A 57,671-nucleotide genomic window follows, 5' to 3' on the forward strand; every position below is an offset into this window, starting at 1 on the left:
CCCGGTACGCCGCGATGGGATCCACAGCCGCACCATCCCTCGCGTCGGGTGAGCCGCGATCGATGGACACGGTCTCGGTCGATGTCCATCGCCCGTGTGGTTTGTCGCCTGGGGAGTCAGAGGCGGATCGGTCTCCGCCTCCCCACCCTGAACCCCAACCGACAAACCAGCATGGAACCTCCTAGCAAACCTCTGCCTGCCGTTCGGCGAGCGATCCGAGTCGCCATCACCCTGGCCGCGATCCTTGCCGCCTGTGAGCCGCTTCCTCCCGAGCCGGACCCCGATGGTGGACCAACTGTCCTGGACGTCGAGGAGTTCTGGCACATTCACCTGCTCACCTACGATGAGGACCTCACGCCTCAGCCCATGCACGGCGGCTCTGCTAGCCCGGCCGTCATAGTCGATCTCGGCGAAGCGGCGGTGGCCGAGCTGCCCAACGCCCAGGACGATCGGGCGACGGCCGAAGTCTACTCCAACCCCAACGGCACGCCGTATTGGGTATCCGCGGAATCACCCGCCGGCCCCTTCGCCCCGGATCAGCTCATCGGCTCGAAGACGCAGCTCTCCCAGTGGTGGCGGTTCCGCAAGGACGACCCGGACGCCAGCCTGTCGTTCGTGATCACGGCGGTCGAGCTGCAGCTCACGGACGCGAACCTCTCATTCCCCGACGACGTCTGCAGCTGGGGCGGGTTCGAGCCCGAGCCGGTGATCTTCGAGAAGTGCAAGGACATCATCACCGCCCGCGTCCAGGCGAACTACACCGCTTCGGTCGAGGATACTACGGTGCACGATCCTGACGTCCGCAGGATGATCCCCTTCTTCGCGACCGGCGGGACGGCCAGCCTGGTTGGCTTCGAGCGACACGTGAACCCCTTTGCCGGCCTTGGCCCTGGCTGGAACTCGTCGCCCGACCTCTTCCGCCTGGAGGATTTCGAGCTGACGATGCCCAGCACCGCCGATCAGCGCTGGATCTTCCGCCTGACCCACCCGATCCGGGTGGAGGTGCCCATCGATACCATAGCGATCGGTACCGAGTTCGACTTCAACGTAGAGGTGGAAGCCGTCGCCTGGTCGCGGCGGATCAACGAGTCATATGCTGCGGCTTTCTTTCGCGACCCCATCAACGTCGGGGCGTCGGCGGTCGAGTTCGAGGGGCTGACGCTGCTGCCGCCATCCGCCGATCCGCGCGAGCGGAAGACCGTCTTACAGCCCGCCCCCGCCTGCACGGTGGGGGGTGGAGGCGGGACGATCGAGTTCGAGCGCAGCAATTATTCGCAGCCGGAATGGCCGGGAGACATTGCCGTGATCGGCATTACCCGGACCGGAGGGACGGGGGAGGCGAGTGTCCTCTTCACCACCGAGTCAGGCACGGCGACCGCCGGCGCCGATTACGGCTCAGTGAGCACCCACGTCTGGTTCGGAGCGGGAGAGAGCGGGACGCGATACGTGAGCGTCCCCATCGTGGCGGACAGCCTGACAGAGGGTGACGAGACCGTACGCCTCATCCTTTCCGGCCCGTCGGGGTGCGGAAACGTTGGCTCGAGCGAGGCGGAGTTGACGATCGTCGACGATGACGTGGCGGCGCTTCCCAACCCGACCTATACCATCGGCGGCACGGTGACCGGGCTCGAGGGGAGCGGCCTGGTGCTCACCAACCTGTCCACGGACGATCTGCCCATCACCGCGAACGGCGGGTTCACCTTCGCCCGCGAGTATCCCAACGGGCACGTCTACCACATCGCCGTCGATCGCCAGCCGACCAATCCGGACCAGGAGTGCACCGTCGAGAACGATCGCGGCACGATCCAGGGAGCGGACGTCACCGACGTACTGGTCACCTGCCAAACGATCGAGAGTCCCGGCGGGCTCGACGGCTCCTTCGGCGAGTCGGGGAAGGTCACCCTTGACGTCGGTCGCACCGGTAGCCGGGGGGAGGCCACCGACCTGGCGCTCCAGGCGGATGGCCGGATCGTGGTGACCGGCGGAAATCGCCTTGCGCGCTACAATACGGACGGGACGCTGGACGCTACCTTCGCCAACGGAGGCGCGGCCACGGTCGACTTCTACGGGCGGAGCAACGATCAGATGCAGGGTGTTGCCATCGACGAGAGTGGGCGGATTCTGGTCGCGGGAACCTCCCGCGATGGTGTGACGAGCCCGGTCCAGGAGGATTTCGTCGCCGCGCGCTACCGTGCGGATGGCAGCCTCGACACCACCTTCGGCACGGATGGAGAGGTGGTGATCGATTTCCAGGAGCACGGCGATGCCGCCTACGACGTGCTCGTTCAAGCAGATGGGTCGATCGTCCTGACCGGAAGCGCCGCCACCGACCTCCTGGGGTTCGGCGTGTACCAGAGTGACTTCGCGGCGATTCGCCTCTCCGGCGACGGCGAGGTGGATGGTGGCTTCGGAGGGCAGGGGTACGCCAGCGCCAACGTGGGCGGTGATCTCGACCTCGGCTACGGTGCGGCGCTCCAGCCGGATGGCAAGATCCTGATCGCCGGCCGCGTGGCACCGAGCGGCGGCTCAGATCCGGATTTCGGTCTCGTCCGCTTCGAGGCGGACGGGTCGCTCGATACCAGCTTCGGCGACGACGGAATCCTCCGCGTGCGGAGCGACGAGTGGGACGAGGCCGCCGACGTTACGGTCCAGCCGGATGGCCGTATCCTGGTGGTGGGGTTCCAGGTGGTCGGAGGCCAGAAGACTCTGGTCATGGAGCGCTACCTTCCCGACGGGACCCCTGACGCGAGCTTCGGGAGCGGCGGACGGGTGACCGACGACGCCCTTTCCGCCGGTCGAGCCGTAGTCGCCCAAGCTGACGGATCCATCCTGGTCGGCGGTGAGCTGTGGGACGCCTCGGTGGACTTCGCGGTGGCCCGCTTCTCACCAGATGGAACGCTGGACGAGACCTTCGGCGAAGAAGGGGTGGTTCAGGTGGACTTCTTCGGCGAGACCGACTATCTCAACGCGATTGCCGTGCAGCCGGACGGCGCCATCCTCGCGGTGGGGTCGGTTGAGAACGGAGCGAGTACGCTGCTCGGGTTGGTGAGAATCCTGCAGTAGCGACAACGGAGCCTGTATTGTCGAGCTCCTCCGGGGGCGAGGGGTGCGGATTTCGGTCCGCGCCCCTCGTCTCTTTCGGCAGGAACTCTCCCGGCAGGCGTGCCTTCGAGCAAGCACCTCCCAGGCAAGTACCCTCCCAGACAATCGGCCGCTCTGGACAAGCAACTCTTCCGGGCAAGCACCTCCTGCCGGGCGGCTGCGTGGGCAAGCAACGCCTGGTGCGAGCGCTCGTGCAGCCAGCTGCCTGTAACGGGCAGGCACCCTGGTCCAGCTCCCTCAACGTGGAAGAGCGAAGGCCACATAGGCGTCTCCGGACTTCGTGCCCAGCTTGCCGCCCCCGGCGGCGACCACCACGTACTGGCGCCCGTTCACCATATAGGTCGCGGGTGTGGCATAGCCGGCCGCTGGTAGGGTGGTCTCCCACAGGATCTCTCCGGTCTCCCGGTCGACCGCGCGGAACTTCTCGTCCAGAGTGGCGGCGATGAAGAGCAGGCCGCCGGCGATCGCGATCGGTCCCCCGTATTGCTCGGTTCCGGTGGGCTGCACAGCCGGGTCGGTGACCGCCGGGTGCTCACCCAGCGGGATGCGCCACAGGTATTCGCCGGTGTTCAGGTCGATGGCGCTCAGCGTTCCCCAGGGCGGGCGGATCGCGGGAAGGCCGTCCGGATCCTGCCAGCGCTCGTAGCCACGGAAGCGGTACGGAGACGGGCTCTGTTGCCTCCGCGCCTGCCGCGGTGACTCCCCTTCCACCGCTTCCGCGACGACCGCGTCTGCGGAATCGCCGCGCAGGTATGCGATCACCGCGCGGATCTCGGCCTCGGGCAGGTTGCCGAAGGAGGGCATGAATCCCCGGCCGTCGTGGATTACCCCGCGGATCTCGCCCACGGAGAGGCGCTCGGCGACATCCTGCAACGAGGGCGTGCGGTCCCCGTCGCCCTGCCGATCCGCACCGTGGCAGCCGGCGCAGAACGCGGTGTAGACCTCACCTCCCGTGCGCGGCACGCTCGCACCAGGGGGGCGCCCTACCGGCTCCATCGCCGCAATCCACGGGACGTCGCTCGCGTTCACGTAGAGGATGCCGCGTTCCGGATCGACCGCGGCGCCGCCCCACTCTCCGCCCCCGTCGAAACCGGGCAGGATGATCGTTCCTTCCACGCTCGGTGGCGTGAAGAGAGTAGCCGGCCTACGCAGGGTCCTGAAGCGCGCGAGCACGGCCCCGTGCGCCTCGGGCGTGCGCCTGGTGAGGTCCTCCTCCGTCATCCCCTGCCGGGCGAAGGGGGCGGGCTTGAGCGGGAACGGCTGGGTGGGCCAGGCTTCCTCGCCGGCGAGCGGCGAGGGCGGGACCGGCCGTTCCTCGATCGGGAAGAGCGGTTCACCCGTGACACGGTCGAAAAGGAAGACGAACCCCTGTTTGCTGATCTGCGCCACCGCGTCCACCTGGGCGCCGTCGCGCGCGACCCGCAGGAGGTTCGGCGCGGCCGGAAGATCGCGGTCCCAGAGGTCGTGGTGGACCGCCTGAAAATGCCAGAGCCGTTCTCCCGTGGCCGCGTCGAGCGCCAGCAGGGAATTGGCGAAGAGGTTGGCGCCGCGCCGTCCGCCGCCCCAGAAATCCGGTGAGGCTGAGCCGGTCGGCGCATAGACAATTCCACGCTCGACGTCGACCGTCATTCCCGCCCAGGAGTTCGCCCCTCCGCGGCGGTAGGAAGGCTCCGCTTCGGGCCAGGTGTCCCGTCCGTACGCACCCGCCTCCGGGACGGTGCGGAAGACCCAGCGAACCTCGCCGGTTCGCGCGTCGAAGGCACGGATGTGCCCGGGAAGGGCACCCTCCCCCTCGGACACGCGGCTGCCGATGATGAGCAGATCCCGATAGATTACGCCCGGCGAGGTGGCGATCAGGGAGCCGCTGCCGTAGGGGTTCTCGTGGGGATCCGGCTCGTCCCGATCGACGCCGAGGCCCGCCGCGAGATCCACCCATCCCGAATCGCCGAAGGTGGGAATCGGCCGGCCGCTGCGGGCGTCGAGCGCATACAGCCGCCGGTTGGCGGCGACGAAGATTCTCCGTTCCTCCCCGTCCTCCCAGTAAGTGACACCGCGATTGGCGCCCCCGGGCTGACCCTTGCCGCCGGTGGGATCGAAACGCCACAGCTCTTCGCCGGTGTCCGCCCGCAGCGCGATCACGTCGAGCATCGGCGAGGTCGTGTACAGCACCCCGTCGACGATGATCGGGGTCGCCTGCATCTGTGTGCGTTCGCCGGCGTCGCCCGTGTGGTAGACCCAAGCGACCTCGAGCTCGTGCACGTTGTCACGGTTGATCTGCGCCAGCGGCGAGTAACGCGAATTGGCCGGGTCGCCGCCGGTGACCCTCCAGTCGACCTGGTCGTTTGCCGCGCCAACCGGAGGGGCCGCGCACCCGGCCAGCAGGAGGAAGAGCGGGAAGGAAAATCGTTGGTGCATGGCGAATGAGTTTGTCATCCCGAAGCGGCGCCCCCCTCATACCCCGGCGATCCGCCGCTTGTATTCCGACAGGGCAGCATCCAGCCGCTCGCGAGCGGTCGTATCCCCGGGAATGTTGTGGGACGGATGGATGTACAGCTTCACGCCGCGCGAGGCGAGGATCTCGGCAACCGTGGTGATGGTCATCCACACCACCGTAACGAAGGCCATGGTGGAGAGCGGCCCGACGCGATCGAAGTGATTCTGCACCTCGACGGAAGCGTCCACAGCCGGAACGCAGGTATCGATCACCACGTCGGCGAGGTCGAACACCGTCTGTCCGGACGAATGGCGCGTCGGTTTGTCACGGAACTCGGCCGCCGAGCCGGCCACCACCACCTTCATCCCCAGCTCCCTCGCCCGCAACGCAATGTCGATGTTCACGTTGTTGATCCCGGAGTGGGAGAAGATCCAGACGGTGTCACGAGGATCGAACTGGTAGGCCTTCATGATCGCCCGCCCGTACCCCTCCACCCGCTCCAGGAAGAGGAACTGGTGCACCCCCATCTCGCCGGTGATGTGGGTGAAGAAGGAGAGCGGGATCTCGATCATCGGGTGAAAGCCGACGAAGCCACCGATGCGAGGATACATCTCCTCTACCGGCAGGGTCGCATGCCCGCAGCCGAAGGTGTGTACCCAGCGACCGGCTTCGATGGAGCTCGCCATCACCTCGGCCGCGGAGCGAAGCGCGTCCATCTGGGTCTCTTCGATCCGGGTCATCACGCCCCGCGCGTTCTCCAGCCAGGTTCTGGCGAGCATCAGAGATCCTCGAATCTTCGGTGGATGAGGGTTCGACCCTGAAAAAGGCTTGCTGGATGAGATGGGGAAGAGGCGCTGACGGGCGCCCTTCCCGTCCGAGCCAGCCGGTCACGGGGCTGCCGCCGGCGCCACGGCAAGGGGCGCCGCACGGCGCAGCACCGCGCCGAAGAGCACCAGTTGCACCGCCAGCGCGGCCGGGACGATGAGGAGCGAGGCCGTCAGCCCCACCTGCTCACCGAGTACGCCCGCCACGTAGGGGAAGACCGAGCCACCGGTCAGGGCGATCACCAGCGCGATGCTGAACGCCGTGCCGGAGAGGGCTGCGTAGCGCTCGCCGACCATGCCCAGCATGACGGGGAAGCCGGCGCCGAGCCCGGCCCCGATCAGCCAGGTGCCGGTGGCGGCGAGCGACAGCGTAGGGGCGCTCAGCATCAGGGTCGAGCCGAGCAGCGAGGTGCCGATGGAGACTGGCATCACAATGCGGCCGGGCACGCGGCGGAAGATGGTGCCCAGCGCCAGGCGCGCGAGCATCATCCCGAACCAGAACAGCGAGAGGAACCACAACGCCCGTGTACCGGTGAGTCCCATCCGCTCCTGGTAATAGGTAGCGGTCCACCCACCCACGGTTACCTCGAGCCCGCTCTGCAGAAAGAGCACGAGCCCCATCAGCAGGAGCACCCTGTCCCTGGTGAGCCGCAGGCCCTCGCGGAGCGGCAAACCGTGCGTCTGCTTCGGACGGGGAAAGCGGATTGCCACTACGAGCAACGTCGGGAGCAACACGCACAGGCCCATCCCGGACACGAGCGTCTGATAGGAGAAGGAGTCCAGCAGCAGCCCCAGCGAGAACGGGACCCCGACCGCCCCGATGCCGAAAAAGATTCCCAACAGGCTGAGGCCGGCGGCGCGCCCTCCCTCGCTGATGTCGGCGACCAGGGCGTTGGCCCCGCCGTTCACGATCCCGCCGGCGAAGCCGACAAGCAGGATCGACACGCGCAGCCAGAGCAGGGAGGTAGCGAAAGCGATCCCTTCGAGCCCCAGGATCACCAGCGCGAGGTTGATGGCCAGCAGCCCTCGGTATCCGTGACGATCGGCGACCGGGCCAAATACCAGTGAGCCCAACATCACCCCGACGCTCATCAGCATCAGCAAGGATCCCGCGGCTGCGCGGTCGATCCCGAACTGCTCGATCAGCGACGGCAGGAGGGCACCGAGGCTGGTGAGCACGATGCCGAAGACCAGCATGCCCAGGCATGCGGCGGCGAATACGAGCGTCCGATTGTACATCTTCTCAGGCATCGGGGGTGAGGGCGCGGAGGGCGAGCTGCCCTGCACCATACAGGCCCGCATCTCCTCCCAGGGCGGAAACCTCGAAGCGCACCTGAGGGGTGCTGATCGGCTGCCCCCAGCGCAGCGACTCCTCGCGTATGCGTCCGAGGAGCGAGGCCGCGGGGCCGAACACCCCGCCACCGAAGATCACCACCTCGGGATCGAAGAGGCTCACCAGATTGGCCGCGGCCATTCCCCACAACTGCACGGCGTTCTCCACCACCTCGGTGGCTACGGGTTCCGCGGCCGCGTATGCCGTGAAAATCCCTTTGGTGGTGCTGAGGTCGCTGCCCACGGTGGCACGCCTTCCGCTACCCTGTCGCGCCAGGAGGTCCTGGGCGTAGCGCACCAGTCCCGGGCCGGACGCCTGGTACTCGAAGCAGCCGTACCCCTCGTACTCCGGACGACGCGGACGATCCAGCGCCATCCACCCGATCGCCCCCGCGATATCGCGCGCACCGCGCAGCACCTTTCCGTCTACGAGGATGCCGGCGCCGATCCCGGTGCCCACGGCAATGAAGATCGCGTTGCGGCAGCCGCGCGCGCTGCCGCGCCAGACCTCTCCCAGGATGCAGGCGGCGCGGTCGCTGTCCACACCCACGCGCACCACGCCGCCGACGACTTCGCGTACTTCGTCGAGCAAGGGATAGTCGTCCCACTCGGGAATGTTCGGGGCCCAGACCCGACCCGTGGCCGCATGGTAGATCCCCGGCACCGCTACGCCGGTCGCCCGGACGGGATCGGCGGCGGCCGCAGGCGAGTCCAGCAGGGAGAGCAGCCGTGTTCGCAGCAAGGCGCCGACTTCCGCGCCGCTGCGCCCGTCCAGAGGGGCAGTGTCATGCTCGAGTATTTCCCCACTTTCGGTGAAGAGGGCGAGGGCCAGCTTCGTTCCCCCCAGGTCGATTCCGATGACGGACATGATGGAAGGTCGGGCTGGAAGATGGCGAGGGAGGCACCGTCGGGAAGGCTCGCGAGGGGCCGCTACATAGTAGCTCAGAGCATGCGTTCCTTGCCAGAGATCTGCAGGAAAGCCAGCTTTTCACGGGGCTCGCCACTCGCCTCCACCCGCTCTTCCGTCTCCTTGTCGGTTTCGCACCCACCCGTCAGCTCGGAGTCGTCCCGGTGAACCGCTCCCCTCTCGTGCTCCCCGTGCTGGTGTCGGTGCTATGTAGCCCTGCCGTCGGCTTCTCCCAGGCAGGCGTTGCCTCCCAAGTCGTGCGGGTGAACCAGGTGGGCTACCTGCCGGATGCACCCAAGGTGGCGGTGGTCTGCGTGCTCGATCCGGCGTCGGCCGTCCACAGCTTCACCGTGGTCGACGAGGCTGGAGAGAGGGTCTTCGGGCCCGAGCGGGTGCGGGCCGACCGACCCTTCGGTCCCTGCGTGCGGACTTACCGCCTCGAATTCACCCGACTTCGCGGTCCGGGGCGCTTCCGCGTGATCGCGGGCGGGGTCTCATCGCCGCTCTTCCGCATCGGTCCGGACGTCTATGCCGGCGCGGCCGATACGCTGCTCCACTACATGCGACAGCAGCGATCCGGGTTCAACCCGCTCTTTCGGGTGCCGGTGCACACGCGCACCGACGCGATCCTCGTCGACCATCCAAGGGAGGGCACCTTCATTCCCGTAGCCGGTGGATGGGCGGACGCCGCTGACTATCTCCAGTACGTCACCACCAGCGCAAACGCCACCTTCGTGATGTTGATGGCGCAGCGGGATCACGGCGAGGCCTTCGCGGACGCGTATGACGCAAATGGTCTCCCAGGAGCGAACGGCCTCAGCGATGCGCTGGACGAGGCACGCCACGGCCTGGAGTGGCTGGTGAAGATGTTCCCCGGCGATTCACTGCTGCTCAACCAGCTCGGCGACGATCGCGACCACGCCTTCCTCGACCTGCCGCCAACCGATTCCTCGGACTACGGATGGGGAAAAGGACGCTTCCGTCCCGTGTATCCGTGCACGGGGCGCCCACAGGGGATCGTGAGCGCGAAAAACCGCTCGAACGGCTATGCTTCCACCGCGGGGAAGTACGCTTCCGCGATGGCGCTCGGCGCACAGCTCTTCGCCGAAGAGGACCCGGCCTTCGCGGAGCTGCTCGGCCGCAAGGCCCGCGCGGCCTACGAGCTGGGCCGGAAACATCCTGGCGTGTGCCAGACAGCGCCGGGTGGTGCGCCGTACTTCTATGAGGAAGACAACTGGGTCGACGATATGGAGCTGGGGGCCGCCCAGCTATATGCCCTGACCCGGGAGGCGAGGTATCTCCGCGAGGCCCGCGAGTACGCCGCGCAGGAACCAGTCACCCCATGGATGGGTGCGGACACGGCCAACCACTACCAGTGGTATCCCTGGCACAACAACGGGCACCACGAGATCTGGCGACTCGGGGACGAGGAGACGCGCCGCGAGATGGCGGAATACTACCGGCGTGGATTGCAAGCGGTGGCGGACCGCGCGGGCAACGGGTTCCGCGTGGGGATCCCCTTCATCTGGTGCTCGAACAACCTGATGGCGTCATACGCCACCCAGGCGTACCTCTATCGCCGGATGACTGGCGACGAGCGTTTCCGGGAATACGAGCAGGCCGCCCTCGACTGGCTGTTCGGTACCAACCCCTGGGGCGTATCGATGATCGTCGGCTTTCCCGCCTCGGCGAACAGCCCGCGCGACCCCCATTCGGTGGTGGCGCGCGAGCTGGGTGTACAGACCCAGCTCGGAGGGATGGTGGATGGACCGGTCTACCGCAGCATCTTCGAGAACCTGCGCGGCATCACCCTCTTCGAGGAGGATGAGTACGCGCCATTCAATACGAGCTCCGTGGTCTACCACGACGACTTCGGGGACTACTCCACCAACGAACCGATCATGGACGGGACCGCAAACTTGACGTATCTGTTGGCGGCGATGGCGGGGGGCTAATTGCGAATTACGAATTACGAATTACGAGATACACGATTTTGAATTTTGAATGGGATGTACCTCCCGCAACCTCTGCGGCTTGCCGTTAATTCGTAATTCGTAATTCGTAATTCGTAATTCGTAATTCTCACCCGCTCCCTCTCTTTACAAACTCCGTCCTGGTCTCTTCGCTCTCCGCATACCCGTAGCGGATCGCCTTCGCCCGTACGGTCACGCTCTCGTTGATGACGAACGGGCCCGTATACAGCTTCCAGCGGGCGTTTTCCCCTTCCTCGAGGGTATAGCCGACCGACGAGCCCTGGGTGGGGGCGTAGATCTCCACCACGGTCGATCCGCTGAACTCGATCCTCGGGACGCGCTCGATGTTCTGCCAGTTCGGGTCTCCGCGCTCGAGGATGATCGGGGGCGCGGTGGTCGGTTGGACGCCGCCAGGCCACATACGGTCGATCATCTCCGCCTCGTTGATCAACCCCTGGTCGTCGATCCGCTCCATCCAGTCCTCTACCGCGGCCCGCATGCGCGCCAGCGTCTCCCGATAGGCCGGGTCCGAGGCGAGGTTGTGCACCTGGTGCGGGTCGATCTGGGTGTCGTACAGCTCCTCCGCGGGCCGCGAGTTCTGCCACCAGAGGGCGGCGGGTCCGGAGAGCTTCCCATCCCGATAGAGCCGGTGCAGCTCCTGCATGATCGGGCTGTTGTTGCGATAGGGGACGTGGCCGACGTAGGGCAGCTCCGGTTGAAAGTTGCGGATATAGAGGAACCGCTCGTCCCGCGCGGACCTCCTCATGTCGTACTCGATGTCCATCCGGTCGCGCGCGGCGAAGACGTATTCCGGCGCCGGCTCCGCTTCGGGGCCCAGGAGGATGCGGCCCTGCATGTGGACCGGAACGGTCGCCCCCGCCAGGGAGAGCACAGTAGGCGCGAGGTCGATGAAGCTGACCAGCTCGTCGTTCACCGTCCCCGGCTCGAAGGGCGGGGACAGGGCTTCGGGCCAGCGAACCATCAGGATCGACCGCAGGCCGGAGTCGTAGAGCGAGCGCTTGCCACGCGGCAGGCCGTCTCCGTGATCGCTCCAGAAGAACACGATCGTCTCGTCTGCGAGCCCGTCCTCCTCTAGCTGCTGGAGGATCTCGCCGACCCTGCGATCCATGGCCGCGATGTTGTCGTACCACTGGGCCAGCGCCTCGCGAATCGCGGGCGTGTCGGGATAGTACGGCGGGACGACGACGTCGGCCGGGTCCGTCACCGGCCGTCGGCCCTTCAGCGCGTCCGCGAAGATCTGTGACTCGTGCGTCACGGTGATGTTGAACACCGCGAAGAACGGCTGGTCAGGGTCGGGCCGGTTTCGCCAGTGGGCCTGTGGGCTCACCTCGTCCCAGATGGTGAACGGATTGCCGAACTGGTAATCGGTCTTGACTGCGTTGGTGGTGTAGTAGCCCGCCGCGCGCAGGTACTCCGGGAAGGCCTTGACGTAGAAGGGCGGCACCGCCAGGTACGGCCCGGGAAGGTCCTCCACGCGGTCCTCCGTCGTGCGCATGTGCTGCGCGCCGATCGCGTTCTGATACATCCCGGTGATGATCGCCGCGCGGCTCGGCGCGCACACCGGGGCAGTGGTAAACGCGTTGGTGTAGATCATCCCCTCGCTCGCCAGGCGGTCGAGGTTGGGGGTGCGCGCCACCGGGTCGCCGTACGCGCCGATCCGCGGGCTCAGGTCCTCCGTTGAGATCCACAGGATGTTGGGACGCTTGACCTCCTGCGCCTGCGCCGTGAGCGGCGCGTGGAGGAGGGGGGCGGCGAGCAGCGCGAGGAGCCGGAGGCCGCGGCGGCTAGGCAAGGAGACAAGGAGACGGCTGGACAAGGAGACCAGGAGACAAGGAGACACGGAGATGAAGTGAACGGGTGAACGCGGGTGACAAGGTGACAAGGCGAGCGGCGGCTCACAACCCTTCTGGCGGAAGCTCGCGGAGCAAGGTCTTCTGCTAGACCGCGAACGCGCTCGCTCTTCCATCGGGCAGGTCTCACTCCAGGGCATCGAGCACCTCCAAGTTCGGGGTGCTCTAGTTTGCGCTGTGTGTTACCTATGTGTCCGGTTTAAACTGTTACCTATGTGGCCGGTCTGTACCCTCACCGTCCCCGGCCCCCCCACCGTCCGCCGGCGCCCCTCACCGCCCCCCGCTCCCCGCCACCGCAGTCTCAACGGCCTCCCGAACCACCTCCCTCCACCCCTTCGTCGCCCGGCCAATGAGCCGTCGCAGGTCGCCGCTGTCGGTGTAGAGCTCGCCGCGGGCGAGGGCCCGGTCGGAGTCGGCCAGGGCGCGCGCGGCGGGCTCCGGGAGGCCGAAGCCGACCAGGGCGCGCACGTACTCCTCCTCGGGGAGGTCGCGGTATTCGACCGTGCGCTTACTGGCCCGGGAGATCTCCTCGGCCAGTTCGGCCATGGTGAAGGCCTCGTCGCCGCCGAGCTCGTAGACCTTGCCTTCGTGTCCGCTGCCCCGGATCACCGCCGCCGCGGCCGCGGCGTAGTCGCGCCTGGTAGCGGCGCTCACCCGCCCCTCGCCGGCGCTGCCGAGCAGCACCCCATGCTCGAGCGCGGGAGCCAGGTTCTCCGTGTAGTTCTCGATGTACCAACTATTGCGCAGGAAGGTGTACGGGATTCCGGATTCGCGAATCGCCTCCTCCGTCCCGGCGTGCTCGACGGCGAGCTGCATCGTGCTGCGGTCCGCCCGGAGGATGCTCGTGTACGCCAGCAAGCCGACGCCCGCGGCGCGCGCCGCGTCGATTACGTTGCGATGCTGAGCGAGCCGCTGCCCGACTTCGTTGGCTGAGACCAGGAGCAGGCGGTCCACTCCCGCCAGCGCGGCGGAGAGCGACTCCGGCTCCGTGTAGTCCGCACGCCGCACCTCGACTCCACGCTCCCGCAGCGACTCGGCCCGATCCGGGGAGCGGGCGAGGCCGACAATATCGCTCGCGGAAACCCCGCTGGCGAGCAGCTCTTCGACCACCAGGCGACCCAGGTGCCCGGTGACTCCGGTGATAGCGATCATCGTCTCTCCTCTATCTGAGTGATGGTATTCAAGCGGTGGCGTCTACGTGGCGCAGTGTCGGCCAGCTACCTGTGGCCCGGGGTGCCGGGTCGGGTCTGCTCACGCCTACGGACGCGCAGCGCCTGCGTGGGCTCACTCGATGTGCTAACACATACCTGTGAAGAAGCGGTCACTGCACCTGTCGCACGCGCCCGAGCAGGTCGATCAGCGTGCGCAACTCGCCTCTATCCAGGTGCGCGAACTGGCGACAATGGATCTCCAGGATCAGCTCGTCGAGCTGATCGAGTAGCCGAAGCCCCTCGTCGGTGATCCGTGTGGTCACGAAGCGGCGGTCCTCGCTGCTTCGCTCGCGCGCGATCCACCCGGCCGCCTCCATGCGGTCGAGCAGGCGGGTCGCGTCGGGCACACGCGCGATCATCCGCTCCATCACCTCGCTGCGGCAGAGTCCGGACCCCCCAGCCCCACGCAGGATCCGCAGCACGTTGTACTGGGTGGGGGTGACTCCGTAGGGCTTCAGCGCCTCGGCCAGCGCATGCTCCAGCACCGCCCAGGTACGGCCGAGGCTGAGATACGCCTCCTGCTCGGGGCTGGCAAAGGGCTTCTTCTGCTTGATCTCCTCACGAAGTCCGGGATTCATGGACCCCATGTTATGTGTTGCAACACACGATGTCAAGTGAACAAGCTCGGGCGTAGAGGCCGTCCGGTTCCCGCCCAGCCTGCCAGCAGCCTTACTCCACCGGCTCGAGCCGCACCACGCGCGTGAGGCTGTTGTCGCGGCGCCCGTCCAGGGCGACGTAGATCGTCCCGTCGGGAGCCTGCCGGATGTCCCGCACTCGCCCGATCCCCCAGAGCAGGGCGGGGCGCTCGAGCCGCTCCACCTGGATGCCGCTTTCCGACTCGGTCAGCTCCAGACGCGCGATCTGCCGACCGTCCAGCCCGCCGACGAAGAAGTCGCCCCGCCACTCCGGGAAGCGGTCGCCGGTGTATTGCATCAACCCGGACGGAGCAATGGACGGGGTCCAGAACTGGATCGGCTGCTCCATCCCCTCGCGCTCGCGCGCCTCGTGGATGCGTATGCCACCGTACTGCACGCCGTAGGTGATTACCGGCCAGCCATAGTTGCGTCCGGGCTGGACCAGGTTCAGCTCGTCTCCACCCTGCGCACCGTGTTCGGTTGTCCAGACCCGCCCCTGCTGATCGATGACGAGCCCCTGCAGGTTCCGATGACCGTAGCTCCAGATCTCCGGGAGAGCGCCCTCCTGGTTCACGAATGGGTTGTCCCGCGGCACGCTGCCGTCGTCCTGCAGCCGCAGCACCTTGCCCTGGTGCGTATCCAGGCGCTGCGCGGGGTGCTCCTCGCGCGGCCCCCCGAGCGGGTTCGCCGCCCGGTCGCCGACCGTCACAAAGAGGTGTCCGTCCGGATGAAAAGCCAGGCGCGACCCGTAGTGCGCTCCGCCTTCACTCCAGGCCTCAGCCACGAAGATGTCCTCGAGCTCGCTCAGCTGCGTTCCATCGAAGCGTGCACGCGCGACCGCCGTCGTCGATCGCTGGCCGTCGGGAGAGGGCTTCGAATAGGTGAAGTAGAGCAGGCGATTGTTGGCAAAGTCAGGATGGGGGAGTACCTCCAGCAGTCCGCCCTGTCCCTCCGCCCGCACCTCGGGCGTTCCTGGAATGGGGTCGGGGAGCAGCGTGCCGTTCCGGATGACCCGCAGCCGCCCGGGTTTCTCGGTCACCAGCACGTCTCCCTCCGGTAGAAATGCGATCGACCACGGCTGGTCGAGGCCCTCGGCCACGGTTACCACGCGGAAGGTGTGCAGCTCGGAGCGCACCACCAGCGGCTCGTCCAGATTGAGCTGTACGCCGGTCTGCGCCTGAACCTCCGTGAGAGCGGGACCACCAACCCCCCCTCCAATGACCGTGACTACCGCAAACGCCGCCGCGATCCGCCTGCTCCCCCGTCGGCACCATCCGCTGACAACGCCCGCCATGGGACACGTATGCGACGTCGACATCGTTCCTCCCGAATGTGCGCTCGTGAGCTCAGGTGAGTCGGAATGTGCGGTCGCGAGATTCAGGTCATCTCAGGTAAGGACTTCGCGGCAGAACTCGACGCACTTCTTGACCTCCTCGATCGCGTTCGAGCCGGCGGGAATCTCGTACTCCAGCTCGATGTCGCAGTTGATCGGGTAACCCGCGCGCTGCACCAGACGGAGGACATCCGCGATCGGGGTGCTCCCCTGACCCCAGGGCAGGTTGTCACCACTCTGCCCCGGCGCCGGAGGCGCCGCCTTGTCCTTCATGTGCATGCTGGTAATGCGGTCGTGGAGTCGCTCGATCTCCGGGAGCGGAGAACGTCCAGTGAAGCCGTAGTAGTGTCCGAAGTCGAGGTTCAGGCTCACTCCCGGTGAGATCGCCAGGAAGTGGTCGAAGCCGGGGAAGTCGGGATCGCTCGGCTGGCCGTGGTTGTGCATGGCGGCGGTCAGGCCGTGGCGCGCGGCCACCGGCCCCTGTACCCGGCATGCCTCCTCCCCGATCTCGTTCGTCACGCCGCGCGCCCCCAGCGCAGCCGCCGCGCGGTAGGCGAACTCGGCAGCGTGCGGATCGCTTCCGGGGGCGAACTTCGCCAGGTGGATGGTGACTCCCGCGTCGTTGTACATCCTGCGGAGGGCCGCGAGCTTCTCCATTGGAGGCGAGGCGTACCATCGCCGCAGCTCCTCCTCGTGGGCTTCACGGGCTCGCAACGCGGCTTCCCGCTCGTCCGGATCCGACATGCGCTCGATCGCGCGCTGCGGCGGAGCATCGGTGGTAGGTGCGCCGAGATATTCCAGAATGGGATCCCCCATGAGCTCGGTGGAGCTGATCCCGCATTCCACCAGGTAGCCGAGAAGCTGCTCCGCACTGCTGGGAAGAGAGCGGAAGCTGTAGGTAATCGCGCCGATCTGGACGCCCCCGAACTTCGAATCGGGACCCGATCCCCAGAGGAACGCCGAGCCTCGCGGTGCGCGGGAGATCGCCGTCGGCCCAGCGACCGCTCCGGCGGCCATGGTACCGAGGAACTCGCGGCGGGAAACGGATTGGGTGGAGGCGCTGTCGGGGTGGTCGTGCTGGCTCATCGTCGGGCTCCTGCCGGGTAGGACGGGGGAGGGTGCAGGACCGAAATCGGTGTAGTGCCACGCTAACGCGCCTCGGGTGGGGCGGCAAGAAGGTTGCGGCCCGCGTCCGGCGCGCCCGTGCGCGTTATCCCACATCGACATTCCACATCCACCACGAGCAGACCCACACGATGCGGCGACGCTATCACCAAGCTCCCTCCGGATCTCGTCACGTCTGGCTGGCCGCCACAGCATGCCTCTTCGCTCTTCTCGGGTCCGCCTGCTCGGAAGGCGGGGCTCCCTCGAATGAGGCGAATCAGGCTGCCTCGGAAGAGTGCGATCCCGAAGACGCACGGGCTCTTCTGACGGAACTGGGGACCCGGGCCCAGCGCGTGCCCCTGCTCGCGCCGGACAGCATCCTCCAACCGGCACTCCGGGAGGCATACGACTCGTTGGTCACGCCCGAGCTGCTCGATCGCTGGCTGAGTGCCCCCATAGAGGCCCCCGGCCGCGAGACCTCCAGCCCCTGGCCCGAGCGGATGGAGATCGACTCGGTGGTGGCGGCGGAGGACGGCTCCTGCCGCGTCTATGGCACGCTCGTCTATGTCACCAGCACGGAGGCGGCGACCGGCGGGGAGGTGGGTCGTCGCACGGTCGTCGCCCGGGTAGTCGGAGGGGAGACCCATCGCGTCGCCGAGCTCCAGTTGGGTGCATTCGGAGGCGAGCCGGATCCGGACGGCTCCACCGCGGCGGCAGCCGTAGGGGATCCCGAGGGTCGCGATCCCGCTGCGGTGATCCGGCGCTACTACGAGGCCGTGAACGCCGGCGACTACCAGGCGGCGTATGCTCTGTGGGGCGACAGCGGTCGCTCGAGCGGTCAGAGCTTCGAGGAGTTCGCCGCGGGCTACTCCGACACCGAGAGTGTGCAGGTGGAGATCGGCGAGCCGGGCAGGGTCGAAGCGGCGGCGGGATCCCGCTACATTCGCATCCCCGTGGTCCTGCGCGCCCGGCTGAAGAGCGGCGAGGAGCAACGCTTTGAGGGTACCTACACGCTCCGTCGCGCCGTCGTGGACGGTGCGACGGAGGCGCAACGTCGCTGGCACATCGACTCGGCGGAGCTGAGGGAAACCAGCTGACAAAACCACCCATGCCAACCCGACCCGGACACCCCCGGCCGCTGCTCGGGCACATCACGCGCTTTGGCCGCATCACGCCGTTCCTTCTCGCCACCGCCGGCCTCTTGGTCGCCGCGCGAGCGAACGCGCAGCCCGGACCTGAGCCCGTCGATCCCACCGGCGAGGAGGTGGTGATCCGCCCGGTGGAGAGCGACCTGTTGAGGAAGCCGTGGGTCTCCCTGAGCGCCAGTAGCGGCGCCGGCTCGGTAAGGGCGGCGAGGGACGGGAATCTGGAGACGGCGTGGTTGCCGCAGGGAAGCAGTGCACGAGAGTGGCTACAGGTCGACCTGGGCGGCGCGTACGACAATCTCCGAAAGGTGGAAGTCGTCTTCCCCGATCCAAAGGGGATCTATCGCTATCGGATCGAGGCGTCGAGCGACGGCGAGCAATGGGAGACGATCGCGGATCGGAGCCGCGCCGAGCGGCCGTCACGCGGCGGGGTGCACCTCTTCACCCGACCCGAAACCAGGTACCTGCGGGTCCACTTCGTGGAAGCGCCCCGCGAGGCTCGCCCCGGAGTGGCCGAGCTACGAGTCTTCAACTACCTCCGCGACGACCTCGTTCTCGGGGCGGATCTCTCCTTCGCGGACGACTACGCAGATCGGAACTACTACGTTCGCCCCGACCCCTCCCTGCAGAACGTGGGAGCGGGCCCTCACCTCCTCGACGTGGCTCGAGACCGCGGGATGGAGTTCATTCGTCTGCGGGTCTTCAACGAGCCGCGCAACGAGCGCACAGGCGAGCCACGCACGCCGCCCCGTCAGGGCCCGGAGCGTACACTCGAGGTGGCCCGCTGGGTGAAGGAGAGGGGAATGCAGCTCGGCATCGACTTCCACTACGCCGATTCGTGGGCGGACCCGGGGAAGCAGCCCAAGCCGCGCGCCTGGGCGAAGCTGGAGTTCGATGAGCTGGTCGCGGCGCTGCACGACTTCACCTACTCGTACGTCCGCCGTCTGGTCGAGCAGGGGACCGTTCCAGACAAGGTTGCCGTCGGGAACGAGATCATCAACGGCTTCCTCTGGGGCAGTGAGAGCAACCCCATCATTGCCGCTGCCGGTCCGGACGCGACCGTGAACCCGCCGTACTTTCGGGACCAAGCGGAGATCTATCGGTCACAGCCTGGCGGGAGGCTGCTGTGGCAGTACTGGGGATCCGACGACCCCGAGAAGCGTCGCCTCTACGACGAGGCCTGGGACCGCTTTGCAACCCTGATCGCCGCCGGCATCGCCGCCGTGCGGGAGGCGTCGCCCCGGACGAAGGTGGAGCTGCACACGATCGTCGGGAGCGGGCAAGGGGAGCGCTCCGGTCTGGAGAAGACGATGGAGTTCTGGCGCCAGCTCCTCTCCCGGGTCAAGGCTCGCGGGCAGGAGCCGGACGTGCTCGCCATCTCCTACTATCCCGAGTGGCACGGGACGGTGGAGCAGCTCGACGTCAACCTGCACACCATCGCCACCGCCTTCCCGCAGTACCCCGTCAACATCGCGGAGACCGCCTATCCCGCCTCCGGCGACATCCCCCAGCCAAACTCCGTCTTCCCCCGGACCGTGCAGGGGCAGGCCGATGCGATCCAGAGAGTCTTCCAGGCGGCGAACGACGTCGTGGACAATCGCGGCGTCGGCGTCCTCCTCTGGGAGCCTGCCAGCTTCCAGGCGATGTTCCGGCCGGTCCCTGGCATGGAGAGCTACTACGAACCGCTTCCTTCGATCGACGTCTTCAACCGCAGCCACGCCCGCGAGATCGTCGAGAGCCGGCTATACCTGACCGTCCCGGCCGGAGCGCCGCTCGAGCTTCCCCGCAAGGTGGATCGGTTGATCACCGCCACGGGGCAGATCGACGAGATTCCGGTCACCTGGGAGCCGGTAGCGCCGGAGGCAACCAGCGCCCCCGGAGAGCTGTCCGTCACCGGCTCGACCGAAGCCGGACCGGTTCAGGCGTTCGTCACGGTGGTGGCTTCGTAGCGCTCGCACGAGGCGTCGCACGCTTGATCCGGCCAGGGCGGGGAGATACTTTGGTCCCCGCGGCAAGCCGGTCGTCGCACGCCTTCCCTTTTCCGCTTCCCGCTCCGCACCTTCAGGAGAGCTCGCATGGGCAAACCGGCGGCACGAATGTCCGACCAGGTCCTCCAGTCCGCGCCGCACTGCCACGCCCCGATCCATCCGCCCGCGCCCACGCCCACTCCGGCACCGCACCCGGCGCTGCCACTGCCGATCATCAAGGGCCAGCCGAACGTTTTGATCGGAGGCCTTCCTGCCGCGCGTGTGAGCGATATGACCGCACCGTGCGTGCTTCCTACCTGTGTTCCGGCGGGACCGGGGGTCATCTCACTGGGTTCTACCACCGTGCTCATCGGCGGCCTTCCGGCTGGGAGGGTAGGCGACATGACCACCCACGCCAGCTGCGTCGCGCCCATCCCGTCTCCGGTCGGTCAGATCATGCCTCCTGGCTGCCCCACCGTTCTGATCGGGGGCTGAGGTCCTTGCGGCTCCATCATTTCGAATCGCTCCGCCCGCTCTGCCCCACGTGCCGCAACACAGATGGTAGCGGGGCCCCGCTGCGCATCGCCCAGGTCGCGCACGAGCAGGAGAATCAGATCCTCCAGGGCATCCTGCACTGCTCCAATCCGCAATGTCAGCGTGAATACCCGGTCATCGACGGGATTCCGCTGCTGCTGGGGGACCTGCGTCGCTTTGTCGCGGACAATGCCCCGCGTCTGCTGACCCGTACCGACCTGCACCCCGATCTGGAAAGCCTCATCGGCGATTGCCTCGGGCCAGGGTCCGATTTCGATGGCTCCCGTCAGCAGGTGAGCTCCTATTGCTGGGAGCACTACGGGGATTTCGACACGGGGCTGGAGACCGACTCAGCGAGGCGGGGGACCCTGCTCGCCGCGCTGAAGCTCGGACTGGAGATCGCGGATGCCCTTCCGGACGGCCCGGTCCTCGACCTGGGGTGTGGACCGGGTCGGTCGACTTTCGAGCTGGCGCGGCGCACCGGTCGCGCGGTCCTTGGGGTCGATCTGCACCTTCCCATGCTCCGGTTCGCCAGCCGCCTGCTGACAACCGGAACCGCGAGCTATAGCCTGCGACGGGTGGGATTGGTCTACGAGCGGCGGGAATTTCCGGTAGACCTTCCCGGCGCCGAGAGAGTCGATTTCTGGGCCTGCGACGCGGCCGCCCTTCCGTTCGAAGCGGGCACTTTCGCCGCCGCGACCGCCCTCAACCTGCTCGACTGCGTCTACTCCCCGCAGACCATGCTCGCCTCGCTCGCCTCCGTGCTGCGTCCGGGCGCCCCCGCGGTTCTTACGACGCCGTACGACTGGTCCCCGGGAGCGACCCCCATCGAGGCCTGGATCGGGGGCCACTCGCAGCGGGGTCCGCTGGCCGGGTCGAGCGACGCAACCTTGCGGGCGCTCCTCGGTGAGCCAGAGGGCGAGTCGGCACTTCCGCTGCGGCTGGTCGCCGAGCGCGAGGGGGTCCCCTGGCGGGTCCGCCTGCACGATAGAGCGTTCATGGAGTACCGTCTGCACCTCCTGGTCGCCCGCCGCCAGGATGATCCGGACGGGTGATCACGATCTCGGCTGCGACCTCCAACCTCCCCGGCCATGAGCATTTCGTTCCTTCGCAACCCGATCGTATCGCTTCTGCTGCTGGCCTGTTCGGCCGTCACCGCTACCGCCTCTGCTTCCGCGCAGGAGCCCTCGGGCCCCAGCGACGCCGAGCTGCTGGCGATGTACGAGGAGCTTCGCGTGGCGGACGTAGTGGACGGGATGGACATGGTGGGACTCAGAGGGGTGGGCCTCGTCGACCGGAAGATCCAGCCCCTCTGGCGCGACACCGATTCTCTGACCCACCAGATCCGCGGCATCGCGGTAACCGTCCGCTACGTACCGCACAACCGGGTGGTCCCCAATCCCATCCCGGAGGACGAGTTCTCCGCCTGGGAAGGAAGCTGGTACAACGAGATCTCGCCGGAACCTTTCGTCCCGCTGCTGAAGGAGGGGAGCGTGGTGGTGATCGACGCGAGCGGAAACGGCGACACGGGCACGGTGGGCTCCTTCAACTCCCTGGACTGGGTGGCGCGGGGCGCTGTGGGCATCGTGACCACCGGCAGCGTGCGGGACACGGACGAGGTGATCAAGCAGCGGATCCCGGTCTACCTGGATCCGCTGCAGCGCGGCCGGGGGATTCGGCCGGGCCGCAATATGGTGGAATCGGTGAACGAACCGGTGGAGATCGGCGGCGCGCTGGTGCGGCCCGGCGACGTGATCGTGGCAGACGGGGACGGGGTGGTGGTCGTGCCGCGGGAGTACGCGGTGGAGGTCGCCCGTCGCGCGCGGGCGGTCCTGCAGGCGGACATGGCCGGGCGCCGATCACTCTACGAGCGGCTGGGCCGTCCGCTGGATGAGACGGTGCAGTAGGGAGGGCACGTCGGGGCGTAGAAGACGCGGATGCGCTCTGTTGATGCTAAATATCGTGGGCGACAGGAGTTAGGACTTAGGAGTTAAAAGTTAGGAGTTGGAAATTCGGAGTTGGGCGCTCACCTGTTCGCTCACTCGACCGCCGCCGCGACGTGATCGACAACCCGGTCTGGACGGATGGAGGTACTGCGCAGCAGCTCTTCGCGGAACTTGCCGGTGCGCACGAGCACGGCCCGCATGCCGGCGGCCTGCGCTCCGCCGATGTCGGCTTCGAGGTCGTCGCCGACCACCGTCACGCGTTCCGGGCTCACCCCCATCGACGCGGCCGCCAGGTGAAAGAACTCGCGGGAGGGTTTTCCCACCACCAGCGCCTCGAGCGAGGCTGCGTACTCCAGCGCGGCCACGAAGGGGCCCGCGTCGAGGGCGAGGCCGTCGGGGCGGCGCCAGTACCGGTTCTTCTGCAGCGCGACCAGGCGCGCGCCACCGAGCAGGTGCCTGAAGGCCTGGTTCAGCGCCTCGAAGCTCCAGGCTTCACCGAGATCGCCGACGACCACCGCCGCGGGCTCGTCGTCGGTGATCTCGAGATCACGGAAATCTTCGTGCGTGGGGGCGGGAACGAAGAGCGCGACGCGGTGCAGGCCGGCCCGACGCAACCAGCTCGCCGCGGCGCGTGGCGCAGTGAAGATCTCCTCCGCTTCGATGGGGAAGCCCATCCGGCGGAGGCGCTCGGCCAACTCGCGGCGGGCGAAGCGCGTCGTGTTGGTGAGATAGCGCCGTGGTATCTCCCGCTCGACGAGGTGGTGAACGGCCTCGAGCGCGCCCGGAAGCGCTTCGTCCCCCAGATAGAGGGTGCCGTCGAGGTCGAGCAGGTAGCCTTCCGCCAAGGCGTGAATCCCTGGGTCTACTGGCCGCGCTTGGTTGTGATCAGGATCACACCGTTGCCGCCGCGCATGCCGTATAGTGCGGTCGAAGCAGCGTCCTTCAGGATATCAATACGCGCGATGTCGGCGGGGTTCAACCAGTCGATGCCTCGCCCGCGCACGACACTCACCGGTTGGCCGTCCACGACGTAGAGCGGCTCCGGGTTACCGGTGAAGGTCGCCAGCCCGCGGATGCGGATGGAGAAGCCCCCCGAGGTGGTGGGGATCACCTGGACGCCGGCGAAGCGGCCCGCGATCAACTGCTCCACCTGCCGGACGCGGCTGTTCCGCATGGTGGCGTCGGTCTCCGCGGAGATACTGGCGGGCGGAGTCACGCCGGCGCGGGCGCCGAACCCGATCGTGGCCTCTTCATCCCTTTCCGGTGCCGGCTGTTGCGGCGAGGAATTGCCGTGGCACCCCACGGCGAACCAGGCGGCGAGCAGCATGAGGGTGCCACGAAGGACGAACATCAACGATGCGGGGGCGGGGTGGGGACTCATGGGAACTCCTGGGCGGCCGTGATCGGGCCCGTGCGGGGTCCAGCGTGGCGCCAGCGCGGAAGCGGTGGACGCCGATTGCGGCGCATGCGGGAAGTACACCGCCGGTGGCATCGACCCGCAGCAGCCGGAGCGACCCCGCGGCGGCTGTTCGAAGCTGCGCGCCGGCGAGGACAGGCTCCAGAGTCCTAAGGCGTCGGATCGATGCCCCTATGTATGAATGCTTGCCGGCAGGGCAGGAAGCAATGGGTTTGCGTGATTTTCGCCGACCGCACACTGGAAGGCACGACTTTTCCAGATCAACTCAAGTGCGGACCGGTAGGTGCCGACACTCGTTGATCATCAACGCGGACGAACACCCCCCGGGCTCATGCAACTGTTCTATCTCGCCGTCGCGCTCCTCGTTTACGCCTTCACCGCGGGGGATCTCTTCCGCGGCGCCCCGCCGGAGACGTTCCGGGAAGCGGTAGGTGGAGCGCTGGCATGCGCGCTGGTGGCGGCGATGTGGCCGATCGCCCTGATCTGGCGCGGCCTGCTCGGAGGTACACCGCGGGAACTCCCCGAGCCCGTCATCTCCGCCGCCGAACCCTCTCGCGGCGAGGTCTGAGCGACCGCTTCGATCAACGCACTGCAGACGCGGCGGCTGCACCCGGCTGACTGCGCGCGGCCGGATGCGGTGCCCCGTTTCCTCGGTCGGCCCGGAACGACCCGCTGGGGTCATCGTTGGGCGTGTCGCCATCATCCCCCTCCCGTTCTTTGGTCCTGCACGTCACTTCCGCACGTCAGTTCTGCACGTCGGATCACGCCCCTGGCCTGCATCTCTGACCCTGCCCCTCTCGGTCCTGCCCTCGGTTCTGCCTCTCGGTACCTCGATCGGGCGCCTCGGCGCCGCCCTTCAGTTCCGCACCTGGATCCCGCACCGTAGCCACCACCCCGGTCCCGCACGTCGGCCCCACCTTGGCAGTTCAACTCCGCCGGCTACAGGATCACGGTCCGCGCCCCGAGCAGGAACACGCGCTCCTCGAACACGAGCCGTAGCGCTCTAGCCAGCACGATCTTCTCCACGTCCCGCCCTGCGTGTGCCATCTCGGCGGCAGTGTGGGTGTGATCGACCGGGATGATCCCCTGCGCGATGATCGGCCCTTCGTCCAGATAGTCGGTTACGAAGTGGGCGGTCGCGCCGATCATCTTCACGCCACGCTCGAAGGCTTGCCGATAGGGGTTTGCGCCGATGAACGCCGGCAGGAAGGAGTGATGGATGTTGACGATGCGCTCGGGATACCGGGAAACGAACTCGGGGCTGAGGATGCGCATGTACTTGGCGAGCACGATGTACTCCGGCTGATAGCTCTCGAGCACATCGAGCAACGCCGTTTCGTGCTCGCTCCGCGTCCGGCCCTCGTGGCTGACGTGGTGAAAGGGAATCCCGAACTGGCGAGCCAGCGGCTCCAGCGTGTCGTGGTTCGAGATCACCGCTCGGATGGTCGCTCCCAGCTCGTTGAAGGCGTGACGCATGAAGAGCTCGCCCGGGCAGTGCGGCTCCCGCGTCACCATCACCACGATGTCCCGGTTTCCCGCTCGCGCCAGTCGGATCGTGGCGCCCTCGGGCAGTGAGGCGGTGAGCTCGCTGGTAAGCGCCTCGCCGTCCACCTCCCCGGCGAACTCGGTGCGCATGAAGAAGCGTCGGGTCTCCGGGTCGACGAACTCGCTGTTGGCGATAATGTTGAGGCCGTGGCGAAGCAGCACCCCGGTGATGGCGTGAATCAGGCCGGCGCGGTCGGGGCAGTCAATGCGCAGGATGTGCGTACTCAAAGTTTCAATTCAGGTTGGGGGACTCGCGGTCGGCGCACGATAGTGTCCGATGCGACGGACGGCAATCCGTGACTGTACCATGACTTACGTCGTGCCGGCCAGGTGCCGCGAAGAGTCTGTACGGGGGGTGAGATCGGCAAGGGACTTGCGTTTCGGCGCTCGCAATTGGCGGTCGTTGAGCCCTCCCACCCGCAATGGAAGCGACATGATCTCCAGGGGCGACCTCGAGCGACTGATGGGCCGCGAGAACGGCGATTATCAGATCCTCTCTCTTTTTCTCGACATGTCCGTCAACTCGGACAACAGGCGGACCCACCAGATCTTTCTCAACCAGAAGCGCTCTCAGTTGGAGGAACTCCAGGGTGATCGGTCGGTCCAGCACGACCAAGCGGTGAACAGGGCGCTCGCCCGCGTAGATCAGTGGCTCCTCGAAGAATTCGACGAGGACAACCGCGGGGTCGTGCTGTACACGGAGATCGGGGGCGACTGGTTTGAAGCCTTGCAGTTTCCCGTGCCGGTGGCCAACCGCTTCGTCGTCTCCGATCGGCCTGCCATCGCTCCGCTCGCCCAGGTCCTGGAGAGCTATCACCATCACGGGGTGGTGCTGCTGGACCGGGAGCACGTACGCCTGCTCAGCGTCTACCTTGGAACCCTTCTCGACGAGCTCTCGGTCGAGCCGACGCCGCTTCCCACCAGGCACGACATTCAGGCTGGCGGCTACTCCCAATCGCGCTTCCAGCGACGCAAGCTGGAGGAGATGCGCCACTTCTTCCGCGACTTCGCCCGCGAGGTTGAGGACTTCGTCAGCCGCTACCGGCCCGACGACCTGGTGATCCTGGGTACCGACGAGAACGTCGCACGCTTCCGCGAGTTTCTGCCCGAGCGGCTGCGAAGGATGATCTCGTACACCGGCCCGATGAGCGTCGACCAGCCCGCGAGCGAGGTTTTGCAGGAGCTGATGCCCCACCTGGAGGCCGAGCGGCAGCGCGAGAGCCTCGAGATCCTGGACCAGGTGCGCGACCGGGTGGACCAGGATTATCTGGCCACCGCAGGCTTCCAGAGCACATTGACTGCACTTCAGGAAGGAAAGGTCGATACTCTGATTATCGGGCAGGATCAGGATCAACTTGGCTCTCGCTGCACGCAGTGCGGATTTCTCTTCGCGCGCGAGCTCGAGAGCTGCCCCTATGACGGCGCTCCGACCGCCACCGGGATCGACGTGGTGGAGGAGGCCATCCGTCTCGCCGAGACGCAGGGAGCGGAGGTACAGTTCGTCGCTCCCACGGCCGTGCAGGATCTGCGCGGAGTGGGCGCGCTGCTGAGGTTCTGAGCTCTATCCGTGGCGCCCGGGCCACTTACGCCACGCGGGTTCGAACTCGAGACAGCATTCCGCCGATGCCGGATATTGAAACGCAAGTCGCAGGCAGTGAGCGTCTGCGGGTAGCACTGCAAGCGATCCCCGGAGTGGTGCGCGCTTTCGTGGAGGGTGATCCGCCGGAGCTCTTCGTCATCGCGGAGCCTGGTCGCGAGCTGGTTCCGCTGGAGGCCCAGGTGAACCTGGTGCTGGCCCGGGAGGGGTTATCCGCCACGGACCTCCCGCTTCGCATTGCCTCGCTGCGCGGGGACGGCGTGCACCGCCGGGTGCGCTTCCGTGACGCGATCCTCACCCGTCCGCGGGTGGGCATCGCCTCCGTGCGCGTGGCGCTGGAGTGGAACGAGCAGGTCTACGAGGGAGTTGCGGAAGGGGAGGGAGGGCTCCCGCTCGAGCTTCGGGTCTCCGCTCGAGCGGCGTTGCGGGCCATCGAATCGGTGCTGGCGGACCGCCTGCGCTTCGAGCTGGTGGGGGTGAAGGCAATTCGCATCTTCGACCACGATTTCGTGGCCGTGCTCCTCCGCTGCGCCGACGCGCCCGAGCGCCGGCTCATCGGCGTCTCCCTCTCTTCCGCGGATCTGCCCTCCGCCACGGCTCGGGCGGTGCTCAACGCCACCAACCGGCTGCTCGGAAACTACCTGGTCACGGACGAGTAGCGCCGGTCGACGTGCAGCCGGCTTACTCCCCAACCGACTCAGCGGGGCGCCTCTGCGCTCCAGCTGCCGCTTCGACCTCCCTCCTTTCGCAACAGCCGGATCCCGCCGATCTCCATCCCGCGGTCGAGCGCCTTGCACATGTCATAGATGGTGAGCAGGGCGGTGGAGACCGCGGTCAGCGCCTCCATCTCGACCCCGGTGCGCGCCTCGACACGCACTGCGGCGTGCGCACGAACACCGGGAATCGTTTCATCGGGCTCGAGCGTCACCTGTACCGAGTTGAGCGGAAGCGGGTGACACAGAGGGATCAGGTCGGCCGTGCGTTTGGCGGCCATGATGCCGGCGAGCTGGGCGACCACGAGCACGTTGCCTTTCGGGTTCTTCCCGCGCAGCACGCTCTGCAGGGTGTCGGCGTTCATCCGGATGGTTCCCTCGGCAACCGCGCGCCGGCTGGTGACGGTCTTGTCTCCCACGTCCACCATGCGGGGCGCGCCTGTCTCGTCTAGGTGGGTAAGGCGCTTGTCGTCGGTCATTGGGGCGACCCCGCGGTGGACGAGGACAAGAGGTCTTCCTGGATGCCCCGCAGTAAATCGGCCAGAATGAGCTGCGGGTTCACGTTGTACTGCGCCCAGGTCTGCGCCCTGGACACCCGCTCCAGCGCGGAAGCCACGGACACCGGGTGGATCCGCCGGCGCTCCACCGCACGGCGCAGAAGGTCGCGGGCCGCGGGATCGGCCACCTCCCGCTCGGCCCCCGCCGCGACGGCCATCAGGTCGCGCAGCCACTCGCCCAGCGCGTCGAGCACTTCGACGAAGCTTCCTCGACTGCCGAAGGGCCGCTGCGCGTTCGCCGCCGCGTAGCGAGGAACCGCCCCGTTCGAGAGCGCGGCGATCAGCAGGTCGCGCGCTACCGAACGAACCCCTCCCGAGTCTTCGTCCGCCACCAGGCGAAGCGCCGCGCCGATCGATCCCCGGGCGAGCTTCGCCACCCGATCGGCCTCGTCCGTAGCAACCCCGAGCACCTCGACCAGGAACTCGCTCACCTCGGCCTCGCGAAGGGGGGCCACCCGGATCCCCAGCACCCGCGAGACGATGGTGGGAAGCAGCGCCCCCGGCTGGGAGGAGGTGATGATCAGCACGGTGTCGTCCGGGGGCTCCTCGAGCAGCTTGAGGAAGGCATTCGCCGCTTCGGGGCTCGACTCCTGGGGCACCATCAGCTCGGCATCCCCCACCACGAAGACCTTCCGACGTCCCATGGAGGGCTTGACCCCGGCGAGCTGCTGGATGCGCTGCACGGCGGCGAGGAAGATCGCCGGCGCCTTGTCGTAGGAGGGAACGTGGGATGGGTTCTCGCGCCGGAGCTGGAGCTCGGCCGCGCGGGCATCCTCCAGCTTCTCACGGAGCTTCTCGGGGGAGGCGTTGTCCGGCCGCGGCAGCGGGAAGAACCAGTGAACGTCGGGATGCTCCAGCCGTTCGACCAGCCGGCAGGGTCGGCAACTCCGGCAGGGCTCTCCGGTGGCAGGCGCCTCGCACACCAGCAGCTGCGCGAGCCACAGCCCCAGCCGCTCCTTGCCCACGCCCGCCGGGCCGTGCAGCAGGATCGACTGGGGAAGAGAGCCGGAAAGTGCGGCGGCGCCCAGGCGCCGTCGCACGTCTTCGTGTCCGCGGATCGCGGGTAGACTCATGCCGGGCTTCGTCTCCGCAGCCAGCCGAGGGGATCCACCGCCTCGCCGCCCGGAGCTCGGATCTGGAACTCGATGTGGGGGCCCTCGGGGGTTCGCGATCCCCCGACGCCACCGATGCGCTGTCCAGCGGCCACCGACTGACCTTCCTGGACGGAGACGTCGTTGAGGTACAGGTAGAGGGAATAGTACCCGCCCCCATGGCTGAGCACCACCGTGGGCCCGTAGCCCTCGAACGGGCCCGCGAGCACGGCCGTACCCGCCGCCACCGCCCGCACGGGCGTGCCTTCCGGCGCGGCGATGCCGATGCCGTTCCATCGCAGGACCGTGCCGTTGGGCTGCGTTTGCCGCCCGAAGGGGTAGATCAGCCTCCCCTCGACGGGCCAGGCGAGCGTACCGGCGGCGGCCGGCGTCAGTGTCGCGGCCTCTCCGGCCGCCGCCTCGCGCCTGCGGGCCTCGAGGGTCGCGATCAACCGCGACAGACTGCGCTCGTCCTCCTCCAGCTGCTGCAGTCGGCTCGCGGTGGTCTGTTGTGCGCGGCGCGCGCTCGCCAGCGCCCGCTGCTGACGGCTGCGCAGTGTCTCCAGCGCCGCGTGCTCCGAAGCCCGGGCCTCGCGCACCTCCTGGATCTCCTCCATGGAGTGGCTCAGCAGTCGCTCCCGCGCCACCAGTCTGTTTTCCGACGCCGCCACCCGCTCGACCAGTTGCCGGTCGTAGCGCGCGATCAGCGACATGTATTTGTACCGGTTCAGCAGGTCGGAGAAGCTCTCCGCGCCCAGCAACACGCGGATGGTGTGCAGCGGCCCGCGCTTGTAGATGGCCCGGAGTCGCCGGTGAAGGTCGGCCTTCTGCCGCGCCAGACGCGATCGGGTCGCCTCCAGGTCGCGCGTCGTCTCCTCGATCTGCGCATGGTAGCGGTCGAGCTGGAAGTCCAGCTCGGCGAGCATGCGGTTCGAGTTGGCGATCTCCTGGCTGATCAGCTCGAGCTCCGCGGAGATGTCGTGTACTCGCGACTCGAGCCCCTGCATCTCGCGCTGCAGCTCCGCCCGCTCACGGCGGATCTGCTCCAGACGCTCGCGGCTCGCCTCCAGCTCCTCCTCGATGCTCGCCGAGACCGGCAGTCCTTGCTGGGCCGCGAGCTCGGCCCCTCCGACTGCATCACTCAGCGCGAGCGAAAGCGCGAGTGCCGCCACGCGGGGGACCGAAACCCTGGAGAGCAACCAGCGCCGACGAGCCATCAGCTCAGATCGAGCGGAGGTGGCGTCGCACCGCCACCGCGCTGGAGAGCAAGCCGTATAGCCCGCCCGCCAGCACTCCTGCGAGGGCCCACTCGGCGGGCAGCCACAACACCTGGATCAGGGTGACGCTCACCGCCTCGAAGGCAAGAAAGGTGAGGACGGCGGCGAGAACCCCCCCGATCAGACCGGAGATCAGGCCTTCGATCAGGAAGGGCCGCTGGATGAAGCCCGCCGTGGCGCCGACCAGGCGCATGATCTGGATCTCGTCGCGGCGGGCGAAGACGGAGATGCGCACGGCGGTGGCGATGATGATCCCCGCCACGGCCGCGAAGGCTCCGCCGATGATCATCGTGCCGCCAGCCGCGATCCTGCGCAGCGAGATGATCTTGCTCACCCAATCGTCGCCGTACGAGACGTCCTCCACGAACGGGTGGGCAGCGAGGCGCTGCGCGACCAGCTCCACCGCCGACCGGTCGCGTTGCCCCGGCTGCATGGACACCTCGAGCGAGGCCGGAAGCGGGTTCATCTCCAGGTCGGTGAAGACATCCCTGAACTCGGTGAGCTCCTGCACGGCGGTGGTCAGCGCTTCGTCCTTCGACACGTAGCGGACGTCCCGCACCGACTCCATCGCCATGATCTCGGCCGCCGCGGCCTGGACCTCGCCGGGGGGCGCCTCGTCGTGCAGGTAGGCCACCACCTCGACGCGCGATTCGATCTGCTCGATCGCCACGCGGATGTTGAAGGCGGTCAGGGCAAAGAGCCCCACCACGAAGAGGCTGAGACTGACCGCCACGATGGAGAGCAGAGCCAGTAGCGGCGTGCGCCGGAAGGCCGCAAGCGCTTCACGTAGAGCGTACGGCATCAGGAGGCCTCCCTTGCCGCCACGTCCGCGCCCGAGTCGTACACGATCTCTCCGTGGCTCAGCTCGATCACCCGCAGCTCGGGGTTCGCGCGCACGAGGTCGAGGTCGTGGGTCGCCATCAGCACTGTCATGCCGTTGGCGTTGATGGCACGGAAGAGGTCGAAGATCCCCTTGGTCGCCCATTCGTCGAGGTTTCCGGTGGGCTCGTCCGCCAGGAGGATCAGCGGCTGGTTGGCGAGCGCCCGCGCGATCGCGACGCGTTGGCGCTCACCGCCCGATAGCTCCTGCGGGAGCGAGCTGGCCTTGGCGGCCAGCCCGACCTCGGCGAGCAGCCTCGTCACGCGGGGGGCGATCGCCCTGCGCCGCGCCCCGGTGACCTCCAGGGCGAAGGCGACGTTCTCTTCCGCTGTGCGGTCCGGGAGCAGCCGGTAGTCCTGGAAGACCACCCCCAGCTTGCGCCTGAGCTTGGGAATCTCCCCGCGGCGAAGCCGCGCGGAGGAGTGGCCCGAGACGCGGACCTCCCCGCTGGTGGGGAGCTCCGCCATCTGGATCAGATTCAGTGCGGTGGATTTGCCGGCGCCGGAGTGGCCGGTGAGGAAGACGAACTCCCCTTTGTGGATATGGAAGCTCACGTTCTTCAGCGCGAGCCCCGTGCGGGGATATTCCTTGTAGACCGAAGTGAACTTGATCACGCCCGAGGAGCCGTTCTGTTCAGGGAAGCCACCCCCCGAGAGATCAGACTCGGGAACGTGGAACCATTGATCGTCGTGCCAGCTGTACCGCCAGCCGCGTGGCCTCGCGCATGGACGAGGGATCGGCCAGGCCCCGACCGGCGATGTCCAGCGCCGTCCCGTGGTCGGGGGAGGTTCGCGGGAAGGGGAGTCCCAGGGTCACGTTCACCCCACTCCCGAACGAAACCGTCTTGAAGGCGGCCATTCCCACGTCGTGATACGGCGCCACCACCACGTCGAACTCGCCCCGGAGTGCCCGCGTGAAGACGGTGTCGGCCGGAATCGGGCCGGCTACGTCGATCTTCTCGGCGCGCAGCCGCTCGAGCGCCGGACCGTAGATCCTCTCCTCCTCGTCGCCGAACAGACCCCCATCGGAAGCGTGCGGGTTGAGGGCGCACAGGGCGAGACGGGGAGGATCGATCTCCCACCAGGCCTGAAGCGCGTCCGCCGCCAGACGCGCCTGCTGGACCAGCAGTTCGGTCGTGAGCAACCGGGGGACGTCTCGCAGGGCGTGGTGTGTGGTAGCCAGCAGCACCCGCAACCCGTTGCCCGCCGCCGTACGGTCCGCCGACATCAACATTCCCACCTGCGCGGCACCGGTCAGCGCCTGCAGCATCTCGGTGTGTCCGGGGTAACGCCAGCCTCCGGCGTGAAAGGCGGACTTCTCGATCGGCGCGGTCACCACGGCGGCCACCTCCCCGCGCAGCGCCATCTCGACCGCCGACTTGACCGCTTCTCCCGCCAGTCTTCCCGCCTCGGCAGGAGTGCCCCCGGCCTCCCAGCGCCCGATCGCCACCAGTCGAGGGTGGTCGATCACTCCGACTGGACCCACCGGCAGCAGCTCCGCTTCGCGCTGCAGGGCGTCGTCCCCGAGCACCGCGGTGCAGACCTCGGGACCGATTCCCCGGGGGTCTCCCAGGGTGATGGCCACCCGCGGCCGAATTTCCATCAGGAAAGCACGTCCCTGGGCTCGTCCCGCAGGACGCGGTAGAGCTCGTGAGCCGCCTTGCGGGAGGTCGACTTGCCGGGCAGCTCACCCAACTCGAGCTCCAGCGTCCGACGGGGATAGTGGATCGTCACCACCGCACCGGGGCTGACTTCGCGGCTGGGGCGCGCCACCGTACCGTCCACCAGAACGGCACCGGAGTCGCACGCGGCCTTGGCCTCGCTGCGACTCCGGGTAAGGCAGAGCCGGTGCAGGAGTACGTCGATGCGCAGGCTCTCTGGCGCGCTCACATCCGCACGGCGACGTGAATGCGGTTGCGCAGGTCGTCGACGATCTCTTCGATCATCTTCTGTTCCTGCAGCCCCGTCACCAGCTGCTCCCGCACGTCCTCCAGCGTGTACGGTCGCTCCGGCTCACGCAGCCTGACCTGTACTACCGCCCAATTCTCGGATCCGGCCCCCGGGACCTTGAACGGCCCGACCACATCGCCCGTCTGTGCGTTGGCCAACGCCTGGGCATAGGCCGGTGGGAGGCGGGAAACCTGTTGAGAGGGGACGTCGATCTGGTCGTCCGGCGTTCCGTAACGCCTCGCCAGCGTGTTGATGTTGGCCCCTTCGCGGATGGCGTTCGCCACTGAATCCGCTCGCACGCGGGCACGCTCCATGTCTTCCTCGGTGATCTCCGGCGCGATGAGGATGTGCCGGACCCTGCGCTCCGCGCCCTGGATGCGTTGCACCTCGAGGATGTGATAGCCGTAGTCGGTGCGGAAGATCGGGCTGAGCATCCCGGGCCGAATGCTGAAGGCCATCCGCTCGAACTCCGGAACCAGATCGCCCCCCTGACGGACCCAACCCAGGTCACCGCCGCTTTCCTTCGTGCCGGGGTCGTCGGAGAAGCGCCGGGCGAGCACCTCCCAGTCGCCTCCGTTCTGCAGCTCACGGTAGACCTCCTCGGCCGTGCGACGTGCCTCAGCGTCGGCGGAGTCACTGGGCTCGGGAGTGATGAGGACCTGCCGGAAGGAGACCGTCGGTGGTCGCATGCCGAGCTGAGACTTGCGAGCCTCGAATGCCTGTTGGATCTCGCTCTCCGAGATGACCGGCCGGGCCCGCCCGCGCATGCGCTGCTGCATGTAGGTGCGCATGAGCATGTCGTCGGTGAACTGCTGACGGAGCAGCTCTCGGTACTGCGACATCGACATGCCATCGGCGGTCAGCGCCGCCTCGAGCTGGGCCTGCCCTCCGAAGCTACGTGTAGTCTGGGCGATCTGGTCCTCGACCGCATTATTCACCTGATCCTCGTCCACGGTGATCCCCGCGTCACGCGCCGCCTCGACCAGGAGAAGGGTGTTGATCCGGTCCTGAAGGATCCGATCGAGGAGCGCTTGCCGCTGAACCGGGTCCTCGGGGATAGTGGCGCCGGACGCCTGGATCTGCTGCACCGCGGCACGCAGGTCCGACAGCAGCAGCGCGGTGTCGCCGACCACCGCGATGACGCGGTCCACCAGCTCCTCACCCCCTGGCGGGGGTGCGGTGGGTTCCTGAGCGCTCGCCGGTCGGATGGCGAACAGGAGCACCGCGAGAGCGGAAATTCTGCGCATCATGCCAGGCAAGGTTCGAAAGCGGTTGCCGGGCCGAGATCTCGACCGGGATGGTGCCATGAATTCGGAATGACCGAAACGGGGGACGGGTGGTCCGTCCCCCGCTCCAAGGGCGGGCAGTTCATACGCCCGACGTCACTCCGGGGTTCCTCGCAAAGCCTTGTCGATCGCGCTTATGCGCCCTCGCTCCCGGAGGCCTCCCCGGCGGTGTCCGGCGCGTTCGCCGCCCCGGTATCCTGCGGCTGCGTGGGCGCCGTCGGCACCGGCGACGGCGGAGCCGGCTGGCTCGCCCGGATGGCCTCCAGCCGCTCGACCACCTGGCTGAACGAGCCTTCGTTGATCTCGTTCGGGTAGAGCCCGCGCAGCAGGTAGCCGAAGCGCGCCAGCGGGGGCAGGTTCACTCGTCCGCTGAGGGCGTCGCGAAGCAGGGCGCTCACGCGTGCTTCGGTGGCCCCCGGCGCGGCACCCGCCACCCCCTGCGCCAGGCCCGTCGCCGCCACCACGGCGCGGATCTCCTGCCGGGCAGTCGCGCGAATCGTGTCCACTTCGGCTCGCGAGACCTCGAGACCCCGCCGCCGCGCCTCCTGGAGCAACAGCTCCATGCGGGTGAGCTGCTCCACCGCGGTGGTGAGCTGATCGTCGGACGCGGTCGCGAAGCTGCTCTGCACCTGCGGCGGCTGCGTGCGGATGAACTCCAGGAATTCACCCGAAGTGAACGCGCCCCCCTGATAGGTGGTGATCGGCCGGGAAGCCGCACGCCCGCGCAGCTCGGTCTCCGGCCGGGTCGCCAGCTCCCTCACCACCGCGAGGCCACTCGGCTCGATCTCGACCCCCGCGGCCTGCGAGAGCGAGTCCATGTACGCCGTTTCGGCCTCCTGCTGGGCCCGCTGCACGAGGTACTGGCGGAAGTCCTCCTTCTGATCGCCGAGCTCGGGCTGCCGGCGGTCCTCCACCTTGATCACGTGATAGCCGAAAGGCGTCTCGACCACCTCGCTGATCTCGCCGGGCTGCAGCGCGAACGCCGCTTCCTCGAACGGGGCGACCATGCGGCCTCGCCCGAAGTAGTCGAGGTCGCCGCCTCGCTGGGCACTGCCGTCCTGCGAATACTGACGGGCCAGCTCCGCGAAGTCCTCTCCCTGCTGTGCACGCTGCCGCAGCGACTCCGCCAGCGCCCGAACGCTGTCACGCTGCTCCGGCGTAGCCTCCGGCGGCGGACGCAGCAGGATGTGGCGAGCGCGCACCTCCACGCCCGGACCTTCGGTGAGCCAGCGCTCCTCGAGTTGCTCGTCGGTGAAGGTCGTGTCGGCGCGGATCACCTCGTCGTGCAGCTTCGCAATGAGCGCCATCTCGCGCGCCGGCTCGATGAAGCTGTCCAGGTCGATCGCCGAAAGCGTGCTGTCTTCCGCCAGGGCGGTGGCGAGGAGCGTGTACTCCACCCAGACGTCCGCGAGGGCGCGGACCATCTCCGGCTCGGCCGGGATCTGCGGATTCGCGGCCAGAAGCTCCGCCGCCTGCTGGACCTTGAGCTCCTTACCGGCCGCGCGCGCGACGACATCCGTATGCGCGGACATCGCTTCGCCGAGGCCTCCGCAGGCGCTCAGCAGGAAAGGGGTGGCGGCGGCAACCATCCGCCAGCGAAACAGCTTCATCAATCGATCTCCGGCAGCGGGTGAAAGGGCAAACTATCAAGTTAGCGGATCGGACACGGAGGCGGGAGGGCGTGCCCCTTCACGCCGCCAGCGACTTCTCCTTGGTCAGCGCGCGCAGGGCGCCGGTGAGCATCGCGGTGACTTCCTCGGGGCCGCGTCGGTGCAGGATGATCGAGAGCGGCATGGGGCGCACGAGCTCCACCTCGAACTGGCGCTCGGCAAAGACACGCTGCAGGGACGCCATCCGCGGCATCACGCCCGAGCGGAAGTTGACGCGAGCGTCCCAGGGGCGAACGAGGATGCGCTCGATCCCCAGCTCGCTGCCGAGCAGGCGTAGCGCGCGGGTCGCCAGAAGTGTCTCCACTTCGTCCGGCAGCTTCCCGTATCGATCACGCAGCTCGCGCCGTAGCGCATCGACCCCCTCCACCTCGTCGATGGCCGCGAGGCGGCGGTATAAATGGAGCTTCTGGGCTTCGTCGGCAACGTAATCGTCGGGAATGAGCGCAGCGCCGTCGACGGAAACCTCCGTCAGTGGATGCTCGGTCTGCTTGCCGTTGCCCTTGATCTGCCGGATCGTCTGCTCCAGCAGCCGCATATAGGTGTCGAAGCCGACCTGGTAGACGAAGCCCGACTGGGCGGCGCCGAGGATGTTACCCGCACCGCGTAGCTCGAGGTCCTTCAACGCGATGCCGTAGCCGCTGCCCAGCTCGGTGTAGTGCTCCAGCACGCGCAGCCGCTTCTCGGCATCTTCGGAGACGTTCTCCGGGATGATCAGGTAGCAGTACGCCCGGTGGTGCGATCTCCCGACGCGCCCGCGAATCTGGTAGAGCTGCGCCAGCCCGAACTGGTCGGCCCGGTCGACGATCAGGGTGTTCGCGTTGGGCACGTCCAGCCCCGATTCGATGATCGAGGTCGCCACCAGCACGTTCACCTCGCCGGTGACGAAGCGGCGCATGATCTCCTCCAGCTCGCGCTCCTTCATCTGCCCGTGAGCAACCGCGATACGGGCATCCGGAACCAGCTTCGAGACGCGCAGGGCGAGGGTGCTGATCGTCTCCACCCGGTTGTGGACGAAGAAGACCTGGCCGCCGCGGTCGAGCTCGCGTCGGATCGCGTCCTCGATCACGGCGTCCGACCAGGGAAGGACGTGGGTGATGATCGGCTGTCGATCGCGTGGCGGGGTCTGGATCAGCGTCATATCGCGCACACCGAGCAGGGAGAAGTGCAGCGTGCGCGGAATCGGAGTGGCCGTCAGCGTGAGCACGTCGACCATGTGCTTGAGCTGCTTCAGTCGCTCCTTGTGCTTGACGCCGAAGCGCTGCTCCTCGTCCACCACCAGCAGTCCGATGTCCTTGAAGCGAACGTCGGGTGAGAGCAGGCGGTGGGTTCCGATGATGATGTCGATCTCCCCCCGCTCCAGCCTGGCCAGGACCTGCCGCTGCTCCGCCGGCGAGCGGAAACGGGACAGCGACTCGATGCGCACCGGGAAGCTCGCGAGGCGCTCGGAGAAGCTCCGCAGGTGCTGCTCGGCCAGGATCGTGGTGGGGACCAGTACCGCCACCTGCTTGCCGTCCTGCACGGCCTTGAAGGCCCCGCGAATGGCGATCTCCGTCTTCCCGTAGCCGACGTCGCCGCAGATCAGGCGATCCATCGGGCGCGGCGACTCCATGTCGCGCTTGACGTCCTCGGTTGCCTGTCTCTGGTCAGGGGTGTCGTCGAAGAGGAAGGACGACTCCATCTCCCGTTGCCAGCGGGTGTCGGGCGAGAAGGCGTGGCCGACCGTGGCTTCACGCGCGGCGTAGAGCTGCAGCAGCTCGGCCGTCATCGCCTCGATCGCCTGCTTCGTCTTCTTCTTCGTGCGCGACCATTCCTTGCCGCCGATGCGGTGCACTCGGGGCGGCTCGCTGTCTTCGTCCGAGACCCAGCGCTCGATCAGGTCGATGCGATGCACGGGGACGCGCAGCAGCTCGTTCCCGGCGTATTCGATCACCAGGGTCTCGATCACTTCCTCGCCGACCCGGACCTGCTCCATGCCGCGGAAACGGCCCACCCCGTGATCCATGTGCACCACGTAGTCCCCCGGCTTCAGTGCGGCGAAGCTCTCGATGGCGGCGCCGCCGCGAAACTGCCGTCGCCGTCGCAGGCGCCGCGTGCGGCGGAAGATCTCGTGATCGGTGAGGACCCTCAGCGGGGGGACCGCATCGGCGAGGATGAAGCCGCCCGACAGCGCGCCGATGGCCAGCGTGACCCCCTGCTTCACGTCGAGCTCGGCGAGGAGCTCCTGCAGCCGCTCGAGCTGTCCCTCGTTGTCGCACAGGATGAGGGTCCGTTCCCCCGCGCGCGCGCCACCCCGCAGGATCTCCCCCAGGCGCGGCATGTCGCGGTCGATCGGCTCGGGAGGGAAGACGCGCAGGGCGATCTTCTTCGCCTGGGATCCTGCTCCCCCGCCGAGCACCAGCGTGGGGAAGCGCCGCGCCTTTTCTTTCACCTGCTCCGGGGGAAGGAAGATCCGCTCGGGAGCTTCGGGAGAGCCGCCTCCCACCAGCTCTGCCTGGTGCAGGCGCTGGACCTCCAGCCAGCCTCTGTCCCACTCCTCCTCGGCCCGGTCGTCCAGCCGGACGAGGACCGCCTCGGGCGGCAGATAGTCGAGGAGCGAGCGCCGATCCCCCTCACCGGAGGCATCCTCGAAGGACCGCTGCATACCGGGGGTGAAGCGGAGGTCGACCGGGAGGACCCGGACCGAGTCGACCGAGCCGACGGAGAGCTGCGAGAGCACGTCGAAGTGGCGGATCGACTCGATGGAATCGCCCCAGAACTCGATGCGCGCTGGCTCGGGCGAGCCGAAGCCGAAGACGTCCAGAATTCCGCCGCGAAGCGCGAATTGCCCCACCTCCTCCACCGTCCCCACCTTCTCGAAGCCCATCTGGGTCAGCCGTTCGGCCAGGTCGGACGGGCGGATTTCCTGCCCGACGCGGAGCTCCAGCTGCAGGGCGTCGAGCCCTTTCACGGCGGGCGAGAGCTCCTGCAGCGCACGCGCGGTGGTCACCAGGAGAGCGGCGCGGCCGGCGAGCAGCGCCTCCAGCGCCTCCACGCGCTGCCCACCGATCTCGATGTGCGTCTCTGCCACCTCGTAAGGAAGCGACTCGCGCTGCGGGAAGAGCGAGACCGCACCCTCGCCCAGGATGGCTTCCGCGTCGGCGTGCGCGTACTCCGCGGCCTCGGGGGTGGATGCGACCAGCACCCAGATCCGCTCGGGGCGGGCGCGGTGCAGGCTGGCCACCAGCACCGCCGGGGCCGCCCCCGTGAGGCCGTCCACGACCAGCGATTCACCGGCGCGTGGCAGCGATTCGAGCAGCTCGTGGAAGCGAGGTAGCGATTGTACGGCCTGGATCAGGAGGGTATGAGGCACTGCGTGGCTCCGTTCAGCCAATCTGGCTGGGGGCAATACGATGTGGCCCCCGACACGGATGTGCGGGGCAAGTGTGGCGAGCCACACCCCGCGGCGTGCGAGGGCGCGGCGACCGACTCGGCGAATGCGGTTCGAACTCTGGCGTCACTGCTCCCTGGAAAAACGAGGTAGAAAGCTAAGAACGCGGCAAAGCAGGGTCAACCAGCCTCTCGCTGGCTCTGGACCTTGGCAGGCGCCTGCGGGGTAGACGAGGCCAGCTGTAGCTTCCCCGAATGGAGCCTGCCATGCGCATCACGTCTCTGCTTGCCCTTGCCCTTCTCTCCGGGCTCAGCACCGTGGGAGCCGCTCCCGCACGGGCGCAGTACGGTGCCAACGCGCGCATCTGGGTCGAGAACGACCGCGAATACTTCCGCCTCGGCGACCGGCTGCGCGTCCGCTTCAGCACCGGCGCGAACTCGTACGTCGCGGTGGTCCACGTGGACCCCGACGGTTTCCTCGAGTTCCTGTACCCGAGCTCGCCGTGGGACGAGGAGTTCGTGCGCGGCGGGCGCGTGCACACCGTCGACCGCGGCGGGTGGAGAGATGGGTTGCTCGTGCGCGGCGGCGGCGGCATCGGGTACCTCTACCTCATCGCCTCGCCGGTGCCGCTCGACTACTCCTACTTCCGGGCCGCCCGCGGGGCCGGCTGGGATTGGTCGTACGCCGGACGTCGCGTGACCGGCGATCCGTTCTGGGCGATGGAGCAGCTCACGCGACTACTGGTTCCCGGGTGGGGCAACGTGCCCTACGCCGTGGATTACTACACCTATTACGTGGGCGGTATCCACCGCTATCCCCGGTACGCGTGCAGCAGCTTCGGCAGCTGGGGGTGGGGGTACAGTCCCCACTGGCACTCCTACTACGGCGCGTGCAACCGCCTGGACCTCTTCCTGAGGGACAACCCGTTCTACTTCGACAGCCGCCGTTATCGGGGCGATCGGTGGCGCTACTACCGGGACTACCGCGACTGGGATCCGCGCCACAGCTTCAAGGAAGACCCCGAGCGCTCTTCTAACCGAGCGCGGGATCGCTACCTCGACCGGGGCGAGCCCTCACGCGGCGCGCCGAGCGAGCGAGAGCCTGTCCGTCCCACCGCCCGCCCGGTCGAGCGTTCTGCTTCGGAGCGTCCGTCGGAAGCTTCGACGCCCGCCAGGTCCGCGCCCGCTCGCGACGAGCGTCCCGCGCCCGCGGCCCGGGCTCGCCCGAACCCTGGTGCGGAATCGAGCCGACCGGCGGCTCGCCCCCGACCGGAGCCGCGATCCAGCGCCTCGTCCGGCACCCGTTCGGCTGTGCCGGCAAGTCGCGGCGCCGCCCCGAGCAGCCGGGCTTCCGGTCGCTCGGATGGTGGCTCCCCGAGTTCCACGCCACGCTCGCGGCGAGGGGACTGACCTTTACCCTGTTTTCCCCGCACCCCGTATGACCCTGTCCAGTGCCGTCCGTGGGACGGCTACGCTCGTCGCCGCCGCGGCGGCGACGCTGGCCGCCAGCGGGAGCCTCTCCGCGCAGGCGGCGGTGGCCCCTGCCTCCGTTCCCGGGACCGAAGCAGCGGTCGAGAGTATCAGCGCCGAAGATATCCATCGCCGCATCGCCTACCTGGCCTCGGACGCGCTGCGTGGACGCGATACGCCCAGCCCGGGACTCGATTCGGCGGCGGCGTACCTGGCTAGCGAGTATCGGCGCCTGGGGCTGCGCCCGGCCGGCGACGATGGAGGCTACCTGCAGCGGTACGCGATCCTCACAGCGGGACTCGACACAACCACGGTCCATTTCGGACACCTGCTCGCGGACGGCACGGGCAACCAGATGCTCCGCTACGGGCCGGACTTCTTTGCCCTTCCGGCAGGCACCCGCGAGGGGGTGGACATGAATCACTCCCGGCTCGTCTACGTGGGGGCGTTCACCGGTGAGCTACCGGAGGGAGAGTACGCCGGCACCGTGCCGGTCGTCTCGATCCCGGGGATCTTTGGCCCGCAGTGGAGTGGCGTGATCACCCGGGCCCGCGCCGCGGCGCAGGAGGCGGGTGCAACGGCGCTCGGGGTAGTCGTTTCGCCCAGCATCCCGAACGACCTGTTCAGCGCGGTGGCGGATCGAACCCGCAGCGCGCAGCTGCGCTACGTCGGCGAGCTTCCGGAGGATGAGATCGCCGTGTTCGTCTTCAACGACGAGGCGTTCGCCGCCATCGCGGCACGGGAAGGGGTGGACGTCACCCGCCCGCCCCTGGCGCCGATCCCCTTCCGCAAGGTGGAAGCCCACTTCGCCGCCTCGCTCGTGCTCATCGACCAGGCCTTCGCGCCCAACGTCGTCGCCGTGCTCCCCGGTTCGGATCCGGAGCTGCGCGACGAGTATGTGGTGCTTTCCGCCCACATGGACCATGTCGGCGTGGGAGAGCCGGTGAACGGAGATTCGATCTACAACGGCGCCGACGACGACGCTTCGGGAACGTCCGCGCTGGTCGAGGTGGCCGAGGCGCTGAGCCTGCTGCCGGAAGCGCCTCGTCGGTCCGTGCTCTTCCTCCATGTAAGCGGCGAGGAGGACGGGCTGCTCGGCTCGCAGTACTTCTCCGAGCACCCGACGGTGCCGCTCGAGTCCATTGTCGCGGACATCAACGTCGACATGATCGGCCGCAACAGTCCGGACTCGGTGGTGGTGATCGGCAAGGAGTACTCTTCCCTGGGCGAGCTGGCCGACCGCGTCCAGCAGCGGCATCCGGAGCTCGGGCTCACCCTGTCGGACGACATCTGGCCGGAGGAGCGCTTCTTCTTCCGTTCCGACCACTTCCACTTCGCCCGCAAGGAGATTCCCGCCCTCTTCTTCTTCTCGGGCGTGCACGAGGATTACCACCAGCCCTCCGATGAGGTGGAGACCCTCGACATCGACAAGGCGGTTCGCATCTCCCGGATGATCTTCCACCTGGTCCGCGAGGTCGCCGACGCCCCCGACCGTCCCCGGTGGGACCCCGAGGGGCTGGCGGAGGTGAGGGCGCTCACGCAGTAGGCTGGATTACGAATTCCGGGTTCCTGGAGAGAATTACGAATTACGAACAATTACGAATTACGAATTACGAATTACGAACCGACCCGCGCGCCGGCATCCTGCCGTGGCTTCGGGGTGATCCTGAGCGAAGCGAAGGATCGCGCGCAGCACCATCATCGGCCGCGATCCTCACTATCGAACGGGGCTGAGTTGAGGAGCCCCGCAATTCGTAATTCGTAATTCGTAATTCTCGCCGCCCCCTCCGCGACCGCTGCCTTTACTCCGGCTCCCCCGCCACTTCCGACCTGCGCGGCGAGTAGCTATCTTTTTGGGTTATCTGCAAACCCATTGGGATCAGTCTCTTGCGAGTAGACCTTGCGCATCGAACACATCCGGAACTTCTGCATCGTCGCGCACATCGATCATGGTAAGTCCACGCTGGCCGACCGCCTGATCGAGGTCACGGGCACGCTGCAGAAGCGTTCGATGAAGGAGCAGGTCCTCGACTCGATGGATCTGGAGCGCGAGCGCGGCATCACCATCAAGCTCAACGCGGTGCGGATGAGCTACGCCGCGCGCGACGGGAAGACCTACCAGTTCAACCTCATCGACACCCCGGGGCACGTCGACTTCACCTACGAGGTCTCGCGATCGCTGGCGGCCTGCGAGGGAGCCCTGCTGGTGGTCGATGCTTCGCAGGGCATTCAAGCGCAGACGCTTTCCAACCTCTTCCTGGCAATGGACGCGGGGCTGGAGATCATCCCCGTGATCAACAAGATCGACCTGCCCGGCGCGGAACCCGAAAGGCGGCGCGACGAGCTGGCCGACCTGCTGGGAGTGGATCCCGACGAGGTGCTCTTCGCTTCGGCCAAGGAAGGGATCGGCATCGAGGAAATCCTCGAAGCGGTCGTGCAGCGCGTGCCGCCGCCCACCGGCGACCCGGACGCGCCGCTGCGTGCCCTGATCTTCGACTCCTTCTACGACAAGTACCGTGGCGCCATTCCGAGTATCCGGGTCGTCGACGGGTCGCTGCGCAAGGGGACGCGCATTGCCTTCGGCTCGAACGAGGCGGTGTACGAGGTGGACGAGGTGGGCTATCTGCAGCTCGGTTACATCACCGCGCCGGAGCTGCGGACGGGCGAGGTGGGCTACCTCACGGCCGCCATCAAGCGGGTGTCGGACACCAAGGTCGGCGATACCATCCTGGACGCGGACAATCGAGCCGCCGAGCTCCTTCCCGGGTACCAGGATGTCAAGCCGATGGTGTTCTCGGGTCTCTACCCGACCGACACTGACCAGTACGAGGAGTTGCGGGACGCCCTCGAGAAGCTGAAGCTGAACGACGCCTCGCTCCACTACGAGCCGGAGACCTCCACCGCGCTTGGGTTCGGGTTCCGCTGCGGCTTCCTGGGATTGCTCCACATGGAGATCATCCAGGAGCGGCTGGAGCGCGAGTTCGGCCTGGACCTGATCTCCACGGTTCCCAACGTGGAGTACCGGGTGGTGCTGACCAGCGGGGACGTCCTCACCCTGGAAAACCCCTCGGCGCTGCCGGACCGTACCCGCATCGAGCGGATCGAAGAACCGTACGTGCGTGCGCGGATCGTGGTCCCGGCGGAATACATCGGCGGGGTGCAGAAGCTCTGCCACGAGCGCCGGGGCGAGTTCCAGGGGATGAGCTACCTCGATCCCACGCGGGTAGAGCTCACCTACGACCTTCCGCTGGCGGAGATCGTGCTCGATTTCTACGATCGCCTCAAGTCCGTCAGCCGCGGCTACGCCTCCTTCGACTACGAGCTCTCCGACTACCGCCCGAACCGGCTTGTCAAGCTCGATATGTTGATCAACGGCGACGCCATCGACGCCTTCAGCGTGATCATCCACGAGGACAAGGCGTATGAGTACGGGCGCGCGCTCGCGGAAAAGCTGAAGGCGCTGATCCCGCGGCAGATGTTCGAGGTCGCCCTGCAGGCCGCCATCGGCAACAAGGTCATCGCCCGCGAAACTGTTCGCCCGCTACGGAAGAACGTGACCGCGAAGTGCTACGGCGGCGACATCACCCGGAAGCGGAAGCTTCTGGAAAAGCAGAAGGAGGGAAAGCGACGCATGAAGCAGGTCGGGACCGTCGAGATTCCGCAGGAAGCCTTTCTGGCGGTCCTCCGCGTCTCCGATTAGGATGCGCGTCGCTGTCGTCCTGTCCACCTACAACCAGCCCCAGCTGCTGGAGAAGGCGCTCTGGGGCTACTCGGCTCAGACCCACCGCGATTTCGAGGTGGTGATCGCGGACGACGGCTCCGCTTCGAGCACGGCGGAAGTGGTGAATCGAATGCGGCGTGAGACGCAGCTCGAGATCCACCACGTCTGGCACGAGGACCGAGGCTTCCGGAAGTGCGCGATCCTGAATCGGGCCATTCTCGCGACCACCTGCGAGTACCTGATCTTCTCGGACGGGGACTGCGTACCCCGCAGCGACTTCGTCGCCGCGCACGTGCGAAACGCCGCCCCCCGACGCTTCCTTTCGGGAGGCTACCTGAAGCTGTCCGAGGCAGTGAGCGAGCGTGTCACGCGCGAGACGATCCTCCGCGGGATCGCGTTCCAGCCAGGGTGGTTACGCAGCCAGGGATGGCGACCGGGTCGGCGGGCGCTGCGACTCCACACGGGCTTGCTGGCGCCGCTCCTCGACCGGCTGACCCCGACGCGGGCGACCTGGAACGGCCACAATGCCTCTACGTGGCGAGAGGCACTCCTGCGGGTCAATGGCTTGGACGTGGAAATGGGTTACGGCGGAGAGGATCGGGCGTTGGGCGAGCGCCTGTGCAACCTCGGCTACCGTGGGGTTCAGATCCGCTACCGCGCGCCCTGTCTGCACCTCTATCACGAACAACCGTATATCGACCGCGACGTCGTGCGGGCGAACATGCGGACGCGAGAAGTCATCCGGCGCCAGCGCCGCGTCGTGACGGCCCGAGGAATCATCAACCTGCACGGAACTCTGGACCCAGATAACCGCCCGTCGGTGCGGCAGGGCCCATCCAACTGAACCGAGAAGGAGCCGATCGTGCCTGGAACCAAGCGCTGGATCGTCGGAGTCGATCTGGGCGGCACCAACATTGTCACGGGGCTCCTCCCCATCGAGGGAGGGCCGGTCTTCGGGCTGCAGAGCCGTCCCACCGAGAGCCACCGCGGGCCCAAGTTCGTGGTCGATCGGATCATCGAGATGGTGGAGTCCTCCATCGAGATGACGGTGGCCGAGCAGGGCGGCTCGCGGGACGACGTCGCCGGCGTAGGGATCGGCTCTCCGGGCCCGCTCAACCGCGCCACCGGCGTGGTCATCAACACTCCCAACCTGGGATGGCGGAATTTCCCGCTGCGGGACCTGATCTCCAACGGGGTCAACCTGCCCGCCACGCTCGACAACGACGCCAACTGTGCCACCTACGGAGAGTGGTGGTTGGGCGCGGGCCGGCACGCCGATACCCTGGTGGGCCTCACCTTGGGCACCGGCATCGGGGGCGGGATCGTGCTCGGCGGGGAGATCTACCACGGGGTCTCGGACGTGGCCGGCGAGATCGGCCACATGACCATCGATTCGACCGGTCGCAAGTGCAACTGCGGTAACTACGGCTGCCTCGAGGCCTACGCCTCGGGCCCGGCTATCGCGCTCCGTGCCGTGGAGGGGATCGAATCGGGCGCCGAAACGATCCTGGGCGAGATGGTGGGAGGGAAGCTGGAGCTGATCACCGCCGCCACGGTATATGAGGCCGCGGTCCAGGGGGATGAGTACGCTGAGGAGGTGATGAAGGAGACCGCTCGCTTTCTCGGCACGGGTGTGGCTAACCTGGTGAACATCCTCAACCCCGAGATGATCGTGATCGCGGGCGGCGTGACCAAGGCGGGCGACCATCTCTTCGAGCCGCTGCGCGCCGAGGTGCGGCGTCGTGCCTTTCGCTCCGCCGAGGAGGCTTGCCAGATCGTCCCCGCGGAGCTGCCGGGTACCGCGGGCGTGGTGGGCGCCGCGGCAGTCTTCAAGCGCGAGACCTACGGCCACGTTTGATGCGACGCCTGGGGGCGATCGGCACCCTCGTCTGGGATCGCATCGTCAATCCCTACGCCGATAACGGGCAGCCGCGAGAGCAGTGGGGCGGGGCAGTGTACTCCTTCGCCTCGCTGTCGGCTGCCTGCCCGGCGGGCTGGTGCATCGAGCCCCTGGTGAAGATCGGCGCCGATTTCTGGGAACGTGGGGTGGCGCACCTGACCGGTCTCCCCAACGTGGTGCACGGCCCCGGTCTGGTGCGGGTGGACTCCCCCAACAACCGGGTGGAGCTCCTCTACCACGACCTCGAGCATCGGGTCGAGCGACAGCTGGGCGGTGTGCCGGCGTGGACGTGGGAAGAGCTGGAGCCCCTGATCGCCGGTGTGGATGCCCTCTACGTGAACTTCCTCTCCGGGATCGAGCTCGACCTGCCGACCGCGCAGCGACTGCGCGCCGCTTTCCCGGGGCCGATCTACGCGGATCTGCATTCCCTCTTCCTGGGGCCGGCATCGAACGAGCCGCGCCGCCCGCGGCCGCTCGAGCGCTGGCAGGAGTGGCTCCGCTGCTTCGACGCAATTCAGCTCAACGAGGACGAGCTGGCGCTGCTTGCGCCTGAGGTTGCGGATCGGGACTGCCTGGAGCGTCAGCTCCCCTGCTACGGCCCCGGACTCGTGCTGGTGACCGAGGGCGGGAAGGGTGTGCGCTACGTCATGGCGGAGGGTATGCCGGCGGATCCACTTCTCTGGCGCTCGCGCCCGGCGGGGTCGGAGATCCGGCGCGGGGAGGTACCCGCACCTCAGGGGCGCCTCGCCGGTGACCCGACCGGGTGTGGGGACGTGTGGGGGGCGGGGTTCATCACCGGTTTGCTTGCCGGGCTGGAGCTGGAGGAGGCGATCGTCCGGGCAGAGCGGCTCGCCGCGACCAAGATCCTGCACCCCCGTACGGATCGGCTGCACGAGCGGCTCGCGGACACGGTGGATCGAACCTAGAGAGGGTTGGTAGCGTGGCCGCGTTGCACAGCGAGCCCCGGTTTGTGTCGTGCATCCGCGTTCCCTATTCTCTGACTCCATGAAGCGAGTTGTCACGGTTCCGGCCACGCTGGACGATCGCGGCTTCGACAGCCTGGTCCAGGAGATCGCCGACATAGACGAGGCGGGGGAAGGAGGTCCCGGCGACCGGCTGCTGTTCGACGCCCGCCACGTGCGCTGGGCGGATCCGTACGGCATGACCGGGCTGCTGGCGATCGGCACCTATCTGCGCGGGCGCGGACATACGCCCCTCCTCCAGCTCCCGGAGTCCTCGGAAGTGCTCAGCTATCTCGGGCGCATGGGCTTCTTCCGGCTTGCGGGGGAGGCGTTCGAGGTGAACGGCGCGCCTCGGGGGCGGCGCGCCGAGGCCTCGAGCGTGCTGCTGGAGATCACCCCGATCAACTCGCACGAGGACGTTCACGGCGTGATCGATCTGGTCATGGACCGCGCCGGTACGATCCTGACGGAGCGGCTACATTACTCGCGTGTAGACGCGGGGATGTTCAGCATGGTCCTCTCGGAGGTCTGCCAGAACATCATCGAGCACGCGGAGGCGGGCGGCTGGGTGGGCATCCAGACGTATAACTGGGCCAAGCGGCTCGGGAGGCAGGTGGTGGTCATCGCCGTGATGGACCTGGGGGTGGGCTTCCGTGGCTCTCTCGCGCGCGAGCACGCCGCCCGCTTCGGCGATCGCTGGAGCGACGCCACCGCCCTGGAGGCGGCCTTCATCCATGGCACCACGCGCTTCCGCGACCCAGGGAGGGGCCAGGGTCTGAAGCAGATCCGGAGGCGGGTGACCGGCTGGGGTGGGAAGGTCTCGATCCGCAGTGGCACCGCCCGCATCGCCGACATCCCCGACTGGGACGACGCCTTGCCTCTGCAGACCGGCCTGGCACCGTTTCCCGGGGCGCAGATATTGATCGTGCTGCCGGCGAAGTGACGCTGGGCGGGTTATGCCGTTATACGTTGTCCGTTATCCGTTATCCGTTTTTTTATCAGTTGTAAGTGGGGACCCGTGGGCCGCCTACAAGCGAAGAGTCGAATGCTTGTCGTTGTCCTTGATGTCCGACGACCTGTCCGGACGGATAACGGATAACGGATAACCTCTACACAACCGACTATATGCATTACGCCACTTTCCAGACGACCAAAGGCTCCTTCACCGCCGAGCTGTACTCCGATGACGCCCCGGGCACGGTGGCGAACTTCGAGAAGCTGGTGGGTGAGGGGTTTTATGATGGCATCGCCTTCCACCGCGTCATCCCTGACTTCGTGGTCCAGGGGGGTGACCCGCAGACGAAGGAGCTTCCGCTCGACCACCCGCGGATCGGTAGCGGTGGGCCGGGTTACACCATCAAGTGCGAGACGAAGGGGAACCCGCGCACGCACGAGGAGGGAGCGCTTTCCATGGCGCACGCGGGCCGTGATACCGGTGGCAGCCAGTTCTTCATCGTACTGAACGAGGGGAATTGCCGTCACCTCAACGGCGTGCACACCGTCTTCGGTAAGGTGGTCGAGGGAATGGACGTGGTGCGGCAGTTGCGCCGCGGGGATCGCATGGAGAGCGTTACGATCGGCGACGCCGCGGCCGCCTGAAGTGATGATGGCGCGCGCCGGGATGTCGGCCCTCGACATCGACCTCACCCGTATTCACCGCCGGACGGTGACCTCGTTCTACAGCAACCTGGTCACCCGACCGACCGGCCGCGCCGTGCGCATGGGGGTGGAGAGCCAGCTGGCGGAGCTGAAGCCCACGCATGCTCTCTGCCTCTCGATTCTCGACTTTTCCCAGGTGAACGTTCTCGACTACTCCTGCGCGGACGAAATCGTCGCGAAGCTCCTCCTCCGTTATCTGCCCCCCGATCGGCCGACAGAGGCCTACTTCGTCGCGCGGGGCCTGGAGGATCACCACCGCGAGGCGGTCGAGGAGGTGCTCCAGCGCCACCGGCTGATGTTGGTGGCGGTCAACCGCGATCACACCTCCAGCCTCCTCGGCGCGTGCAATCCCTTCGAGCGCGCCTGCTGGAGCGCCCTGGCGGCCCGTACCTGCGCCAGCCTCGAGGAGGTCTCTCAGGACACCGGTCTCCCCGAAATGGTGGTTGCGCCCACCCTCACCAAGCTCCTGCAGCAGAGGGTGGCGCTCTCGCTTCCCGACGAGAAGATCTGCGAGCTCTCGACTCTCGCGCGTGATCGATGAGCACCGCTGGCCACGAGCACCCGAGCGACCTGGGGTTCTCCACGCGCGCGGTGCACGCCGGAGATCCGCCGCGCGTGGTGGGAGAGCCCGTCGTCAATCCGATCTATCAGACCTCCACCTTCTTCAGCGATCCAGCCGGCGAGGGCGAGGTCTTCTACTCGCGCTACGGCAACAACCCCAACCACCGCCGGGTGGAGGAGCGCGTACGCGACCTCGAGGGCGCCGAGGCGTGCCTGGTGACCGGCAGCGGCATGGGCGCCATGGTTTCGGCGATCCTCTCCTGCGTCCGGGCCGGCGATCACATCCTCGCCGCCGAAGCGCTCTATGGCGGAACCCGCATCCTGCTCGATCGTGAGCTGAGCCGCCTGGGGATCGAGTCCAGCTACGCCGACCTGCTGGCCCCGGGCTGGGAGCGCCATCTGCGTGACAACACCACCGTCGTTCTCTGCGAGACGCTCTCCAACCCGCTGCTACGCTTCACCGATCCCGCGGATCTGGCGCCGGTGTGTCGCGAACGCGGCGCGGCATTGATCGTGGACGCCACCTTCACGCCCTCCTACAACCTGCGGACGCTGTCGCGAGGCGCCGACCTGGTCGTCCACAGCGCGACGAAGTACTACGGCGGCCACAGCGATGTGACCGCTGGCTTGGTCTGTGGCAGCGAAGAGCGGATGGCTCCTGTTCGGCAACGAGCGGTCACCTTCGGTGTGGCGCCGGATGCCCACGCCGCCTGGATCCTGGAGCGCGGCATCAAGACGCTCGCGCTCCGCATGGAGCGGCACAATCGCAACGGCCTGGAGGTATCCCGCTGGTGCGAAGGACGCGCCGGGATCCGCCGGGTGCATTACCCCGGTCTGGAGAGTCATCCGGATCACGCGCGGGCCGCCGAAGTGCTTACGGGATTCGGCGGGATGATGGGGATCGAGCTCGAGGGCGGAGGGGACGCGGCGACCCGCTTCGTCTCGGCGCTTCGGCTGGTGAAGCCGGCGCCTAGCCTCGGCGGGGTGGACACCCTCGTCTCGGAGCCGCGGCACACCTCGCACGTAGCGATGACGCCGGAAGCGCGCGCCGCTCAGGGACTCGCCGATGGCTTCGTGCGCTTCTCCCTCGGCATCGAGGATCCCGAGGACATCATCGCGGATATCGATCAGGCGTTGAAGACGATTGGCTGAGGTTTTTGGGTATTCGTTATTCGTTGTCCGTTATCCGCTATCCGTCCGGACCAGGGGGCCAGCCGCCAGCGTCGTCGCGGGATGTTGCGGCCACTGCGGAAGCAGGGGTTACCGGTTCGGACGGATAGCGGATGACGGATAACGGATAACCCGTTCAGAACGATCAGTGAGCGCGGAGATCATAGATATTCTCGTAGTCGGCGCGGGCCCCTGCGGCATTGCCGTAGGGGTCGCGGCACGTCACGAGGGCTTATCGTGCGTGCTGTTCGATCGCGGGGCGGTGACCCAGTCGATGATCGAGCACCCGACCTACACCACCTACTTCAGCGGTCCGGAGAAGCTGGAGATCGGCGGCCTTCCGTTCACCACCGCGGGTGACAAACCAACGCGGCGGGAGGCGCTTCGCTATTATCGGCGCGTCGCCAGGTATTACGACCTCCGCATTCGTCAGTACGAAGAGGTGCGGGAGATCCGGCGCGAGGGCGAGCTGTTCCGGGTCGCCACCCGCTCTCGCGGGGAGGAGCGGTCTTACCTGGCCCGGGCGGTGGTGATCGCCACCGGGTACTACGACACGCCGCGGTCCCTGGGCGTTCCGGGCGCCGACCTGCCCAAGGTGACGCACTATTTCACCGAGCCCTTCCACTACTTCGACCAGGACGTGCTGGTCATCGGTGGTGGAAACTCCGCCGCGGACGCGGCGCTCACCATCTGGCGGGAAGGGGCGCGAGTCACCCTCGTTCACCTCTTCGACGAGCTGGATGCCGGGGTGAAGCCCTGGGTGCGGCCGGACATCGACAACCGGATCAAGGAGGGATCGATCCCGGCCCTCTGGCGCCACAAGGTGGCCGAGATCCGCGAAAAGGAGGTGGTGGTGGAGTCGCTGGATACCGGCGACCAGCGGGTCCTGCCGAACGATTGGGTCCTGGCGCTGATCGGCTACGTACCTGATGCCCGGTTCCTGCGCGACCTGGACGTGCCGATCGATCCCGAAACGGGAATCCCCCAGCACGATCCCGAGACCATGGAGACCAGGACGCCGGGGGTGTTCCTCGCGGGGGTAGTGGCGGCCGGGTACGACGCGAACAAGATCTTCATCGAGAACGGCAAGCTGCACGGTCCTCTGATCGCTCGCGCGGTGGCGCGGCGGCTCGGACGCGCATGAGAGCCGTGCGCTGCGCGTGGCTCCTCCTGGCGACCCTGGTGGCGCCTGCGTGCGCGCAGACTCCGGCCGCTCCCGATGCCCCGCTCGGGGTCGTCGACACCGCCCTGATCATGGCGGATCTGCGCACGCTGGCGGCGGACTCGATGGAGGGCAGGGGGACCGGCAGCGCGGGGATCGAGCGGGCTCGCCGCTACCTGGTTGGCCGCTTCGAGGACGTCGGATTGCGATCGTTCGAGGGCAGCTACGAGCTGCCCTTTGCGTTGCGACGCGATGGCGAGGTCGTGCGGGCGGTCAATCTCGTTGGGTACGTTCAGGGAGAGGATGCGGTGGGACCCGTCATGGTGGTCACCGCGCATTACGACCACCTCGGCAACCTGGACGGCGAGATATTCAACGGCGCCGACGACAACGCCTCGGGAGTGGCCGCGCTCCTCGCCCTGGCTCAGCACCTCGCCGAGCATCCTCCCCGGCACACCGTGGTCTTCGCCGCGCTCGACGCGGAGGAGGTCGGCTTGAAAGGCGCCGAAGCGCTGGTCTCGGACCCGCCCATACCGTTGGAGCGGATCGCCCTCAACCTGAACTTCGACATGGTGGGGCGGAACGAGCGGGGGGAGCTCTACGCCGCGGGAGCATTCCACTATCCCTTCCTCCGCCCCCACCTCGAGGCCATCGCCGAGAGCGCGCCGCTGCGCCTACGTCTGGGCCACGACTCGCCGACCCTCCCACCCGGCGACGACTGGACCTTCCTCTCCGATCAGGGGCCCTTCCACCGGGAGGGGATTCCCTTCGTCTACTTCGGCGTCGAGGACCATCCGGACTACCACCGGCCCACCGACGACGCCGAACGCATCGATCCGACCTTCTTCGCGGACGCGGTGGCGACACTGATCGCGGCCGCGGACCACTTCGACGACGCGCTCGAGGAGATCGACCGAGCACGCTAGCCCGCGAGTGGCGGTGAGAGTCGAAATGCTGACGGGCGCAGAAAAGATCAGGGGCACGGGATCGGACCCGTGCCCCTGATCGCAGCGAGGCTCCCCTATGCCGCGTTACACCGTCATACCGCCTACACCGTCGCGAGCGCCTCCGGCTGCTCCCACCGGTCGCCCGGGTAGCGGTAGGGCGGAGCGATCAGGGGCTCGCCCTCACGGTGGAGGGTCCCCTTGTAGCGCATGTGCTCCTCGTGCACGCCGAAGTTCTCCTTCTGCAGCGCCCTGATGCGCTCGATGTCCTCGGTGGTGAGGTCCGGCTTATCCGAGGCGGCCGCGAACTCCTCCAGCTGCTCGACGTTGTAGATGTTCGGCAGGGTGGTCATCACCGCCGGTGAGGCCAGCAGCCACTTCAGCGCCGCCTGGCCCAGCGTGATGTCCCGCCCCTCGGTGAGGAACGAGAGCGTCTGGATCTTCTTGAGTCCGTTGAGGAGCCAGGAGCGCGGGCGGTGGCGACGGTGGTCGTTCTTGGCGAACTCCGTCGTTTCCGTGTACCTGCCCTCCAGCAGGCCCGAGGAGTGGGTGACACGAACCATGATCCCCGTCTCGCCCGTCTCCTCCGCCGCCTCGGTCAGCACCTGCCCCGGGTAGGGCTCGAGGATGTTGTTGATGAGCTGCAGTGACTTCACCCGCCGCTCGCGGATGAGGTCCAACCCCTCGTATAGGTAGCCGTTGGAGGGGCCCAGCGCGCCTCCCCAATGGCGCATCTTACCCTCCTGCCGGAGCTTCTCGAACGTCTCCCAGATCTCGTCGTTGGCGACGTGTTCAGCCTTGGCGTTGTGGTAGACGACGATGTCGATGGTATCCGTCTTCATCCGCCGTAGAGACTGCTCTACGGCGAAGCGGATGTACTCGGGATCGGCGTTGTGCGGGATCTCCTGCTGACCGCGGCGTACGTTGGGGTTGTTGTAGAAGTCGTAGCCGACCTTGGTGGCGTACACGACCCGATCGCGACGGTCGCTGAACGCGCGCCCGAGCAGCTCGTCCGCGCGTCCGTTCCCGTAGGTGTCCGACGAATCGTAGAGGGTTACGCCCAGGTCGTAGGCCCGATGCAGCAGGGAGACCGCTTCGTCGTCCGTGAACTCTCCCCACCAGCCGGCGGCGAGCGTCCACAATCCGAAGCCAACCTCGGAAACGGTGACGTCGGTGCCGGGATAGGTGCGGTATTTCATGGCGTCCTCAGCGGTTTCATGCCCGCGTCCGCGGGCGAAGTAGATGAAGTAGATGATGATGGATCAGGGGCTGGGCGCGATCAATCACACCCGGCCGCGACTGCATATCCACGCTCCAGATCGACCAGTGGAGCAGGGTAGTCGCCCGAGAAGCAGGCGGAGCAGAAGCTCAACCCGTCGGCGGCAACCGCGTCGAGCATTCCTTCCAGAGACAGGTATCCGAGCGAGTCCACTCCCAGGTGCTCGCGGATCTCATCGGTGTCCATGCGAGAGGCGATCAGCTCCTCCCGGGTCGGCATGTCGATGCCGTAAAAGCAAGGGTGGCGCACCGGCGGCGAAGCGAGCCGGAAGTGGACCTCCGTTGCCCCGGCTTCCCGCAGCATCCTCACCAGACCCTGGGAGGTGGTGCCCCGGACCAGCGAGTCGTCCACCACCACCACGCGCTTACCCTCGAGCACCTCGCGCACGGGGCTGTACTTCAGGCGGACCTTGAAGTCGCGTCCCGCTTGCGACGGCTCGATGAAGGTGCGACCGACGTAGTGGTTCCGGATGAGCCCCAGCTCGAAAGGGACCCCGGAGGCCTCGGCGAATCCGAGCGCCGCCGAGTTGGCGGAGTCCGGAACGGAGATCACACAATCTGCCTCCGCGGGCTGCTCCAGCGCCAGCCGCCGCCCGAAGGCGCGCCGCGCCCGATCGACAGACTGCCCCCACAGGTGCGAGTCGGGCCGCGCGAAGTAGACGAGCTCGAAGACGCACGCCGCGGGTGGCGTGTAGGCGCCCAGCGGGCGCAGGCGGGTCAGCTCGCCATCCCGGATCTTGAGGACCTCGCCGGGCTCGATGTCGCGGATATAGCGCGCGCCCACAATGTCCAACGCACAGGTCTCCGAGGCGAGCACGTAGCCTCCGTCCTTGTAGCCGAGCACCAGTGGTCGGAAGCCGTGCCGGTCGCGCGCGGCATAGAGGGTGTCCCCCACTGTGATGAGAACGGAGAACGCGCCCTCGAGCTGCGAGAGCGCGTCGTCGATCTGCGCGTCCACTCCTTCCCGGCGCGAGCGGGCCACGAGGTGCACGATCACCTCGGAATCGATGGTGGTCTGGAAGAGCGCCCCCTCCCGCACGAGCCTGCCGCGCAGCTCCTGCGCGTTCGTGAGATTTCCGTTGTGAGCGAGCGAGAGATCCCCTTCGCTGTACCTGACCAGCAAGGGTTGTGCGTTGTGCAGACCAGCGCCCCCGGCCGTCGAGTAGCGGATGTGACCGACCGCGAGCGAACCCTTCAGCCCCTCCAGGTCGGCGGCGCTGAACGCGTCGGAGACCAGCCCGGTGCCCTTGTGGATCCGGCTTCCGTCCGGGCTGGTCGTGTCCACAGACACGATCCCTGCCGCCTCCTGTCCGCGGTGCTGCAGTGAGTACAGCGCCAGGAACACCAGCTTAGCGGCATCCGGAACACCACTGACCGCCGCGATTCCACACATGACTGCGAATCTATGTACGGGTACGATCGCTCCTCACGGGAGCGCTACCTCCGAATGCAGGGCCACGTCGACGTCGGCCGCCGTCCCTTCCATGCGCCTCGGGATGGCCCGCTCGTAGATGAGCGCGAGCTCCTGAATGGGCGCATCGATCCCGCCGTTGCCGGTGCGAATCCGGAACTGGCCGCCGACCTCACCGACCGTACCGATGCGGGCGGCCGGCACCCCTCTCGTTTCCATCAAGGAGAGAAGACGGTCGACCGTCTTCGGCGCCGTGCTCACCACGACCCGGCTCTGGGTTTCGCCGAAGAGCAGCGCGGCCTCCGGCAGCTCGTCGGCGAGCTCGACATCGATGCCGAATAGCGAATCCCCGCCGATGGCGCCCTCCACCAGGGCCACGGCCAATCCACCGTCGGAGCAGTCGTGGGCGGAGCGCACCAGCCCCGAGCGGATCGCTTCCAGCAGCGCCTGCTGAAGGGAGCGCTCCGTCTCCAGGTCGAGCGCTGGCGCATCGCCGGCGACCAAGCCGTGGATCGTGCGCAGGTACTCGCTTCCGCCGATCTCGTCCGTGTTCCGACCCAGCAGGACGATGGCGTCCCCCGTGCCCTGGAAGGCCGAACGGGTCACGTGGGCGAGGTCCTCGACCAGGCCGACCATGCCGATCGTCGGCGTGGGATAGATCGCGCCGCGCGGGTTCTCGTTGTACAGCGAGACATTGCCCCCCGTAACCGGCGTCTCCAGCACGCGGCACGCCTCGCCGATCCCTCGTATCGCTTCGGAGAGCTGATGGTACACCTCAGGCTTCAGAGGGTTGCCGAAGTTGAGGTTGTCCGTGACCGCCAGCGGGCGCGCCCCAGAGCAGACCAGGTTACGGGCGGCTTCGGCCACCGCGATCGCCCCGCCACGGTAGGGATTGAGGTAGACGTAGCGTCCGTTGCAGTCCGTCGTCGCTGCGATCGCCTTGTTGGTGCCCCGGAGACGGAGAACGGCCGCGTCGGAGCCGGGGCCCACGACCGTGTTCGTGCGAACGGTGTTGTCGTACTGCTCGTACACCCACCGCTTGGAGGCGATGGTCGGCGAATCGAGGAGCTGGCGAAGGGTCCACCCGGCATCGCTCTCCTCCGGCCGGGGGCGCAGCTCCCGGGCGTCCCACTCCCGCAGCCTGGCAATCTCCGGACTCTCCCGCCCTTCACGGGTGTAGGTCGGGCACTCGTTCACCAGCGGCTCGCCGGGAATATCCACTACGACCCGACCGTTCTCGCGGATCACGTAGCGGCCCGTGTCCGTTACGTGGCCAATGGTGGCTCCGTCCAGATCCCAGCGGGCGAGGATCGCCCGGACCTCCTCCTCGTGGCCCTTGCGGGCGACCACGAGCATGCGCTCCTGCGTCTCGGAGAGCAGGATCTCGTACGGGGTCATCCCGGACTCGCGAACGGGCACCCGGGTGATCTCGATGTCCACCCCCGTGCCGCCGCGCGCCGCCATCTCCGTGGAGGAGGAGACCAGCCCGGCCGCCCCCATATCCTGGATCCCGACGATGTGACCCGAGCGGATCAGCTCCAGCGACGCCTCGAGCAGCAGCTTCTCGGTGAAAGGATCGCCGACCTGCACCATCGGCCGCTTCGCCTCGCTCTCCTCCGATAGCTCGGCGGAGGCGAAGGTGGCGCCGTGAATGCCGTCCCGTCCGGTCCTGGAGCCCACCGCCATGATCGGGTTGCCCACCCCCTCCGCCACGCCCTTGATGAGGTCCTCCCGCTTCATCAGGCCGATTGCCATGGCGTTCACCAG

The 57,671-nt window shown here is 67.5% G+C and carries 47 protein-coding genes (1 of these 47 running past the window's edge); 22 read left to right on the forward strand and 25 right to left on the reverse strand.

The genetic code is table 11. The features are described 5' to 3' along the window. The first annotated feature begins 171 nt into the window (after nt 1–171). Nucleotides 172–3,063, forward strand: coding sequence for a Calx-beta domain-containing protein (locus tag VF167_02965; GenBank protein ID HEX6924359.1), 2,892 nt, complete (start codon nt 172–174; stop codon nt 3,061–3,063). Nucleotides 3,064–3,339: 276 nt separating this feature from the next. On the opposite strand, the gene VF167_02970 is transcribed toward VF167_02965, so the two are convergent. From VF167_02970 to VF167_02985, 4 genes are all read right to left on the reverse strand, one after another. Further along, a complete protein-coding gene (locus tag VF167_02970) occupies nt 3,340–5,517 on the reverse strand; it encodes a PQQ-binding-like beta-propeller repeat protein (GenBank protein HEX6924360.1) in 2,178 nt (725 codons plus the stop codon). A gap of 36 nt (nt 5,518–5,553) precedes the next feature. Then, a complete protein-coding gene (locus tag VF167_02975) occupies nt 5,554–6,315 on the reverse strand; it encodes a sugar isomerase domain-containing protein (protein HEX6924361.1) in 762 nt (253 codons plus the stop codon). Nucleotides 6,316–6,423: 108 nt separating this feature from the next. Then, nucleotides 6,424–7,611: an MFS transporter gene (locus tag VF167_02980; GenBank protein ID HEX6924362.1), complete on the reverse strand. Its 1,188-nt coding sequence runs from the start codon at nt 7,609–7,611 to the stop codon at nt 6,424–6,426. Next, on the reverse strand, nt 7,604–8,560 hold the full coding sequence (locus VF167_02985) for an ROK family protein (GenBank protein ID HEX6924363.1): 957 nt from the start codon (nt 8,558–8,560) through the stop codon (nt 7,604–7,606). The genes VF167_02980 and VF167_02985 overlap by 8 nt, the downstream gene beginning before the upstream one ends. Before the next feature lie 203 nt (nt 8,561–8,763). Between VF167_02985 and VF167_02990 the strand changes: the two genes are divergently transcribed. Next, nucleotides 8,764–10,554, forward strand: coding sequence for a glycoside hydrolase family 9 protein (locus VF167_02990; GenBank protein HEX6924364.1), 1,791 nt, complete (start codon nt 8,764–8,766; stop codon nt 10,552–10,554). Between the two features lie 127 nt (nt 10,555–10,681). Here VF167_02990 and VF167_02995 read toward each other — a convergent pair whose 3' ends face one another. From VF167_02995 to VF167_03015, 5 genes are all read right to left on the reverse strand, one after another. Next, entirely contained in the window at nt 10,682–12,385 is a 1,704-nt protein-coding gene (locus VF167_02995) for a sulfatase-like hydrolase/transferase (GenBank protein HEX6924365.1), read from the reverse strand. Nucleotides 12,386–12,713: 328 nt separating this feature from the next. Further along, nucleotides 12,714–13,595, reverse strand: coding sequence for an SDR family oxidoreductase (locus tag VF167_03000; GenBank protein HEX6924366.1), 882 nt, complete (start codon nt 13,593–13,595; stop codon nt 12,714–12,716). Nucleotides 13,596–13,764: 169 nt separating this feature from the next. Beyond that, nucleotides 13,765–14,232 carry a MarR family transcriptional regulator gene (locus VF167_03005; protein ID HEX6924367.1) on the reverse strand — a complete coding sequence of 156 codons (468 nt, stop codon included), beginning with the start codon at nt 14,230–14,232 and terminating at the stop codon, nt 13,765–13,767. Nucleotides 14,233–14,323: 91 nt separating this feature from the next. Then, nucleotides 14,324–15,607 carry a PQQ-dependent sugar dehydrogenase gene (locus VF167_03010; GenBank protein HEX6924368.1) on the reverse strand — a complete coding sequence of 428 codons (1,284 nt, stop codon included), beginning with the start codon at nt 15,605–15,607 and terminating at the stop codon, nt 14,324–14,326. Between the two features lie 69 nt (nt 15,608–15,676). After that, entirely contained in the window at nt 15,677–16,708 is a 1,032-nt protein-coding gene (locus tag VF167_03015) for a sugar phosphate isomerase/epimerase (protein ID HEX6924369.1), read from the reverse strand. A gap of 371 nt (nt 16,709–17,079) precedes the next feature. Between VF167_03015 and VF167_03020 the strand changes: the two genes are divergently transcribed. From VF167_03020 to VF167_03040, 5 genes are all read left to right on the forward strand, one after another. Beyond that, nucleotides 17,080–17,823 (forward strand): hypothetical protein, encoded by a 744-nt coding sequence (locus tag VF167_03020; GenBank protein HEX6924370.1) that lies wholly within the window; start codon nt 17,080–17,082, stop codon nt 17,821–17,823. Nucleotides 17,824–17,834: 11 nt separating this feature from the next. Beyond that, a complete protein-coding gene (locus VF167_03025; protein HEX6924371.1) occupies nt 17,835–19,820 on the forward strand; it encodes a glycosyl hydrolase 53 family protein in 1,986 nt (661 codons plus the stop codon). A 126-nt stretch (nt 19,821–19,946) separates the two neighbouring features. Continuing rightward, a complete protein-coding gene (locus VF167_03030; protein HEX6924372.1) occupies nt 19,947–20,333 on the forward strand; it encodes a PAAR domain-containing protein in 387 nt (128 codons plus the stop codon). Nucleotides 20,334–20,338: 5 nt separating this feature from the next. Then, entirely contained in the window at nt 20,339–21,427 is a 1,089-nt protein-coding gene (locus VF167_03035; protein ID HEX6924373.1) for a methyltransferase domain-containing protein, read from the forward strand. 36 nt (nt 21,428–21,463) lie between these two features. Continuing rightward, entirely contained in the window at nt 21,464–22,279 is an 816-nt protein-coding gene (locus VF167_03040) for an RraA family protein (GenBank protein ID HEX6924374.1), read from the forward strand. Between the two features lie 131 nt (nt 22,280–22,410). Here the strand turns inward: VF167_03040 and VF167_03045 are convergent, their stop codons facing one another. Next, on the reverse strand, nt 22,411–23,163 hold the full coding sequence (locus VF167_03045; GenBank protein ID HEX6924375.1) for a TIGR01458 family HAD-type hydrolase: 753 nt from the start codon (nt 23,161–23,163) through the stop codon (nt 22,411–22,413). Between the two features lie 17 nt (nt 23,164–23,180). After that, nucleotides 23,181–23,699, reverse strand: coding sequence for a TonB-dependent receptor plug domain-containing protein (locus VF167_03050; protein ID HEX6924376.1), 519 nt, complete (start codon nt 23,697–23,699; stop codon nt 23,181–23,183). A gap of 367 nt (nt 23,700–24,066) precedes the next feature. Between VF167_03050 and VF167_03055 the strand changes: the two genes are divergently transcribed. Further along, on the forward strand, nt 24,067–24,303 hold the full coding sequence (locus VF167_03055; GenBank protein ID HEX6924377.1) for a hypothetical protein: 237 nt from the start codon (nt 24,067–24,069) through the stop codon (nt 24,301–24,303). A 371-nt stretch (nt 24,304–24,674) separates the two neighbouring features. Here the strand turns inward: VF167_03055 and purU are convergent, their stop codons facing one another. Beyond that, entirely contained in the window at nt 24,675–25,508 is an 834-nt protein-coding gene (gene purU, locus VF167_03060) for a formyltetrahydrofolate deformylase (GenBank protein HEX6924378.1), read from the reverse strand. A 205-nt stretch (nt 25,509–25,713) separates the two neighbouring features. Here purU and VF167_03065 point away from each other — a divergent pair, with 205 nt between their 5' ends. Continuing rightward, complete coding sequence (locus tag VF167_03065; GenBank protein HEX6924379.1) at nt 25,714–26,838, forward strand: Vms1/Ankzf1 family peptidyl-tRNA hydrolase; 1,125 nt, start codon at nt 25,714–25,716, stop codon at nt 26,836–26,838. Between the two features lie 65 nt (nt 26,839–26,903). Beyond that, complete coding sequence (locus VF167_03070) at nt 26,904–27,536, forward strand: hypothetical protein (GenBank protein ID HEX6924380.1); 633 nt, start codon at nt 26,904–26,906, stop codon at nt 27,534–27,536. Nucleotides 27,537–27,574: 38 nt separating this feature from the next. Here the strand turns inward: VF167_03070 and moaC are convergent, their stop codons facing one another. The 10 genes from moaC to mfd all read right to left on the reverse strand — a co-directional run bounded on the left by moaC (nt 27,575) and on the right by mfd (nt 39,649). Then, nucleotides 27,575–28,069, reverse strand: coding sequence for a cyclic pyranopterin monophosphate synthase MoaC (moaC, locus tag VF167_03075; protein ID HEX6924381.1), 495 nt, complete (start codon nt 28,067–28,069; stop codon nt 27,575–27,577). Further along, a complete protein-coding gene (locus VF167_03080; protein ID HEX6924382.1) occupies nt 28,066–29,220 on the reverse strand; it encodes a hypothetical protein in 1,155 nt (384 codons plus the stop codon). Before VF167_03080 ends, moaC begins: the two co-directional genes overlap by 4 nt. Then, nucleotides 29,217–30,455, reverse strand: coding sequence for a peptidoglycan DD-metalloendopeptidase family protein (locus tag VF167_03085; protein ID HEX6924383.1), 1,239 nt, complete (start codon nt 30,453–30,455; stop codon nt 29,217–29,219). Before VF167_03085 ends, VF167_03080 begins: the two co-directional genes overlap by 4 nt. Before the next feature lie 4 nt (nt 30,456–30,459). Next, nucleotides 30,460–31,317, reverse strand: a complete 858-nt coding sequence (locus VF167_03090; protein HEX6924384.1) for a permease-like cell division protein FtsX — start codon at nt 31,315–31,317, stop codon at nt 30,460–30,462. Then, nucleotides 31,317–32,009 (reverse strand): cell division ATP-binding protein FtsE, encoded by a 693-nt coding sequence (gene ftsE / locus VF167_03095; GenBank protein HEX6924385.1) that lies wholly within the window; start codon nt 32,007–32,009, stop codon nt 31,317–31,319. The genes VF167_03090 and ftsE overlap by 1 nt, the downstream gene beginning before the upstream one ends. A 43-nt stretch (nt 32,010–32,052) precedes the next feature. Then, complete coding sequence (pdxA, locus tag VF167_03100) at nt 32,053–32,997, reverse strand: 4-hydroxythreonine-4-phosphate dehydrogenase PdxA (protein ID HEX6924386.1); 945 nt, start codon at nt 32,995–32,997, stop codon at nt 32,053–32,055. Continuing rightward, entirely contained in the window at nt 32,997–33,284 is a 288-nt protein-coding gene (locus tag VF167_03105) for a S4 domain-containing protein (GenBank protein HEX6924387.1), read from the reverse strand. The genes pdxA and VF167_03105 overlap by 1 nt, the downstream gene beginning before the upstream one ends. Further along, a complete protein-coding gene (locus VF167_03110) occupies nt 33,281–34,594 on the reverse strand; it encodes a peptidylprolyl isomerase (GenBank protein ID HEX6924388.1) in 1,314 nt (437 codons plus the stop codon). Before VF167_03110 ends, VF167_03105 begins: the two co-directional genes overlap by 4 nt. A gap of 170 nt (nt 34,595–34,764) precedes the next feature. Continuing rightward, nucleotides 34,765–36,240, reverse strand: a complete 1,476-nt coding sequence (locus tag VF167_03115; GenBank protein HEX6924389.1) for a peptidylprolyl isomerase — start codon at nt 36,238–36,240, stop codon at nt 34,765–34,767. 79 nt (nt 36,241–36,319) lie between these two features. Continuing rightward, on the reverse strand, nt 36,320–39,649 hold the full coding sequence (gene mfd / locus VF167_03120; protein ID HEX6924390.1) for a transcription-repair coupling factor: 3,330 nt from the start codon (nt 39,647–39,649) through the stop codon (nt 36,320–36,322). A 284-nt stretch (nt 39,650–39,933) separates the two neighbouring features. Here mfd and VF167_03125 point away from each other — a divergent pair, with 284 nt between their 5' ends. The 12 genes from VF167_03125 to VF167_03180 all read left to right on the forward strand — a co-directional run bounded on the left by VF167_03125 (nt 39,934) and on the right by VF167_03180 (nt 53,197). After that, nucleotides 39,934–41,076: a DUF4384 domain-containing protein gene (locus VF167_03125; GenBank protein ID HEX6924391.1), complete on the forward strand. Its 1,143-nt coding sequence runs from the start codon at nt 39,934–39,936 to the stop codon at nt 41,074–41,076. 28 nt (nt 41,077–41,104) lie between these two features. Continuing rightward, entirely contained in the window at nt 41,105–42,682 is a 1,578-nt protein-coding gene (locus VF167_03130) for a M28 family peptidase (GenBank protein HEX6924392.1), read from the forward strand. 354 nt (nt 42,683–43,036) lie between these two features. Continuing rightward, nucleotides 43,037–44,836, forward strand: coding sequence for a translation elongation factor 4 (gene lepA, locus VF167_03135; GenBank protein ID HEX6924393.1), 1,800 nt, complete (start codon nt 43,037–43,039; stop codon nt 44,834–44,836). Between the two features lies 1 nt (nt 44,837). Continuing rightward, nucleotides 44,838–45,701, forward strand: coding sequence for a glycosyltransferase family 2 protein (locus VF167_03140; protein HEX6924394.1), 864 nt, complete (start codon nt 44,838–44,840; stop codon nt 45,699–45,701). 18 nt (nt 45,702–45,719) lie between these two features. Further along, complete coding sequence (locus VF167_03145; GenBank protein ID HEX6924395.1) at nt 45,720–46,715, forward strand: ROK family protein; 996 nt, start codon at nt 45,720–45,722, stop codon at nt 46,713–46,715. Continuing rightward, the gene (locus tag VF167_03150; GenBank protein ID HEX6924396.1) at nt 46,715–47,683 is read left to right on the forward strand and encodes a carbohydrate kinase family protein; all 969 of its coding nucleotides are present in this window, start codon (nt 46,715–46,717) and stop codon (nt 47,681–47,683) included. The genes VF167_03145 and VF167_03150 overlap by 1 nt, the downstream gene beginning before the upstream one ends. A gap of 79 nt (nt 47,684–47,762) precedes the next feature. Then, nucleotides 47,763–48,662, forward strand: a complete 900-nt coding sequence (locus VF167_03155) for an ATP-binding protein (GenBank protein HEX6924397.1) — start codon at nt 47,763–47,765, stop codon at nt 48,660–48,662. Nucleotides 48,663–48,844: 182 nt separating this feature from the next. Next, nucleotides 48,845–49,318: a peptidylprolyl isomerase gene (locus VF167_03160; protein ID HEX6924398.1), complete on the forward strand. Its 474-nt coding sequence runs from the start codon at nt 48,845–48,847 to the stop codon at nt 49,316–49,318. Nucleotides 49,319–49,322: 4 nt separating this feature from the next. Continuing rightward, a complete protein-coding gene (locus tag VF167_03165) occupies nt 49,323–49,919 on the forward strand; it encodes a hypothetical protein (GenBank protein ID HEX6924399.1) in 597 nt (198 codons plus the stop codon). Then, nucleotides 49,916–51,091 (forward strand): aminotransferase class I/II-fold pyridoxal phosphate-dependent enzyme, encoded by a 1,176-nt coding sequence (locus VF167_03170; GenBank protein ID HEX6924400.1) that lies wholly within the window; start codon nt 49,916–49,918, stop codon nt 51,089–51,091. The genes VF167_03165 and VF167_03170 overlap by 4 nt, the downstream gene beginning before the upstream one ends. Nucleotides 51,092–51,257: 166 nt before the next feature. Further along, nucleotides 51,258–52,253, forward strand: coding sequence for a YpdA family putative bacillithiol disulfide reductase (locus tag VF167_03175; GenBank protein ID HEX6924401.1), 996 nt, complete (start codon nt 51,258–51,260; stop codon nt 52,251–52,253). After that, nucleotides 52,250–53,197 (forward strand): M28 family peptidase, encoded by a 948-nt coding sequence (locus VF167_03180; GenBank protein HEX6924402.1) that lies wholly within the window; start codon nt 52,250–52,252, stop codon nt 53,195–53,197. Before VF167_03175 ends, VF167_03180 begins: the two co-directional genes overlap by 4 nt. Nucleotides 53,198–53,319: 122 nt before the next feature. Here VF167_03180 and VF167_03185 read toward each other — a convergent pair whose 3' ends face one another. The 3 genes from VF167_03185 to purL form a co-directional block, all read right to left on the reverse strand. Continuing rightward, nucleotides 53,320–54,414, reverse strand: a complete 1,095-nt coding sequence (locus VF167_03185; protein ID HEX6924403.1) for an aldo/keto reductase — start codon at nt 54,412–54,414, stop codon at nt 53,320–53,322. Between the two features lie 80 nt (nt 54,415–54,494). After that, the gene (gene purF / locus VF167_03190) at nt 54,495–55,886 is read right to left on the reverse strand and encodes an amidophosphoribosyltransferase (GenBank protein ID HEX6924404.1); all 1,392 of its coding nucleotides are present in this window, start codon (nt 55,884–55,886) and stop codon (nt 54,495–54,497) included. A 33-nt stretch (nt 55,887–55,919) separates the two neighbouring features. Next, nucleotides 55,920–57,671, reverse strand: partial view of a phosphoribosylformylglycinamidine synthase subunit PurL gene (gene purL, locus VF167_03195; GenBank protein ID HEX6924405.1) — the 3' portion only. It continues 567 nt past the right edge of the window; the window shows 1,752 of its 2,319 coding nt (coding positions 568–2,319); its start codon lies beyond the right edge, outside the window; the stop codon is at nt 55,920–55,922.

This window comes from Longimicrobiaceae bacterium (genome assembly GCA_036375715.1).
Taxonomy (GTDB): domain Bacteria; phylum Gemmatimonadota; class Gemmatimonadetes; order Longimicrobiales; family Longimicrobiaceae; genus DASVBS01.

Bases quoted from the DNA above. Each gene is read 5' to 3' on its own strand.
- VF167_02965 (HEX6924359.1), top strand. From the start codon at position 172: ATGGAACCTCCTAGCAAACCTCTGCCTGCCGTTCGGCGAGCGATCCGA.
- VF167_02970 (HEX6924360.1), bottom strand. From the start codon at position 5,517: ATGCACCAACGATTTTCCTTCCCGCTCTTCCTCCTGCTGGCCGGGTGC.
- VF167_02975 (HEX6924361.1), bottom strand. From the start codon at position 6,315: ATGCTCGCCAGAACCTGGCTGGAGAACGCGCGGGGCGTGATGACCCGG.
- VF167_02980 (HEX6924362.1), bottom strand. From the start codon at position 7,611: ATGCCTGAGAAGATGTACAATCGGACGCTCGTATTCGCCGCCGCATGC.
- VF167_02985 (HEX6924363.1), bottom strand. From the start codon at position 8,560: ATGTCCGTCATCGGAATCGACCTGGGGGGAACGAAGCTGGCCCTCGCC.
- VF167_03000 (HEX6924366.1), bottom strand. From the start codon at position 13,595: ATGATCGCTATCACCGGAGTCACCGGGCACCTGGGTCGCCTGGTGGTC.
- VF167_03005 (HEX6924367.1), bottom strand. From the start codon at position 14,232: ATGAATCCCGGACTTCGTGAGGAGATCAAGCAGAAGAAGCCCTTTGCC.
- VF167_03010 (HEX6924368.1), bottom strand. From the start codon at position 15,607: ATGTCGACGTCGCATACGTGTCCCATGGCGGGCGTTGTCAGCGGATGG.
- VF167_03015 (HEX6924369.1), bottom strand. From the start codon at position 16,708: ATGAGCCAGCACGACCACCCCGACAGCGCCTCCACCCAATCCGTTTCC.
- VF167_03025 (HEX6924371.1), top strand. From the start codon at position 17,835: ATGCCAACCCGACCCGGACACCCCCGGCCGCTGCTCGGGCACATCACG.
- VF167_03030 (HEX6924372.1), top strand. From the start codon at position 19,947: ATGGGCAAACCGGCGGCACGAATGTCCGACCAGGTCCTCCAGTCCGCG.
- VF167_03040 (HEX6924374.1), top strand. From the start codon at position 21,464: ATGAGCATTTCGTTCCTTCGCAACCCGATCGTATCGCTTCTGCTGCTG.
- VF167_03050 (HEX6924376.1), bottom strand. From the start codon at position 23,699: ATGAGTCCCCACCCCGCCCCCGCATCGTTGATGTTCGTCCTTCGTGGC.
- VF167_03055 (HEX6924377.1), top strand. From the start codon at position 24,067: ATGCAACTGTTCTATCTCGCCGTCGCGCTCCTCGTTTACGCCTTCACC.
- VF167_03065 (HEX6924379.1), top strand. From the start codon at position 25,714: ATGATCTCCAGGGGCGACCTCGAGCGACTGATGGGCCGCGAGAACGGC.
- VF167_03070 (HEX6924380.1), top strand. From the start codon at position 26,904: ATGCCGGATATTGAAACGCAAGTCGCAGGCAGTGAGCGTCTGCGGGTA.
- moaC (HEX6924381.1), bottom strand. From the start codon at position 28,069: ATGACCGACGACAAGCGCCTTACCCACCTAGACGAGACAGGCGCGCCC.
- VF167_03080 (HEX6924382.1), bottom strand. From the start codon at position 29,220: ATGAGTCTACCCGCGATCCGCGGACACGAAGACGTGCGACGGCGCCTG.
- VF167_03085 (HEX6924383.1), bottom strand. From the start codon at position 30,455: ATGGCTCGTCGGCGCTGGTTGCTCTCCAGGGTTTCGGTCCCCCGCGTG.
- VF167_03090 (HEX6924384.1), bottom strand. From the start codon at position 31,317: ATGCCGTACGCTCTACGTGAAGCGCTTGCGGCCTTCCGGCGCACGCCG.
- pdxA (HEX6924386.1), bottom strand. From the start codon at position 32,997: ATGGAAATTCGGCCGCGGGTGGCCATCACCCTGGGAGACCCCCGGGGA.
- VF167_03110 (HEX6924388.1), bottom strand. From the start codon at position 34,594: ATGATGCGCAGAATTTCCGCTCTCGCGGTGCTCCTGTTCGCCATCCGA.
- VF167_03115 (HEX6924389.1), bottom strand. From the start codon at position 36,240: ATGAAGCTGTTTCGCTGGCGGATGGTTGCCGCCGCCACCCCTTTCCTG.
- VF167_03125 (HEX6924391.1), top strand. From the start codon at position 39,934: ATGCGCATCACGTCTCTGCTTGCCCTTGCCCTTCTCTCCGGGCTCAGC.
- VF167_03130 (HEX6924392.1), top strand. From the start codon at position 41,105: ATGACCCTGTCCAGTGCCGTCCGTGGGACGGCTACGCTCGTCGCCGCC.
- VF167_03140 (HEX6924394.1), top strand. From the start codon at position 44,838: ATGCGCGTCGCTGTCGTCCTGTCCACCTACAACCAGCCCCAGCTGCTG.
- VF167_03150 (HEX6924396.1), top strand. From the start codon at position 46,715: ATGCGACGCCTGGGGGCGATCGGCACCCTCGTCTGGGATCGCATCGTC.
- VF167_03155 (HEX6924397.1), top strand. From the start codon at position 47,763: ATGAAGCGAGTTGTCACGGTTCCGGCCACGCTGGACGATCGCGGCTTC.
- VF167_03160 (HEX6924398.1), top strand. From the start codon at position 48,845: ATGCATTACGCCACTTTCCAGACGACCAAAGGCTCCTTCACCGCCGAG.
- VF167_03165 (HEX6924399.1), top strand. From the start codon at position 49,323: ATGATGGCGCGCGCCGGGATGTCGGCCCTCGACATCGACCTCACCCGT.
- VF167_03170 (HEX6924400.1), top strand. From the start codon at position 49,916: ATGAGCACCGCTGGCCACGAGCACCCGAGCGACCTGGGGTTCTCCACG.
- VF167_03180 (HEX6924402.1), top strand. From the start codon at position 52,250: ATGAGAGCCGTGCGCTGCGCGTGGCTCCTCCTGGCGACCCTGGTGGCG.
- VF167_03185 (HEX6924403.1), bottom strand. From the start codon at position 54,414: ATGAAATACCGCACCTATCCCGGCACCGACGTCACCGTTTCCGAGGTT.
- purF (HEX6924404.1), bottom strand. From the start codon at position 55,886: ATGTGTGGAATCGCGGCGGTCAGTGGTGTTCCGGATGCCGCTAAGCTG.